Genomic DNA, 56,011 nt, shown 5'->3' on the forward strand with positions numbered 1-56,011 from the left:
TACATCATTTACCCAATGCAGGTTAAGTGTAGAAAGCCTGATTAAAAAGCCTACCATAGGAGGATGATCAAAATGATTCCAATCCGGCTGAATGGCATACATCCAGTAATAAGATTCATCAATACCTAATTCCACAAAAAGTGAAATGAAAATTTTAACCAAAATGGTAATGATGAGGAGTCGATATAATAGTTTTTTGTAAGAAACAGCCATCATGGTATTTGATTTTAGCCAAACAAAAATAACGGTTGTATATGGAATTAGTAGGAATGGCTTCAAAGCCATATAGATTACCAATTGAATAAACCAGCAGCACAGCTTCTCTCCATATACAACCCTTGCCTCAAAAAGCAGCCATGCAGCAGTACAATTTTCTTATTTTTGCAGCATAAACACATTACATCTATTTCGCACAAAAAGAATGGCATAAAATGTTGCAATTGTATTAAAATAACGGGTAGCTATTTATTTGTGCCCTAAGAAAATATAACTGAAACAATAACAATTGGCAGATAATGTTATTCAAAAAAAGTAGCTGGTAGCAGCTACATGGAACTAAAATAGATACATGCAATAGTTATGTGTAAGGTTACTTAGAACAAAAACCAACTATGCAACATGTTACATGTAATGAATGAAAATATAAAAAAGAACACATGAAAGTAGATACCATGCGTGAAATAGATAAGTATGCAGGCGTTCCGCTTACTTTTCTTTTATCCATCATTGCATTAATTGCCCGGATTTTTAGAACCATACCTCCTAAACCTGATTTAAGCAGAACCCTGTTTATAGAATTATCTGAAATGGGCAGCGCTATTATTGTTGACCCGGCCATGCGTAAGCTGCAGCAAGAAGCACATGCAGAACTTTACTTTGCCATTTTTAAATCGAATAGCAAAAGTTTAGAAATATTGAATACCGTTCCATCTGAAAATATTTTTAGGATGCGATCTGAGAATATAGCTGTTTTGTTTACAGATGTTATTCGCTTTATATTTTGGTGCAGGAAGAAAAAAATAACCACGGTGATTGATTTGGAATTATTCTCCCGCTTTACAGCTATCCTTACATTTTTTTCAGGTGCACTATCCAGAGTGGGCTTTGCCAGTCCGCATGATGAAGGTTTATATAGAGGCAATCTGATTAACTATCCGGTTCGTTATAATCCGCATGTACACATTGCCGTTAATTTCTATTCTTTAATTAATACTGCATTGGGTTATCATGATACATTTTATGCCACTACGCCGGTGCATTTTAATGAAATTCATTTAGAAAAAGCAATTGTGAACCCTCAGTCGGTTGCAAACGTTCAATCTAAAATTAAACAACTATACCCTGCCTATTCCGATCAAAACATATACTTACTAAATGTAAATGCATCTGATTTGCTGCCACAACGCAAATGGCTGCCCGAACGTTTTGCAGAAATTGGGCAGTTATTATTGGCGGCAGATAAAGAAGGTATTGTATTAGCCACCGGTGCTGCTGCTGAATTTGATTATGTAGCCAATGTGGTGAATAGGGTAAATGATGCACGCTTTATAAACGCAGCGGGCACTTTTAAATTTGAAGAACTTATTCCATTGTATTCCATTTCCAGGTTAATGCTCACCAATGATTCAGGACCGGCTCATTTTGCAGCGGTAACCAATTTAAAAGTTTTTGTCATTTTCGGACCTGAAACACCACATTTGTATTTACCGTTGGGCGGCAATGCAACGCCCATTTATTTAGGCCTGCCCTGCTCGCCTTGTGTAAGTGCTACCAATCACCGTAAAACATCCTGCATTACACGTCCATGTATTAGTGGTATACCTACACAAATGGTATGGGGTTATATAGATAACTATTTACAAAATAACGCAGTCATTCCTGTATAAAAAAAGCGCAATCCAACTAAATTATTGCTGTGCTGAAAAAAAATTTACAGCCAATTCATATCCCTTTAAACCAAGCCCAATAATGCTGCCTACAGATTTAGCACTGACGTGTGATATTTTTCGAAAATCTTCTCTGGCATGTACATTTGAAATATGCACTTCTATTACGGGTGTTGTGATGGCAGCAATTGCATCGCCAATGGCAACGGAAGTATGTGTATAACCTCCCGGGTTCAAAACAATTCCATCATAATTAAAACCAAACTGCTGTAAAGCATTAATCAGCTCACCTTCTACATTGCTTTGAAAATAACTGAAATGAATATCAGGAAATTTATTTTGTAGCGTAATAAAATAGTTTTCAAATGTCTGGTGCCCATATACATCGGGTTCTCGCTTACCGAGCAGATTTAAATTAGGACCATTGATGATTGCTATTTTCATGTAAAACAGTTGCTTAGATGGTGCGGTGCAGTTTGAATAGCCCGCATGACCATTGTAATATTACTAAATAATACCCATGATTGTATCAGCAATGGGTACTAATCTAAATACTATTTTTTGAATGGCAAGCGTATTAGTTTTGATGCTGTTTGATTAACTGAATAAAATCATCGAACAAATACCTGGAATCATGGGGGCCGGGCGTAGATTCAGGATGATATTGCACACTAAATGCCGGCTTGTTTTTTAAGCGAATACCTTCAATACTTTCATCATTCAAATTAACATGCGTTACTTCCACATCGGCATGTGCTTTTACGGCAACAGGATCAATCCCGAAACCATGATTTTGTGTAGTAATTTCACATTGCCCCGTGATGATATTTTTTACCGGATGGTTTAAGCCTCTATGGCCATGGTGCATTTTAAAAGTAGCAATACCGTTGGCCAATGCCAATAACTGATGTCCTAAACATATTCCAAATACAGGTTTATTATCTGCTAAAATTTGTTGTACCGTTTTAACGGCATAAGGCATGGCAGCAGGATCGCCGGGTCCATTGGAAAGAAAGTAACCATCGGGATTCATGGCTTTTAGGGTTTCAATGGGTGTTTTGGCAGGGAATACTTTTAAATAAGCACCCCGTTGCACTAAACTAACCAAAATATGTTTTTTAACACCGTAATCCATTACGGCAATTTTATATGCGGCATCCCGTTGGCCCATTTCATAAACGGCATCAGTACTCACTGTACTGGCTAATTCCAAACCATCCATATCAGGACAGGCTGATAATATTTTTTTTAATGTATCTATATCAAATATTTCTGACGAAATAATGCAATTCATGGCGCCTTTGGTTCTAACATGTGCTACCAAAGCACGGGTATCTACCCCTTCAATGGCAACAATATTATTTTCCAACAAATAGGCTTGTAAAGAAGATTCTGCCATATAGCGGCTGTATTGTTCTTCCAGATTACGGCCAATTAAGCCTTTAATTTTTACACTATTACTTTCCGTATCGGTATTTTTTACACCATAATTACCAATATGTACATTATTCATAATTAACACCTGTCCGGCATAGCTGGGGTCGGTAAAAACTTCCTGATAGCCCGTCATTCCGGTATTAAAACATATTTCACCGGTAGTGGTACCTTTTTTTCCAAATGCAAAACCTTGTAAAAAGGTTCCATCGGCTAATAATAAAACGGCGGGGTGTTGTTCCTGATTCATAGTGTACGGAAATTGTTGTGCAAATAAAATGTTTTTAAAGCAGGTGTACATAAAAAGTTTTCCTCAATGCAAAAGGCCGCTGTACACATAAAAAAAGCAAGACCATTCAGTCTTGCTTGATTGATATTTTTAAAAGCTTTCACTTATTCTGCTGCTTTTGTTTCGGTTGAAGCAATATCAGTTGCCGATTCTGCCTGAACAGTTTCAGCAGCATTTGTTGCTATTTCTGTAGTTTCAGCAGATTTTTTAGGGCGACCACGTCTTGTTTTCTTTGCAGGTTCAGCTGCGGCATTGGCTGTTTTACCGTAAATTTCATTGAAATCTACCAATTCAATCATGGCAATCTCACCATTATCACCGGGTCGGATGCCCAATTTGATGATACGGGTATAACCACCGGGTCTAGAAGCAATTTTAGGAGCCACTACAGTAAACAATTCTTTTACCGCTGCCTTATTTTGCAGATAGCTGAAAACTACTCTGTGCTGATGGCTGATTTGCTCTTTGGTTTCACCCTTTTTAGTTTTGGTTAATAGGGGTTCAACATAAGTGCGCAAGGCTTTAGCTTTTGCTAAAGTAGTTACAATACGCTTGTGCATAATTAAAGCACTGGCTAAGTTGGATAAAAGTGCTTCTCTGTGTGCCTTTTTACGGCCAAGATTTTTGATTTTGTCTCCGTGACGCATGACTTTTAGTTTTAAAGCTTATACCGTGTCAGGAATTATAAGCTGTGAATAATAAGGTGTTTATATGCCACCTGATTGTTTTAATTATTAATTGTCTAAATTATCGAGCCCTAACTTTTGTAAATCCATACCAAAGTGTAAACCTCTTTCGTGCAATACCTGTTCAATTTCAGATAATGATTTCTGACCAAAGTTTCTAAACTTCATCAGGTCTTCCTGCTCGTATTGAACCAGTTCGCTCAACGAATTAATTTTTGCAGCTTTCAGGCAGTTGAAAGCACGCACAGAAAGATCTAAATCTTCCAGCGGTGTTTTCAATACTTTACGCAATTGCAAAATTTGCTCGTCAACTACATCTTCTTTTTTATCTTCTTTATTATCGAATGTGATGTTTTCATCCGTAATAATCATCAGGTGTTGAATCAGAATGCGTGAAGCTTGTTTTACGGCTTCTTCCGGATGAATGGTACCATCGGTGGCCACTTCTAAAATCAGTTTTTCGAAATCGGTTCTTTGTTCTACACGATAATTTTCAATAGAATATTTTACATTCTTGATGGGTGTATGAATAGAATCAATTGCGATGTAGCCAAATGGTGCATCCTTGGGTTTATTTTCTTCAGCGGGAACATAACCACGGCCTTTGGCAATGGTTAATTCAATATCTAATTTTGCGGTAGTATCCATGGTACAAATGACCAGTTCGGGATTCATTACCTGAAAACTGGAAGTAGCAGCACCAATCATACCTGCATTAAATTCGGTTACGCCTTTTACAGAAAGTGTAATTTTTTCGTTAGCAACTTCCTGATCAGTAGTACGTTTAATTCTAACTTGTTTTAAGTTCAGAATAATTTCAGTAACATCTTCAGTAATACCTTTAATGGTAGCAAATTCATGGTCTACACCATCAATTTTAATACCTACAATAGCAAAACCTTCTAAGCTACTTAATAATACACGACGTAAAGCGTTGCCAACAGTTAAACCATAACCTGGTTCAAGTGGGCGAAATTCAAATAAGCCTTCGAAATCGGTTGCTTTTTGTAAAACAATTTTATCGGGCTTTTGAAAGTTTAATATGGCCATATTAAAACTTGGTTTTTATTTTTCATCAACCCCAACATGAGGCTGAATAATTTGGTTTGCTTTAATTAACTGAAAAAGGGAACAAATTATTTAGAATACAATTCTACAATCAGTTGTTCTTTGATGTTTTCAGGTACTGCTTCCCTTTCAGGGTAGGTTATAAATGTACCTTTCTTTTCAGTTTCATTCCAATCTAACCAGTTGATTTTTGCATTTTTACCACGTACCTTACTGGTAATGGAAGAATTGTGCAGGCTCTTTGCTTTATAAGCAATAATATCGCCAGGTTTGCATGAATAAGAAGGAATGTTCATGGTTTCACCATTCACGGTAATGTGTTTGTGTGTAACCAATTGACGTGCTTCAGGACGGGATGCTGCTAATCCTAAACGAAATACAGTATTGTCTAAACGAGCTTCCAGCAATTTAATTAAGTTTTCACCTTTTACACCTTTCATACGAGAGGCTTCATCAAAGGTTTTACGGAACTGGCGTTCTAATAAACCGTAGGTATATTTTGCTTTCTGTTTTTCTTTCAACTGTAAAGCATATTCACCTAAAGTTTTACGCTTTTTTGAAGCGCCATGCTGCCCCGGAGGGTTGCTGTTTTTGTCTAAATATTTGGCATTCCCTAAAATAGGTTCTCCAAATTTTCTGCAGATTTTGGTCTTTGGACCTGTGTACCTTGCCATAGAGTAATTTAAAATTATGATTTTTTAGTGTCGAACAGCTATCATTAAAAATCTAAAATCAATACCTGTTCCTTTATAATGATTCAAAAATAAACGAAGAATTAAACCCTGCGTTTTTTGGGAGGGCGGCAACCATTATGCGGTAAAGGAGTAATATCTTTGATAGATGTTACTTCAATCCCATTTTGCGCAATGGAGCGAATAGCTCCTTCTCTGCCTGCACCGGGGCCTTTCACAAACACATCCACTCTTCTCAATCCGGCATCTGAAGCTACTTTTGCAGCATCGGCGGCAGCCATTTGAGCAGCGTAAGGTGTATTTTTTTTAGAACCACGGAAACCCATTTTACCGGCAGATGACCAGCTGATTACCTGACCTTGTTTGTTGGTAAATGAAATGATGATGTTGTTGAAGGTAGCGCTGATATGTACATCACCGGCAGCATCTACTTTTACAATTCTTTTTTTAGCAGCAGCTTTTGCGCTGTTTTGTGCTTTTGAAGTTTTTGCCATAATTGTTTTGAGGTAATCGGTTTAAAAAATTGATTTCGAACATCGAAACCCGGATACAACTCTCCTCCTGCCCGGCAGGGATCCAATGTTGTTCCAAATATAAAAAAATGAAATACCTCTTGTAGAAGGGATATTTCATCAATTTATTTCTTCACTGCTTTCTTCTTACCGGCAACAGTTTTACGCTTTCCTTTACGAGTGCGGCTGTTGGTTTTGGTACGTTGTCCGCGAACGGGCAGCCCTTTACGATGACGCAAGCCTCTGTAGCAGGCAATATCCAACAAACGTTTAATACTCATTTGAACTTCACTACGCAACTGGCCTTCTACCTTAAATTCGTTGGTAATGGTATTTCTGATGGCAGTCAGCTCATCATCATTCCATTCATTTACTTTTTTATTGTAGTCAATACCACATTTATCAAGTATATAACGTGCAGTAGAGGGGCCTATTCCATAAATATAGGTTAAGCCAATTTCGCCTCTTTTGTTCTTAGGTAAGTCAATACCGGCAATACGAGCCATATCTGAATTTTAGTTTTTATTCGTTTTCAAATTATCCCTGACGTTGTTTGTAACGAGGATTCTTTTTGTTAATTACGTACAACTTCCCTTTGCGTTTTACAATTTTGCAATCGGCGCTGCGTTTTTTAATTGAAGCTCTTACTTTCATATAAAGGTGTTTTGCTATTCGCTTTTTTAAATCTAACGCTCTTATTTATATCTATTTATATCTGAATATAATTCTTCCCCTGCTTAAATCGTATGGGCTCATTTCCACTCCTACTTTATCGCCCGGTAAAATCCGAATATAGTGCATCCGCATTTTTCCTGAAATAGTTGCCAAAATTTCGTGGCCATTTTCCAGTCTTACTCTAAACATTGCATTACTCAATGCTTCGAGAATGATTCCATCTTGTTTAATCAGCGGTTGTTTCGACATACAATTTTTGGGGCTGCAAAGATATACTTATACAACCGAAATATGAAAATTTTGATAAAAAAATTATTGATTTTCTATGTTTTTTGCAGGAATTACCCTTTCAAAAGGGCAAAACTAAGGGTTTTACAGAAATTTTCCGGTATAACTTTGGGCTACATGCTTCAATTCTTTTGGATGGCCGGCATATACCAGATACCCTCCTGCATCGCCTGCCTCCGGCCCCAAATCAATTACCCAGTCGGCCGAATGAATGATATCAGTATTATGTTCAATTACTATCAACGAATGCCCCTGCTGAATTAATGCCTGAAAAGATTGCAACAATTTTTTGATATCATGAAAATGTAAGCCCGTTGTGGGTTCATCAAATATAAATAAAATATGACCATACCCCTTTCCCTTCCCTAAAAAGCTGGCCAATTTTACACGTTGCGCTTCTCCGCCCGACAATGTACTGGATGACTGGCCTAATTTAATATAGCCTAACCCTACCTGTTGTAAAGGCAACAATGACTGGTAAATATTTTTTTCTTCTTTAAAAAATTCAACAGCTTCATCTACACTCATTTCTAGTACATCATAAACTGATTTTTCTTTATAATGCACTTCCAGCACTTCTTCCTTAAACTTTTTACCACCACAAACCTCACAAGGCAAATGAATATCGGCCAAAAATTGCATTTCTACCAATTGTTCGCCTTCTCCTTTGCAAGCATCACATCGCCCACCATCTACATTAAAAGAAAAATGTTTGGGCTGAAAACCACGTATTTTAGACAAAGGCTGCCGAGAAAACAAATCCCGAATTCCATCATAAGCTTTGATATAAGTGATGGGATTACTGCGGGATGACTTTCCGATTGGGTTTTGATCAATCATTTCAATATGATCGATGGCTGCAACATCACCGGTAATGGCTTTGTGTACACCTGTTTTTTCTGCAGGCTGCCCTTTTAGTTTTTGCAGTGCCGGATACAGAATTTGTTTTACTAAAGTGGTTTTTCCACTACCACTTACACCACTCACTACACAAAGCACCTCCAAAGGAAAATCGATGGTAATGTTTTTTAAATTGTTTTGTCTGGCACCTTCTACCCGTATAAATTTTTTGGGAATTCGTAATTTTTCAGGTGGATCTATCCGCAGTTCGCCTTTTAAATATTTTCCTGTTAAACTGTTTTTATTTTCAATAATCGCATGGTAATTACCCGCTGCAATAACTTCCCCCCCCAAATGAGCTGCAAATGGCCCCATATCAATAATATAATCTGCTTCCCGCATCATTAAAGCATCGTGCTCTACCACAACCACCGTATTGCCCAAATCACGCAGGTTTTTCAATACCTTTATTAATTTTTCGGTATCGCGGGAATGTAGGCCGATAGAGGGTTCATCTAAAATATACAATGAATTGGTTAAGTTACTACCCAGGCTTCTGGCCAATTGTATCCGCTGACTTTCACCACCACTCAGGGTATTGGCCAATCGGTTTAAACTTAAATAACCTAATCCAACATCCATCATGGTTTGCAGGCGTTGTACAATTTCCTGCAATACCCTTTTGGCTACCTGCTGCTGAAATGGACTGAGTTGTATTTCCTGAAACCATTGCTGCAAATCTTTTATTTGCATGGCACATAACTCGCCAATATGTTTGTCATTTACTTTCACATACAAGGCTTCTTTTCTTAACCGATAACCATAGCAATCGGGACAAGTAGTTCGGCCTCTGTAACGGCTTAACAACACCCTGTATTGAATTTTATATAAATTATCTTCCACTTCTTTAAAAAATGAATGAATACCCAGTGCTTTTCCGGTTCCATTCCAAAGCTGTTCATATTGTTCTGTTGTTAAATCGGCAATAGGTTTATGAATAGGGAAACCTTTGGCATTTTGAATAAACTGATCTTTCCACCAACTGAGTTTCTCACCTTTCCAGGCAGCTACAGCCCCTTCGTAAATACTGAGACTTTTATCGGGGATTACCAAATCTTCATCAATACCTAATACCTGACTAAAACCTTCGCAGGTGGGGCATGCTCCATAAGGATTATTGAAAGAAAACAGGTTGGGCACCGGTTCTTCAAACACAATACCATCTAATTCAAATTTATTACTGAAATGCAATAGTGTTACCTCATTTACTTCTACAAACATTTCTCCTTCCCCTTCATAAAATGCGGTAAGTATGGAATCCGATAAACGATGAATATCTTCTTCTTCAAATGATTTTACAATCATTCTATCTACCAGCACAAAAGCTGCTGCACTGTTTTTAAAAAGTGAATGCGCTAAGCCTGCATCTTCTTCCAGCAGATCTTCAATATTATACAATGCCGGCCCTTTTTGAGCATTAGATGTACCCGAAAAATAAATACGCGAAAAACCCTTTTGCAATAAAATATTCAGCTCTTCTATAACGGAGCGGGATACATGCTGTTTGAATTGAAATAACAAATAACATTTACTTCCGGTTTTTAATTGTTGAATGGCAGTTAATACATCTGCCACATCATCTTTTTTAACCGCTCTACCGCTAATGGGAGAAATGGTTAGCCCCACTCTTGCATACAGCAACCGCAAATAATCATAAATTTCTGTCATACTGCCCACAGTACTTCTGGGCGTACGGGTAATTACTTTTTGCTCAATGGCAATTGCAGGGCAAAGGCCTTTTATATAATCCACATCAGGTTTAACCATACGCGACATAAACTGCCGGGCATAAGCACTTAAACTTTCTGCATAACGACGCTGGCCTTCTGCAAATAAAGTATCAATTGTTAAAGACGATTTTCCACTCCCGCTTACACCTGTAACTACAATGAATTGGTTACGCGGAAATGCAACCGTTACATTTTTAAGATTATGCACCCGTGCACCTTTTACCAAAATAGCATCATTACTTTCAGTTATCTTGGGCAATAAGTTTATTTTCTTTTTTTCTTTGGAGACCATATCTACAACAAATAAACACATTTCCTGCGGTTATGTTGCAATCGGGTTTTTAAAATGTGAATATTGTTAAACACATATAAATAGTTGTCAACATTAACCCATATAATTTGCAGGGAGAAATATGTTATTTAATTTCAAGCTATTTACCGGCCTCCAGAGGTAAAGGCCTACAATATATGGATACAGAAATAATGCGGTAAACAGAAAAAAGATTGTCGCACTGAAAACTGTATTCATTAAAAAATTTTGTTACTATTTAAAAAATGATTCGGCATATTCACCCAAAACAATGAATGGTCATTTTCTAAATGAACAACCACAACAAACAAATACTTATGAAACCACTACAACAATTGCTTGACAACGATTTAATACTTTCCTTTCAGGAAGGAAATCAGGCTGCCTTAGAAACGTTGGTAAACAGGCATAAGGAAAAAATTTTTACCTCTATTTTATTTATGGTAAAAGATAAATACTTAGCTGAAGATTTATTTCAGGATGTATTTATTAAAATTATTGATACCCTACGAAGTAACAGGTACAATGAAGAAGGAAAGTTTATTCAATGGGCTTTGCGTATAGCGCATAACCTATGTGTAGATTATTTTAGAAAAGTGAAACGCGGCCCCATTATTAGCAGTGATGATAAAGATGTTTTTGATATGCTGAACCTTACCAATGAGAGTGCAGATACATCAATGATACAATCACAAACGCGCCAAAAACTACATGACATGTTGAGTCATTTGCCGGAAGAACAAAGAGAAGTGATTGTTTTAAGGCATTTTGCCGACATGAGTTTTAAAGAAATAGCCCAAATTACCAATACCAGTATCAATACTTCATTGGGCCGTATGCGTTATGGCTTAATTAATTTACGGAAAATGATGGTAGAATACCAAATTGTTTTATAAACGAAGTGATTAGATCATAAAACGAAAGCAGCTTCTATTTTTGTTCCGCATTGAACTTTTGTTTTACTGCGTCTAAATGCTGGATGAATTTGCTTACATCCGGATTATATCCATACTTCACCTCACTCAAGGGCTGGCCGTTTAAATCGAGAAACATGTAAAGCGGCTGTGCATTCAATCCAAACTTGGTCACTTCATAATTCAAATTCTTTTCTCCAACTGTTGTTAATTTATCGCCATTAGGCAACGTTATTTGTTCAGCAGCAGGGAGTTCGGTACTCTCATCCACATACAAACTCACCAGCACAAAATTGTTTTTAATCCTACGCAATACATCCGGATTTTTCCATACCTGTTCTTCCATTTTACGGCAATTGGGGCAGGAATGGCCGGTAAAATCAAGCATTATCGGTTTCTTTACAATTTTGGCAGCAGCCATGCCTTCTTCCAAATCAAAATAAGCGGTTAACCCAAATGGCACTTCTAACCTATCGGTATATTTTTTTGGAGGAAGTGGTTGTACACCATTATTTGTGGCAGAAGAAAAATGCCCATTCTTCAAGTCGTCAATTTTATAATTTAAATTTTCTAAGTTAAAATCCTGAGTGGTTGCGGGAGGTATAAATCCACTAAGTGGTTGCAGCGGTGCACCCCACAAACCCGGTATCAGATATAAGGCAAATGAAAAAGTAATAATGGCAAAAAACAAACGGGGTACCGTTAAGTAAGGCAAATCACTATCGTGAGAAAATTTTAACTTACCTAGCAAATACATGCCCATTAAGCCAAATACCACAATCCATAATACCAGAAACACATCACGATTTAATAAATGCCAGTGATAAATTAAATCAACATTCGACAGAAACTTCAAAGCCAAAGCCAATTCTATAAAGCCAAAAGTAACTTTTACCGAATTTAACCAACCGCCACTTTTGGGTAAGGCAGAAAGCATGGAAGGGAAAAAAGCAAATAATGAGAATGGTAATGCAAGGCCTACCCCAAAACCCAGCATTCCAATTACGGGTGCAATGCTAACACCTTTTGCACTGGTTTGTCCCAATAATGTTCCAACAATGGGTCCAGTGCAAGAAAAAGAAACAATAACAAGTGTTAATGCCATGAAGAAAATGCCGGATAACCCGCCTTTTCCTGCTTTTTGGTCGGCTTTATTGGCCCAACTACTTGGCAGATTTAGTTCAAAAGCACCGAAAAAAGAAATGGCAAAAACAATAAATATGGCAAAAAATAAAATATTGGTAATTGCTGAAGTAGAAATGGTGTATAATACTGTATCACCAAAAATTAAAGTAAGCAATAAAGTGGGTATGGTATAAATGGCAATAATTGAAATGGAATACCACACCGCATTGCGAATCCCTTCCGTTCTGGTTTTACTTCGTTTTAAGAAGAAACTAACGGTAACAGGAATTAATGGAAAAACGCAGGGTGTAATGATGGCCAATAATCCGGCACCAAAAGTGAGCAAAAAAACAGACCATAAAGATTGACCAGCTACTGCTGTATTGCCGGTACTATTTGCTGTATTTAAAACAGATGGCAACTGTACCAAAAACTTTTCCTCATTGCTGGGGTAATTCTCTCCCTTTTTGCCCAGCCACACAAATGTTCCTTTAATAGTTGTGCTGTCTTTGGTTAAATGTAGCGGATATTCAAAAGTTACACTATCGGGATAAAGGGTCAATGTATTTCCGCCATTATCTTTTTCAGTAATGGCCCTGCCTGTTGCTTTTACCCTATGTAATTCAACTATTGTACTACTGTCGGCATGTAATTGCGCCGTAAATGGATTATCGGCAGCCGACTGTTCAGCAGCAAAAAAAGCAGTACTATCTGAACTTTTTAATTGTATTTTTAAAACACCCGAAGTATCTGTTAACCTTTCTGCCTGGTAAGAAAATTTTACCGGATGTTGTGGCTGTGCTTGAAGTAGTATGGCAAAACTAAACAGCAACAGTAAGAATGAAAACAAATACTTCATGAATGGTTGATTTAGGTGTAGCCTATAGACTAAAATTTATAATAATCCTTACAATTCGAGTACAGTAATTTGGCAAATGATGCCCTTATTCAACACTTTAATGTATAAATGTATGTTTTCTAAAAAGTAAATGATTTTTAAAATTATAATTTAATATCAAATGATTTTTTAGTAGGAGGCAAACATTGCTGATCATCACAAACCATATATTCAACAGTGCCGGAAATATTGGTTTTAACATTGCCTCTCAATTTCACCATTTGTTTAAAAAATACCTGGCCGGAATAATACAGCACTTCGGTTTTAAAATTATTATCATATACTTTTTGCAATTTGCCTACTTCTATTGTTTTACCTCCAACAGTAACCAATGGATTTTTTTTAAATGTAATACTGGTAGGCACCGGCCCCCCTGCTCCTGTATTTTGCGAATAGATGTGCCAAGGTTTTTCAACTGTAGCAGTAATTACAATTTCATAAGTATCTGCACTTTTTTTAACTGCTTCATATTTCCATCTCACCGGATCTTTAATTTGTGCCTGTGATGCAGAAAAAAACATTCCCAATATTAAAATACCCAATAATTTTTTCATGTTGATTTTATTTTTGATTATTTATTACAATTTACAAGATGTAAAAGTTCTGTTAACCGTTGCCCCCCATTTTAAGAAGCCAACCCTAATAATGCAAATATTTTTTTGCCATCGGTATTGCCCAATAATGGTGAACTGGCCCGTTCCGGATGTGGCATCATACCATATACGTTTCCATTGGCATTTCTGATGCCGGCAATATTATACAGCGCACCATTCGGATTGGCATTGGCCACAATATTTCCTTCCGCATCGCAATAACGAAACAAAATTTGATTGTTCGTTTGAAGATTTTCTATCACTTCTTCTGATGCATAATACCTTCCATCGCCATGTGCAATCGGAATGGTAAAAACTTCTGCACCATTGGTAATAGTAACATTTTTGCATATATATTGCTGATGAATATTTTGCAATAATACCCCTGGCAAAAGGCCACTTTCACATAAAATTTGGAACCCATTACATACGCCCAATACTTTTCCTCCTTTATTGGCAAATTGTATCACACTTTCCATCATCGGACTAAAACGGGCAATGGCACCGCAACGCAGGTAATCACCATATGAAAAACCTCCAGGTAAAACAATACAATCATCGGTAGTAAACATACTCAGGTCTTTATCTTTGTGCCAGAGCATCACCACTTCCTTATTCAAATCTTGTTGCAATGCATCTTGCATGTCTCTATCGCAATTAGACCCGGGAAAAACAACAACGCCAAATTTCATACAATGGTTTTAATGAATTTCAATAGAAAAGCTTATTTAGGTTCAATGCAAAAAATTATTAAGCACCCTATCCATTACTTTTCAGTCAGTGCAAATTTACAATTGCCTGCGCTAAGATGCCGCTAAATTTTAGCTAATAACCAATTATTATGAAAAATCAACAGTAAAGCCAGCCAAAAAAAAATGTTTGGCAACAATGTTTTTTTGGAATATAAAAAATAATTGGCAAAAAATGCAGATAAAGGTATTATCCATACAAAAGCAGCCGTTCGACCTGCATAGGCAAAAATAAATGGTCTAAAAAGGCTAACCAATAGCAATACCAACACAATCAGCCAGTTTTTTCGGATTTGAATCACCATTCTGTTTACATGCAGTTGCCAGAAATAAAAAGAAAGAATGAATAACAGCAACACATAACCAATGGTAATACTTAACCAGTGTGCAGGCAATGCCAATGGCCAGGCTAATTGAAAATGGGGTAAAATGCCATAGATATTATTGTTTTGATTGGTAATAAACAGAAAAGCAGCCACCACATAATAGGGGAATATGGCTCCAATTAACAGAACCAACCATTCAGCTGCCCGGAAAGGCCTTACAACTGCCAACGCAAAAAATATCACCAATAATAAAGTAATGGTGGGATGATAAGATAAGATGGTGCAACCCGAAATAAGCCCGATATTAAACAATAGGGTTTTAGGCGCAGGGTTATTGTATAATCGTATTAATTTAATGAATACCCACACAATCAGCGTATTGGCCAGTAATGCCGCATTAATTTGGCTCCAACCGGGTAAAAAACCCGAAAGCAGTATATAGGCCATGCCGCTGGTATAACCCGGCTGCTGAAACATGTGTGCATTGTTCAAAGCAAAGTTGAAGTGAATGGCCTGCACTAATACCAATGCAGCATAAATCAGGAACAGCAAATACCCGGGTAAAGGTTGTATGTATTGCTGAATGAATACTTCAAAAAAACCGCTATGGGTGGGTGTGGTAATGATGGGAGCCTGCACAAAAAAATGTGAATGCACTACTAAAAACAGCAGCGCCAGAAAAATGATGCCACTATATGATTTGTTCCTGAATAAATTTACCACGCTGCCATTTTTATATTACAAAACAACTTTGGCAAAAGTAATATAACCGCGGTATTGACAAGGAATTATCATTTGCCTCAACCCGGTTTGTTTACCCTGCCTTGGCATAAACTGGTAACCTCTGTCTAAATTTTTGAATAACGGGTTTCTTATAATTTGCCCATCGGGTGTAATACTTTGGTCGGTTAGCAGCGATTGGCGCCTTTCAACAGTATTAAATAAAAAGTGTAATTGATCGCCGGAGTTTAATAATCCATATCCTATAAAAGCATCAGAGTTATCATCGTATTGTGATTTGTGAATTACATTACTCCATTCTAAAGAATCACCAGGGTTGAAAGAAAGAATCATGATATTATCGGCGTAAAACCGGTTCACACTGTTCATTGGGCCACCAAAAGACCAGGGATAAAAATAAGAACCCATCATACCTATACCGTAGCCATAACCATAACCATAATAATAATCATAAGGATTAAAGAAAGGTGATCCATACATATAATCCCAACGGTTGTAGGCATTACCTCTTGAGGTGGAATAAGCTGATTCTGCAGTAAGCAGGTATCCGCCATCTTTTCGCATAATAATGTTATGAATATAGTAGTTATTGAAGGCATTGCGCATACTGCTTTCACCCCTTGCATCATTTCTTAAATCATCATTAAATGTGAGAATCCCTGCATGCAATGGGGCTAGTTTGGTTTCATCCCAAATATAATTGTACAACCCTTCAACACTTCCCCTTCTTTGTTTGGCAAAAAAACCGGTAACCAAACAATGCTGATTTTCATTATCGAATTTTATATGTAAATCATCTAAAAACAAACCTTTTACGTTTAATGGAGTGGCTACTACGGTATTCTCCATAGCAGGCTTAAAGTAAAAATCCATTCCAATAATATTGTCATTTTGCGAGGTTCCCCAGGCACGCAAAAAAGCCAGATTGCCTTGATTATCTACTTCAAATGCAGTGAGGTAATCATTTTTTTCGGGCATAGCAATATTTATTGTACTTCTGTGCAGTAAACTTAAATCAGCATTGAACAACAGTGTGGTAACTATATACTGTTTATCGCTTTTGGTGTTAATTTTAAAAAAGGTAATGCGTTGTTTATTCTCACTATAGGCAGATGAATAAATTTTATTACTGGCATTGAATGCCAATACGGTAGTGTCTAATTCCAGGGGATTGCCAATTTGTTTACCCATTGCATCTATTTTTTGTGCCATGCAATACACAATGTTTTTCTTTTGATATTGGTAAAACATGTAACAGTAATCAGGATAAGCAATAAAATCGGCATTGAATAATTTATCCGGCAGACCTTCAATTTTATTTTTGGTAACCAGCTTCATATCATCGCCATATACGCTAATGGTGTGAATATTTCTATAATTTTTGTATATGAGAAAATTACCCTTCAGTTTTCCCAAAATTTCATAGTTCATATTTCGTACATCTTCTCTGTCGGGTGCAGAATAAGTAATATCCTGTGCCATCACATACAGGGAAAATACAAGCAACAGACATAAAAAAGCCATTTTTTTCGTATACATATATTATTTTTTTGGGTATCAATCACTTCATTCAGTAACCATTGCAGGGCATTACAAATATTCCCTTCAAATTTATACGAACATTGCAAACAAAATTAAGTGAACCTTGCAAAGAAATCATTAAAAAAGATTTGCGTTTCCTGCTACAGATGCCGGCCGTCTAAATTTTTTTACTATACATTTGTTAATATTTTTTTACGCAATTGTTTACTGTGAACAAAACCATTAGTAAAGTTACACCGGCCAGTTTGTTAATTGCTTTGGGGATTATTTACGGAGATATTGGAACCTCACCGCTTTATGTGTTGAATTCTGTTATCAGAGACCGGCCTGTCAATGATCTTTTAATTATTGGAAGTTTATCCTGCATTATCTGGACACTCACGCTTCAAACCACCATTAAATATGTTATTTTAACCTTACAGGCCGATAACAAGGGCGAGGGTGGCATTTTCAGCCTATATGCATTGGTACGCAGAAGAAAAAAATGGCTGGTTTACCCTGCCATGCTTGGTGGTGCCGCTTTATTGGCCGATGGCATTATTACTCCTCCTATCTCTATTACCTCTGCCATTGAGGGCTTACGACAATTACCGGGTTTAAACATTGTAGAAGGCGATCCCATTATTGTATACATTGTTATTGGTATTTTAACGCTTTTATTTTTTGTGCAGCAATTCGGCACCAATTTTATTGGCCGCTTTTTTGGCCCTATCATGTTTATCTGGTTTAGTATGCTTGCCGTTTTAGGTGCCACGCATTTGTTAGATGATATTACCATTTTCAGAGCTTTTAGCCCACATTATGCCATTGAACTGTTAACGCAATATCCCAAAGGTTTTTGGATACTGGGTGCTATTTTTCTCTGCACCACAGGGGCTGAAGCATTGTACAGTGATCTTGGACATTGCGGCAAACAGAACATTCATATTTCCTGGATTTTTGTAAAATCCTGCCTCATCGTAAATTATTTGGGGCAGGGTGCCTGGTTATTGGCACAACATAACCATGGCATTATTACATCTGAAATGATTGATGGCGGATTTAATCCATTTTATGGTGTAATGCCGCAATGGTTTAAGTTGGTTGGAATTATCATTGCCACAGTTGCCGCTATTATTGCCAGCCAAGCTTTAATTTCAGGCTCTTTTACCTTAATTAGTGAGGCACTGCGTTTGAACTTATGGCCTAAAATGAAAATCAATTATCCCTCAGAAGAAAAAGGGCAATTGTATATTCCCGGCGTTAACCTGCTTTTATTTATTGGTTGTACGGGCATTGTGATTATTTTTCAAAAATCATCTAATATGGAGGCGGCCTATGGGTTGGCTATTACCATGTGCATGATCAGTACTTCCATTTTATTTGCCAATTATTTGGTAAGCCACAGGGTTTTCCCGCTTTGGATATATTTATACCTGGCAGTGTACCTTACCATTGAAGTTTCTTTTCTAATTGCCAACTTAGAAAAATTCCCGCATGGTGGTTATGTTACTTTACTAGTAGGTGGTGGCTTATTCTCAGTAATGTATATTTGGTTTAGAAGCCGTAAAATTAAAAACCGCTATGTTGAATTTGTACGACTGCAACATTATATACCGCTATTGAAAGAATTAAGCCAGGATGACTCTATTCCTAAATATGCATCACATCTGGTATATATGACCAGCGCCAATAATCCCAAAGAAATAGAACATAAAATTATCTATTCCATCCTCAACAAAAAACCAAAAAGGGCCGATACTTACTGGTTAATACATGTGGATGTTTTGGATGATCCGTATACTTCTGAATACAGTGTAGATCACATTATGGCGGATGATATTATCAGGGTTGAGTTTCGCCTCGGCTTCAGGGTAGAGCAACGTATACACGTAATGTTTAAAAAAGTGGTACAGGATCTGGTTGCCAATAAAGAAGTAAATATTACCAGCCGATATGCCAGTTTAGAGAAGAATAATATTGCTGGTGATTTTCAGTTTATTGTATTGGAAAAATACCTAAGTTCAGATAATGAATTACCCTTTATGGAACGCATTATTATGAAACTATATTTTTGGCTGAAAGAAATTTCCCTGAGCGAAGAACGTGGATTTGGTTTAGATCCCGGCTTTGTTACAGTTGAAAAATTTCCGCTGATCGTTGCACCATATACCAGCCTGAATTTAAAACGAGTACAATAAAATTAAGCAGTTTTTTACTAAACTAAATGGATGCTTATTCTTTATTCTTGTTTTATTGCACTTTAAATGCCACAAAATAATAATTATTGGCAGCAGCGATTAATTGCAGGTTGCAGTAATAAGATTGAATAAAATCCTGATAGGCTTTAAATTCATGGGTAGGTACTACAAATTCATCAAAGAAAATAATATCTCCTTTTTTTAAATAAGGCGCCAGCGAAGTGAGCGCATATAAGGTGGCCGAAAACAAATCAGCATCCATCATCAACACATTTCTTCGGGTATTATCTAACTGCTGCACAAACACAGGTATGGTTTGTTGAAATAATCCTTTTAGAAACAGGCCTCTTGTATCCCCACTAATATCCGGCAATACCTGGTTACTGCTAAAAGCTCCTTTTTTAAATGGGCCCCAGTCTTCAGGTAATCCATCAAATGTATCAAAACCATAAAATGTACTTTGTGGATGCTTATTTTTCTGCAACCACCAGTTGAAGGATTCGCCCCAAGCCACACCAAATTCCAGATAATTGATGGCTTCCTGTTCAAGCCTTTCCTGCTCAATTACCCATTCATACATTTTTTTCCTGCGCTGATAATCCCACTTGCAGGGAAAATCATTATAAGCTACTTTTCTGTTCTGGTAGGCCCATTTTGAAAACAAGGTGAGATAGTACATATTGGCAAAAAAACTACCCATCCAACCAAAAATTCGGTGCAATTGCAACCAGATAAATAATAGTTTGGTATATCGTATAAAAAATAATTTCATGAGTGTTTTAATTTTATGGGTATTGCATTCATAATAAAACGTCAAGATTTATATACAAACGCAAGGCATGTTGCTGTTAAAATACGGTGCAATAATATGTTAAGTTAATGGCAGTTTACTTAAATGGGTACGACTTTCGTTTTTTTATTTTGCTTTATTTTATCGGGAATAGCCATTTCTATTTGTTGCTTCAAAACTTCTACCAAACGGCGCTTTACATAATTGCGGTGGGTAACCATACTTACTTCGCGAACAGGTGCAGGACTTTTAAAATAACGGAGACAAGCTTGTTGTTTGCTGCTCATATCTAAAGTAGCCAGTTCAGGCAAAATGGTTACCCCATCGTATAAATCAACCATCCGGCGCAGGGTTTCTAAGCTACCCGCTTCATATTCAAAATGGCCACCTTCTGCAGCAGGCTTTCTCAGTTCACACAAATTTAATATTTGAGAACGGAAGCAATGGCCCTCTTCCAAAAGCCAAAGTTTGCCGGGATCAATATCTTTAGGTAACACATACGTTTTTTTAAAAACTTCATTGTTTTTAGAAACATAAGCTAACATTTCTTCATAAAACAGCGGTTCTTCTTTTATCCCTTTCTCATGCAAAGGAGTAACTAAAATACCCACATCAATATTACCTTCTTTCAGTTTTTGAATAATTTGGTCGGTGGTATATTCACTTACCTGCAATTTTACTGCAGCAAATTTTTTGGTAAACGCATGAATGAATAAGGGCAATAAATAAGGCGCCAGTGTGGGTATAATACCAATTTTCAATTCCCCATGAATAATGCCTTTTTTGGCATCCACCATTTCCAGCAACACATCCCGATCTGCAAGAATTTTGCGGGCCTGCTGAATAATATCCATACCATATTCCGTAGGTAATACTGGTTGCTTACTCCTGTCAAAAATTTTTACGCCCAGTTCTTCCTCTAATTTCTGTATCTGCATACTGAGTGTAGGTTGCGTTACAAAACAGGCTGCTGCTGCTGTTGAAAAGTGTCGGTGTGTATCTAAAGCCACAATATATTCTAACTGAACCAATGTCATTTTTCAATCAATTTTGTTGATGAAAATATACAATTAATTGTTTCATCCTATTAAAAAAGACAGACTTTTATACATTCGAATACTTATAGCCCATTAAAATCCCGTTCACACCGGTATTTCTGCTGCCCAATACCGAATGAACAATACAGACTACAAGTCTGATTTTCATTGCTGTATATTTTCAATCCACAATCATCCCAATCTGTTTAACTTTATTGCAAAAACAATACAATGACTCCGGAAGAAAATTTACAAAGATTGAACCTCGTTTTACCTCCGCCACCCGATCCTATTGGTGTATACAAGCCCTTCTTAATTGACAACAATTATGTATATGTATCAGGCCATGGCCCTTTAATTAGCAAAGGCAAATTTATGACTGGAAGAATTGGTGAAGCCATTTCGGCGGATGAAGGAAAAGCTGCTGCCCGACAGGTTGGGCTGGCCATTCTGGCAACATTGCGTGCCAATTTGGGAACACTCAACAAAATTGAAAGAGTGATTAAAGTATTGGGAATGGTGAATGCCACCACCGATTTTCACCAACACCCTTTCATTATTAACGGGTGCAGTGAATTGTTTGCTGAAATATGGGGTAACGATGCGGGCATTGGCGTAAGAAGTGCAGTAGGCATGGCAACGCTTCCGGATAATATACCTGTTGAAATTGAAGCGATGTTTAAACTGGCATAAGTTGCTTTTACAATAAAATTATTTCAGAATGGAATGGTATAGTATTCAAAATATTGATACGATTGATTCGCCGGCTTTATTGGTGTATAAAGAAAAAATGCTGGCGAATATTCAGTCAGCATTAACAAGGATGCACCACCAAACTGAACGAATCAGACCGCATGTAAAAACCAATAAAACACCCGAAGTATGTAAAGCAATGATGGAGGCCGGCATCACTCAATTTAAATGTGCTACCATTGCTGAAGCCGAAATGCTGGCACAATTAAATGCACCGGATATTTTGCTGGCATACCAACCCGTTGGCCCTAAAATACAGAGATGGGTGGCATTGCAACAACAATACCCCCAAAGTATTTTTGCCTGCTTAACCGACAATATTGTTACCGCAAAGGAAATTGCAGCAGCACATGCAAAAGCCAATATTTCTGCCCAATTATATATTGATGTAAACAATGGCATGAACAGAACTGGTGCACCCGTTGCTACAGTTCCGGAATTATTGCTGCAATTATTGCAAGTGAATAACCTAACGGTAATGGGTTTACATGTGTATGATGGCCATATCAGAAAACAAAGTTTTGAAGAAAGAAAGCAGGAAAGTGATGCAGCGTTTGCGCCTGTTGCAGCCATGCAGCGGGCATTGCAGGAACAATATCAAATACCATTACCCATTGTTGCAGGCGGGTCTACAACTTTTGCGGCACATGCACAAAGGAAGAATGTGGTATGCAGTCCGGGTACCTTTATATTTTGGGATGCCGGTTACCAACAACTGATGCCTGAAGAGCCTTTTCAATGGGCTGCCGTTTTAATAACAAGAGTCATCTCCATCATTGATGCACAAACTATTTCCACCGATTTGGGTCATAAATCAGTAGCTGCTGAAAACCCTTTTCCAAGAGTGGTTTTTTTAAATGCCCCCGCTGCCAGGCCTGTTGCACAAAGTGAAGAACATTTGGTTTTAAAAGTGGCAGATGCAACTGCCTACACACCCGGACAGGTACTGTATGCCATACCCATACATATATGCCCTACCGTTGCTTTATACAATAGCTTGCAGGTAGTAGAAAATAGTGCAGTAACCACTTCGTGGAAAGTAATAGCAAGAGACAGATCCATTACCATTTAATATACTTTATAACAATTGCCATGTTTTTAATAGATGCCCATCTCGATTTAAGTATGAATGCCATGGAATGGAATCGCGATCTGCGTATGCCAGTGCATCATATTCGAGCAACTGAAACAGGATTAACCGATAAACCCGACCGTGGTAAAGGTACTGTTTCATTACCGGCATTAAGGTCAGGTAATATTGGTTTGGTAGTGGCTACTTTAATTGGCCGGGTTCAATTACCGGGCCAACCATTACCCGGATGGGCTTCTGCCGAACAGGCATGGGCACAAATACAAGGCCAGTTAGCCTGGTATCAAGCAATGGAAGCCGCCGGTGAATTAACCATTATTCGTAATCAACAACAACTTCAGGAACACCTAACTGTATGGGCAACTGATACAATCCCTAACCAACAGAAAGTCATTGGCGTTATCATCAGTTTAGAAGGTGCCGACGCATTAATTACTCCTGAACATGCGCTCCTGTTGCAACAACAGGGATTGATGTCTATTGGGCCCGCCCATTATGGCCCGGGCAGATATGCCAATGGAACAGATGCCACCGGGCATCTCACGGAAAACGGTAAAGCTCTGCTGCAAATAATGCAGGATCATCACATTGTTTTAGATATTACACATTTGTGTGATGATGCTTTAAGTGATGCACTGACTTTATACAACGGAACATTGTGGGCATCGCATCACAACTGCCGTGTATTGGTGCCACATAACCGACAGATGAGTGATGCTGTTATACATGAAATAATAACCCGCAACTCCGTAATTGGCATGGCTTTCGATGCCTGGATGTTGGTATCCGGCTGGCAACGCGGTATTAGCACATCACAACAAATGCATTGTAATATAGCAGCCATTATTCCACACATTGATCATATCTGCCAAATAGCAGGCAATAGCTTACATGTAGGCATTGGCAGCGATTTAGATGGTGCCTTCGGTACAGAACAATCGCCTTATGATCTGGATACCATTGCTGATTTGCAGCAATTAAGTTATTTGTTAGAACAGGAAGGGTACACCGTTAGTGATATCGAAAATATATTCCACAAAAACTGGTTAAGGATGTTTCAATTAGCATTGCCGAAATAGTTTCAATTATTGTAAACATTTCGAATGGCGATACAACTATTCTATGCATGAACAAGTACCTATCACCCAACTACCCATCCACAATTCTACCATCTTCCATACGGATAATACGATTGGTTTTAGCGGCAAAATCAGGGTCATGGGTAACAATCAGCATAGTTTGATGCAATTCATGCGACAATTGTTTAAATATATCGAACACTAATTCACTGTTTTTTTTATCTAAATTACCTGTAGGTTCATCGCCCATAATAATATCCGGATCATTGATCAATGCCCGGGCAATGGCTACCCGTTGTTTTTCGCCTCCCGATAAACGCGCTGCATTTTTTAAAGCCAGCTCTGCAATACCCAATGTTTGCAATTTTTCATAGGCCCTTGCCTCTACCTCTTTTTCAGTATATTTCCGCAATTTTAAACCGGGCAACATCACATTCTTCAACACGGTAAATTCATTCAGCAAATAATGAAACTGAAATACAAAGCCTATTTTTTCATTTCGCACTTTGGCTAAATAAGCTTCTTTTTTTTGTTGCATGGAAATGCCGTCTATTAACACATCGCCCTCATAATCGGTATCCATGGTAGAGAGTACATACAACAAAGAAGATTTGCCACAACCTGATTTTCCAACAATTGAAACAAAATCGCCACGATTAATGGCAAAGTTTACGCCATTCAACACCTTCACCTTTACGGGATCGTAAAAGTACTTCACAATATTCACAGCTTCCAGAATGGTGTTTTGCATGTTATTTTCCTCTGATAATGATGACCGGATCTATTTTACTGGCTTTGCGGGCCGGTAACCATCCGGCTAAATAAGTGGTAATCAACGAAAAACTTATCCCTATCAAATAAAACAATGGATTATAATTAATGGGATATGTTTTTACCGTAGGCAATGCGGCTGTATGAAAAGGAACATGATGAATGAGTACCGACAACCCAAACCCGGAAAGCAAACCGGTGAAGCCGCCAAACAAACCAATACCAATGGCAATGACTAAAAATATTGCTTTTACATCGCGCCCTGCAAAGCCGGTGGCTTTTAAAATGGCAATGGTATCCATCTTTTCATAAATCATCATGTTCAAAATATTGTAAATACCAAAGCCGGCTACAATTAACAAAGTAATGCCAACAGCATAGGATATTAGACTACGCACAAAACTACCTGTTTCAAACTGCGAATTGGCTGTTTGAATATCTTCGCCATCAACCCCATAAATACGGGCAAAGGTTTTGGCCAAAGCTGGCGCCCGGTTAATATCGTATAATTTTATTCTTATATCGGTAATGTATAAGGACGATTTGCCCAATATTTTTTGAACAGTCTGGATAGACGCGTAACTCTGTGCTTTATCAAAATCCTGCAAACCCGATTGAAAATAACCTACTACTTTTAGCTGAAATATAGATCCGGTACTGGTAGTAATTTGTACCACATCGCCCACACTGGCTACTAATTTTTCGGCCAAAGCTTTGCCCAACACAATGCTGTTGGGTACGGTATTTAAATCGGCTGCTTTACCTGCTACGATATAATCATCAAAATGAAACAGTTTGGTTTCTGCAGCTACATCAATACCATTTATCGCCCCATTAATATTAACCGTACCATCATTAAAAAAAACTTGTGCCGTGATAGTGGGTGCAACACCCATTACCTGTTTATTTTGTTGCAATGCCTGAATAATGGGGCCGCTATTATATATCTCCTGCCGTATATTCCCCGATTTTAAAGAACTGATAAACGGATAACTATTTCGGTAAGCCGGCCAAAGGGTAACGGGCTGGTCTTTATGTGGCCTAATATCATTATACAACCGAATGTGTGGGGTACGGTTTACTACCAGCCCATCCAACAAATCGTTTAAACCACTCATAAAACTCAACAGTGCAATAAACATGGTTATACCAAAGGTGACACCAACTGCAGCTACCAGTGTTTGCCGCCAGCGCGCCATGAGCAGGGATTGTGCAATATTGACAATTAATTTTAAGATCATGAATGATTAAAAAACAAATTAAATGATTTTTATAATTGCAGTAAAGAAGTATAAGCCTTTACGGGTATTTCATTCCATCAACTCATCCTTAGTTGTAATGCCCGATACGATTTCAATTTTTTGATAATCTTTTATCCCTACCACAACTTTTTGTTTTTTGCCATTGGCCAATAAAACAGAATCGCCGGGCAATAAATAATTGGCAGGAATGGTAATGGCATTTTGTTGTTGCCGAATTACAATATTAGCTTCTAAAGTAAGGTTGGGATACAATACCGGCGGCGATTGTACCAATGCAGCATCTACCTTAAAAGTGCGGGAATGTTCATCCATGGCCGGGTAAATTTTAACCACTTTTGCCTCAAATACTTTACCATTATAACTATCCATGGTGTACAATACCTGCATGCCATTGTGTATGCGGGCTATATCATGTTCATCTATCTGCAATTCCAATAAAAACTGATGTGCAGCCCCTACCAATGCCAAGGCTGTTTGTGGACTCACCAATTCTCCTTTCTTTTTATTCAGTTGAAACACCATCCCATCTACATCGCTTTTAACGGTATAATCGTTTTTGGCTGTTCCGGCAATGGCTAAATTTTTCTGAGCCTGTTGGGCACTAAAATCTATTTGCTTTTTTAAATCATCGTATTGCAATTGTGCTGCCTGCCATGCATGCAGGGCATTGGTATAGGCCAGTTCGCGCTGGTCTAAATCGTTTTTTGCACCGATTTGTTGTGCCCACAAATTGCGTTGGCGTTGTAACAACGTAGTGGCATTGTCTAACTGTGCTTTGGCATTTGCAATGCTAATCTTTGCCTCATTTAAACGGGCAGCATTGGCTGCTACCGATGCATTGGCTGCCACTAAAGCTGCATTTTCGGTATTTAAACGGGTGGCCGTATTAACGATATGCAAGATGGGCTGCCCTTTTTTTACCAGTTCCCCTTCGGTTACATATATGGTATCAATTAATCCGGTAACGGTGGCAAATGCCTCGTATTGCCGGTCTGATTTTACCATTCCGGAAGCATATACTGCCTCTGTAATGTTTTCTTGTTGGGGATAGATACTGCCTTTTTTGGGCTGACAAGCCACTAATAATACAAAAGCAATACAAACGATTATTTTTGAATACATATTGGTATATATACCTTACAAAGCTATTGATTTATTGATGACGATGGTATGATATTGCTCAGCCGCTGTAGAGGGGCATGCACGGGTTTTTTGTAGGGTATTTCACGCAAAGTTCGCAAAGGCTTTTTTCTGATGTTGCCTGGCGTACTTAGCCGTTGATGATTCTTGAACCGCAAAGGCGCAAAGTTCGCGAAGGTTTCTCTTAGCGACCCTTAGCATATTTGGCGGTTTGTATTTAAATCGCTGAGACGCAAAGTTTGCAAAGGATTTTTCTTAGCATACTTTGGCATACTTAGCGGTTTTTATTTCTCTAACCTCAGAGGAGCAAAGTTCGCAAAAGGTTTATATAAAAAAGAGTGCTGACTAATTGCCAACAAAAATCAGGATATTCAAAAAAGCTGGCCTTTTGATACCTGTAACCACCATCCCAAAATCGCATCCTCGGAAGCCCTAAAAGTCATCTGCAACTTCCATTTAGGTTGAGGAGGATGTCAATATGGTTCATCAATAATTGTAAAGGCTTGGGACCTTACCCAATGTCTAAAAACCAAAAACCGAATCATTCCTCCCGCAACACCACTTCTTTTTCTGTAACCATTAGTTGATGCTTTACCCTCAATTTAACAGCCATGTTAGGTTCACCATGACTTACCGGAAAATGAAAAGCCACAGGATAGGTATATTCAGCCACATGTTCCCGTACAATTTCCTCCACTGTTTTGCCAAAAGGAATGGTGGTATCTTTCATCTCGGTAAAACCACCTACCAATAAACCGGCCAATCGCTGCAACATGCCGGCCCTTTTCAGTTGTACCAGCATACGGTCTATGTTATACAAATATTCACCCACATCTTCAATCAGCAAAATTTTATCGGCTGTTTGCAGTGCATCTTGACTGCCGATTAAATGTACAATGATTGACAGGTTGCCCCCCACCAGCTCCGCATTGGCTATCCCCTGACGGTTCAAAGGATGCACCGGCACGGTATAATGCACCGGCTTGCCAACCAAAATGGCTTTGAGCGAAGCCACTGATTCCCGCTCAGCTCCCCCCTCATTAAAAGCCCCGGCCATAGGTGCATGCAGGGCAGGTACGCCCAGCCGGTTTAAACGGGCATGTAATACCGAAATATCACTAAAGCCAATGATCCATTTGGGATATTGTAAAAAAGCGGTAAAATCCAGTTCATCTATGATTCTGCTTAACCCATAACCACCACGTGCACATAAAATGGCATCAATAGCCGGATTATTGAGCATGGCCTGCATGTCGGCCAGCCGTTCCACATCTGTACCGGCAAAATAATGGTATTGCAAACCCACTGTTTTACCCAACTGCACCCGGTAACCCCAGCCTTGCAGGGTATTTACACAGGTTTGCACTTTTTCGATAGGCATATAACCGGAGGGGCAGATAATGCCGATGGTAGCGACGGTTGGTAAATGAGACGGTAAAACAACCATGCTACAATATTACAAAAAGGATAATAAAAAAACTGCTGAAAAGTAATATTCCAGCAGGTTAAATAATTTTAGTGTTCTATTGAATTACTGTAACATCAAATAATATTTGTGCCCCTCCACCACCAGGCCCAATTCTATTACCATTTTGAGATGCAAAGCAAATCGTCAACACACCATTTGCACTTATTCTACACCAACTTATTATAACGTCATTCCGACCAGTATTTAAGTTATTTCTAGGATTTATCATAACAGTAGCCCCTGGAACGGCATTTGCTAAATTACCAGTTAAAGTAACAGTCACAATTAAATCACCACCAGGACCTCCTGGAATATTCTGATTAGGTATAGAAATTGTACCTTTTATTATCCCATTTAATACTGTACCTGTACCATTCACCCCAATTTTAGCGGTACCATTCACGTCTAAATTAGCTTGTGGGGTAGTAGTTTGTATGCCGACCTGTCCATTAGGATCCACTATACTTAAAGCCGTACCTGCTGAATTTTGCCATTCCTGCAAATTATTGGTTTGTGTGCCATTTGCTTGTATAATCAACCCTTTTCTATCGGTAGTATTCAATATTCTTGTATTGTAATTTCCAATACCACCCTGGAATGTTGGGAAAGTTGCAGTTCCTCGTCCACCTAAGAAATCCATACCCCAATAGGCACCTATTTGCAAGTTACGGCCTCCACCACCCTGCCATACAACATCACCGCCACTACTACCGATTCGAAAATCGCCGGTACCCGCAGAATTTGTAAACAATATTTGAGCAATATTGGTCTGGCTACTCTGTGCATCCACTTGTAAGATACTGGATGCACCAGGCTTAGATATATTAACCGTACCGGCCACATCTAATAAATTAGCCGTATTGGGTGTTCTACCAATACCTATTTGACCAGTAGACAATATTCTCAATCGTTCTAAAGAATTAGTTTTGGCAACAAAATCTACAGCATCTGTAGTACCAATAAAGTTGGTACCTGCGGTAGTACCGGTATTACCGGTTAAATACCAACCATTATTTGGGCCAGTTGGACCAGTAACTCCCGTAGCTCCTGTTTGGCCGGTTGCGCCTGTATTTCCTGTAGCACCCGTTTGACCAGTAGCACCTGTATTTCCTGTTGCACCTGTGTTACCAGTGGCTCCGGTTTGACCAGTGGCTCCTGTAGTTCCTGTTACACCTGTTTGGCCGGTGGCGCCGGTCTGTCCTGTGGTGCCTGTATTTCCGGTGGCGCCTGTATTTCCTGTTACTCCGGTTTGACCAGTCGCTCCTGTATTTCCTGTGGCACCTGTTTGGCCTGTGGCACCTGTTTGGCCTGTGGCTCCGGTTTGGCCTGTGGCTCCGGTCTGTCCAGTGGTGCCTGTTTGACCTGTTGAACCTGTGTTACCTGTTGCTCCAGTTTGGCCAGTGGTGCCTGTGTTACCAGTAGCACCTGTCTGTCCAGTGGTGCCTGTTTGACCTGTTGAACCTGTGTTACCTGTTGCTCCAGTTTGGCCAGTGGCGCCTGTATTTCCGGTGGCGCCTGTTTGGCCAGTGGTGCCTGTGTTACCAGTGGCTCCTGTTTGACCGGTTACTCCTGTGTTACCTGTTACTCCGGTTTGACCGGTGGATCCGGTATTTCCTGTTGCTCCGGTTTGGCCTGTGGCGCCTGTCTGTCCAGTGGTGCCTGTCTGACCGGTTGCTCCCGTTTGGCCTGTTACTCCTGTGTTACCTGTTACTCCGGTTTGGCCGGTGGCTCCGGTTTGGCCTGTGGCGCCTGTTTGACCTGTTACACCGGTATTTCCTGTCGCTCCGGTATTTCCTGTAGCGCCTGTTTGACCAGTTGAACCTGTGTTACCTGTTGCTCCGGTTTGACCGGTGGATCCGGTATTTCCTGTTTGGCCGGTGGTGCCTGTTGTTCCTGTGGCACCAGTTTGGCCGGTGGATCCGGTTTGACCTGTTACTCCTGTGTTACCTGTTACTCCGGTTTGACCGGTGGATCCGGTATTTCCTGTTTGGCCGGTGGTGCCTGTGGCGCCAGTTTGGCCTGTGGTGCCGGTAGCACCTTTTAAAGAGGCACCGGAATTGACCCAAATACCTGTATTTTTGGTATAAACATTTCCATTGGTTATATCTACATAACTATCCCCATTAAACCCCAATGAAGGAACAGGCACTCCTGAACCGGTTAACACATTCGCACCTGGTGTACCGGTGGTTCCTGTAGCACCGGTGGCCCCGGTTGCACCAGTAGGCCCTTTGGGAGAGTTTAAGGCATACAAGGCATAAGGCACGCTCAGCATTTCTGAGGCGCCCATATTCACATAACCTTGTCCTAAATCTATTTCTGTTTGGATGTATTGTTGTAATGGATTGGCCCAGTTGATGTCCGTAAATTTGGCACTGGTGGTCGGTGTTCCCCTTCCAATGTCTAAATAAAACAGGCCATATTGATTGGTAGTAACAGTTTGTGTTTCCTGGTATTCCAAGGTACGGTTGGGACTGGTTCCCAACAATATACTGATACGTACATTGATTTGCTGGTTACTAAGCAAAGCACCATTTAAACCCCGGGCAACAGCTTGGTATTTAAAGGATTGGGGTTGTGCATAGGCTACAGATACAAAGCCTGCCAATAAGAATAAGGTTAGTAAAGTCCATTTCACACAATCAAGATATTATTGTAGGTTGTATGCGCAATCTACGGTTAAATTCCTATTAACAATTTACTTCACGAAAATAATCATATTAAAAAGTTAAACGTTCAAGTAGGAATAAAATTACATGGTCGAAAAAATTCACCCGAATGGCTTATTTTACAGACGCATTAACTTTAATTCCCCACGGAAATTTTTATCGCTTCTTATTCTGATAAAATAAAAAGCCCTTACTAAATTAGTTACATCCAAATCAACATAAAAGAAATTATGATTAAAATACTCTACAGTAGTGGTTTGTAACACCCTTCCTAAGGCATCAATAATATCAATTGTATAAATTCCATTAGGTACATCCCTAAAACCTAATTTGACTTTCCCATCAATGGTGGGATTAGGAAATAAAACAAAATAGTTACTAAAATCACGATATATATTCTCTTGTATTTCAGGATCGGGTTGCTGAAAACCGTCTGTTATGGCTTTTCCCTGAAATAGATTGGGAAATAAATCAGCTACCGGCTCGCCTACGGTAAAGGAGATAGAAACGCTGCCCTGATCGGTATATCCACCGGCGGTAGCAACTACCTGACGTTGAATAGATTGCGCAGATACAGTAGTAGAAACAGCCAAAATAACTGCGATTATTGCTACAAAATAGTGTAGATTTATATACATTCATGTAGTTATTTAACTACAAAAATAATAATAATTTTGTAAGTACAAAAAAGTTACAGTAACTACACTAAATTTATTTTATTTAATTGTTAGGTAAGATTGTTAACGCTATGAGCTGATATTTTTGAATATCGTTACAAAAGCTGTTAAAAATTTTGAAAAGAATATTGAAATTTACCATAAATAAAATTGAATCATTATATATATTTACATATTATCCATTCAAATGGCAGCAACCCTGTAAACTATTTATTTATATGAAGGAACACAAGCATGTATACCTGCTTTTAGCCATTGTAATGCTCACAACGCTGGCGTATTGGAATCATTTTCAGAATGCTTTCCATTTTGATGATTCACACACTATTTTAAACAATGTTTACATCCGCAGTTTAAAAAACATCCCCTCTTTTTTTACCGATGGTACTACATTTAGTTCCCTGCCACAAAATCAGTCATACCGCCCATTGGTAAGTTTATCGTTAGCCATTGATTATTGGTTAGCCGATGGCTACCATCCCTTTTGGTTTCAGATGGATGATTTTATTGTTTTTCTGCTGCAGGGCATACTAATGTTTTATTTTATCTGGCAGTTATTTGAATTAGTGCAGCCCAATCCACAAAAAAATTACTGGCTGGCGGCTTTTGGTATAGCCTGGTATATGCTTCATCCCGCTAATGCAGAAACCATTAATTATATTATTGCCCGCAGCGATTTACAATCTACCTTATTTGTGGTATTGGCCTTTGTAGTGTACCAGTATTTTCCAAAATACAGAAAAAAATACCTGTACCTGCTGCCGGTTATTCTGGGTTCATTGGCAAAACCAACAACCATAATGTTTGCACCAATTTTTTTTATTTATCTTCTTTATTTCGAATACCGGTTAAGTATAGGGCAATTGTTTCAAAAAAAATACAGTAGTGAAATCAGGCAACTTACCAAACAGGTAATTCCGGCATTTTTTGTATGTGGATTCATGTATGGGTTCATTGATTGGATGACGCCCCCCACCTGGGTACCCGGAGGCACTTCTGCCATACAATACCTGCTTACACAACCCTATATTATTGCCCATTATTTCGGAATATTTTTTGTGCCCGTACATTTAAGTGCAGATACCGACTGGGGATTATTATCCGGTATTACTGACCCCCGTTTTTTTGCAGGATTGCTATTTGTATTGGCATTGGTACTCATTGCCATGATTACCTCTATGTACAAAAACTGGCGGCCGGTTAGTTTTGGTATTATCTGGTTTTTTCTGGCATTAATTCCAACATCCAGTATTTTTCCTTTGGCAGAAGTATTGAACTACCATCGTATTTTCTTTCCTTATATTGGTTTAATGATTAGCGTGGTATGGACCCTGGGCAGGGTATTAACCCCAGTAAAAATCTGGTTCCAACAAAAAGCATTACCCTATACAGCAACATTAGCTATTCTTGCAATGCTTTTTTTATCTGTATATGCTTATGGCACCATACAACGCAATGCAGTTTGGCATACAGAAGAAAGCCTTTGGAAAAATGTAACAGAAAACAGTTCCGCAAATGGCCGCGGCCTCATGAATTATGGCTTAACCCAAATGGCAAAAGGCGATTATGCAACGGCAGAGCAATATTTTATAGAAGCCCTGCATTTATTACCCAATTACCATGCTTTGCAAATTAATTTGGGTATTATAAATGACATAAAGGGTGATACAACCGCAGCAGCCGTTTATTTTAAAAGAGCATTGGCTTTAGGCCCTGCCTATCCGGAGAGCTGGTTTTTTTATGGCAGGTTTTTAATAAATCATCAACAATATGCAGCAGCCATTCCCTATTTTGTTAAAACAATTGAATTGTCGCCGGCACATATGGACGCCCGAACACTGCTGATGAAAGCCTACAGTGAAACTGCCCAATGGACATTGCTGAAAGATTTGGCCAATAATACCTTAACTATTTTACCCGATAATGCAACGGCAAAAGAATATTTGGTAATGGCATTAGCGCAAAAAAGTGGCTTGGCCATGCAGGAAGCACAAATAGACCAACAACCAGATGCGGGTAAATATTTAGACCTTAGCTTGGGCTATTACCAAAAAGGAGATTATATAAGCTGTATCAGAGCCGCAGAAAAGGCATTACAGTTAAAACCCAATTATCCGGAAGCGCTCAATAACATTGGCTCGGCTTATATTGGGCTGCACCAATATAATAAGGCCATTGAACCACTTCAAAAAGCAATTGCTTTAAAGCCCAACTTTCAACTGGCAATTAATAATTTGCAATTAGCCAACAAATTTATTCAATCACCAAAAAAATAGCCACCCACTCAATACTTTTATATATTAGATTAAATGCATCACATAACTTATAAAAAACTTAAATTATGACAGAAAATACATCCAATTTACAACCAGAGGAGAAAGAATTGAAACCTGCAGTAAAAAAATTATTAATCATTGCAGGCGTTGTTATTGTATTAAGTATTCCATTGGTTATTCTATTTTCCAGTGCACCCAAAAATAAAAACAATATAGCAGTTGAAAAAAAAGATACTGATATAGCTGCATTAGAACAATTAGCAAACAGCAATCCAACCTCTGCCAATGTTATTGCATTATCTGTGGCTTACATAAACAATAATATGCCCGGAAAAGCTGTAAAACCTTTAACCGATTTAATTAAAAAAGATCCTAAAAATGCTACCGCCTACAACAATTTAGGTGTGGCCAACATTCTATTAAAAAATTATCAAACCGGTATTGAGGCCTGTACAAAAGCCATTCAGATTGATACCAGTTTTCAATTGGCAAAAAACAATTTAAAATGGGGTTTAGATGAAAAGAACAAAGCCCTGAATTCCATTGAGGCCATGCAGGCTATTACGCTTGAAAAAAGAGATGCAGGTTATTTTGTACAATTAGGTTTATTGTATTTACAGGTAGGAAATTATGAAAAAAGTATGGCCACCTGGCAGGTAGGCATAGATAAATTTCCGGAAAATAAAGCTGTTTATTACAACAATATTGGTACCGCAATGGTATTAAAAAAAGATTATGATAAAGCAATTGAAATGTTTAATAAAGCATTAGCTGCCGACCCATCCAATCAATTAGTAAAAAACAACATTAACTGGGCACAACAGGAAAAAAAAGATAATGCACCACAATAGCAGTTCAATAATAAGAGTGTATATCATTTAAAGTACCAATATTCCCGGTATTTTTTTCATTTTTATCACCATGCCATACATCAAAAACAATTTAGTAATCATACTGCTCACTTTTGTATGCATCGCAGCGGGCAGTTATCTGTCATTTGAATACATTAATCAGCCTTTGGCAGGAACAGATGATGCAAATATCTTGTTTGTATATGCCAGAAATTTTACTACTGGTGCCGGTATTGTTTACAATGTGGGGGGCGAACATGTAGAAGGTTTTACCTGTTTGTTATATTTTTTTATTTGTAGTGCATGTTATTTGTTTAGCCCCAATCCCGAAGCATATATTTTTCTTGTTAACCTGTTTTTAGCTTTTGGGAGCATTGTGTTGTTAATGCAATCGATAGCAACAATTGCCATAAAGCTAAGCTTTAAAAAAATCAATACCTTGTTTTTGCAGGTAGGTTTGTTACTCTGGCTTTTCAGTAACCCGCTGTATTTTACATGGAATATTGTATCGCTGATGGATAGTGGCTTATATAGTTTTATAATTATAGCAGCGTTCAGTTATTTGATTCATTTAGCATTAACTGATGCCATTGATGAAAAGAAGATGGCCATTTGGTTAGCCCTGCTCATTGTTGCAATTATTTTAACCAGGCCGGAAGGCATTGTTTGGTGTATTTTGTTTATTGTATTGTATGCATTTATTTATTACCAAAAGAATAAATTTTTTTATCAGTTAACAGCATTATTAACCTGGCCTGTTATGGCATATTTTGGCAGTTTTCTATTATTAACCCTGTTTAGGATACTTTATTTTGGTTACCCACTACCCAATACCTTTTATGCAAAAGTTTCTGCTTCTATTACACAAACCATTGGTGATGGCGCTCAATATTTTTGGAACTTTTTACACTTATATGGCTTTCAATTGATTCCATTTTTAGTAATTGATATGGTATGGATAGGCTATCAATTTATTCGAGGAAGTAAAAATAATAAATTTTTAACATGTTTAATTATTTTTATATTTAGTATAACCGGTCTGCTTATTCCCATTTTAGAAGGCGCCGATCATTTTAGAGGATTTAGGATGTACCAACCCATTTATCCATTATTATATTTCATTTATATTAGTCCTGTATTTATTTTATCGCAGTTATCCTCCTTTAAAAAAATAGCTGCATACATGGGGGTATTGGGAGTAGCAATTTTTATTTTTGCAATATATGATTGGAATAAGTTTAAAAATAGCCAGCAATTTTCAAATTCATACAACAATTACCAATTCTCTATTTTTAATGAATTTTATATAGCCGCTAATGAGCGAGAGAATGGCCGGCATTTATCTGTTATTTTTGAAAATCGTTTACCAAGCATTGGTTACGGCTCTGCCGGAGGCATTGCCTATGGATACAAAGGCAATGTGTATGATATGATGGGTTTGAATAATACACTTATGGCACATGCAGATGCCATAAAGGAAGGTCCTAAAGGACATGAATCTTTTAATAAAAATGTATTCTATGATTTATCGCCTGACATATTGATGGCACAAACACCCAAGCCAATAAATGTAAATTTGCAGGCAGTTGACAATTATTATACCGACAGAGAGAGTTGGGATAATTTAATTTTTAAAGATCTATTCAATGATATGATGTTTAGAGACAAATATCAGTTGGCGGCTGTTATCAACCTGCAATATCCTGAATATTGTTGTGTGGGTTATTACAGAAAAGATTATTTGCAACAACTGATGATGCATCCAAATTTTAAAATAATGATTCATTAACCCATCCTATAAAAAGAATGAATAGATAAAAATAAATGAATGAATGGATGACAGTTATATTCAGATCAGAACAATAGGAGTACAGAAAAAATACACACCAACTTATTTATTTTTCTTGAAAAATGATTGTATAATGAGGCTTATCATCACAATAAACATAACAACAACAGGTATTACCCTGTTGAATCGGATTAATAATAGCAAATTATTTGTAATTAATTTGCCATGCAATAAGAAATAGAGATTGGGTAAATCAATAATCACCGCTGAAACAAATAGCAAAGGAATCCATTTTTTATAAAAAACATTTCTTTCATATAAAACAGGAAATAACGCCAAAACAGGTGCAACAGAAGCATATTGATACTCCCACACTGTATTATAACTCAGAAAAAAAGTGAATGTAATGGCCATTAATAACAATAAGGCAGTTTGAAATTTCATTTGTCTGTTTGATATAAATGGGACCAAAAAGGATAACAATATAGTAAGATATATAGGCAATTTATACCAAGCTGCATTCAATGGGTAGCCCAATAAAGTATCTATAAATACGGGAAAAGAAAATACATCTACATGCATCAACCTGTAATCGCTTTGTGCAATCAAATTCAGCCAGTGAATACTGTTGTCCTTCATGTATGCATTCAACACAAAATGATTTTGGTAAATGTTCATGTTGTTTTTTATGAATCCAAAATCAGTTGCCACTTTCAGCAGTTTTTCCAAACCAATTCCTTCCGGATTTAATACGGGAACAACGATAAATAGAAAAGAAACCACAGCATAAATACCTAAGCAAACAAGCGTAGTTTTTCGGGTTTGTTTCAGCAACAATAACAATGGGAGCATTAGTAAAACAATGGGTTTTGTAAAAAAAGAAATCAATAAACCCGCCATCAGATAACGATTCGCCTGTTGAATATTTGTATCAGTTAGTTCTGTAAAAGAAAAAGTATCTATTGCCAAAAAAATAAATGTCAATGCCAATATTAATGGCGCATGCATATTTCCTACATAAAACATCCAGAAAGTAGGAAAACCAAATAACATGAGCAACCAGGCTAATCTTTTTGATAAAAAGGAAGCCGCTCTTTTAGCTACTAACCAAGCAGCAAACAGCATCAGTAAAAAAGAAAAACCAACAAACAACCAGTAACTTGTCCAGGGTGCAAAAAATGCAAACCAACTACACACCAATACCCCAAAAGCAGGATGCCCCAAATACCAGGTTGCATAAGGACCATAAGGTACTCCACCCCAAGTATCGAACATACTGATTCCTGCTTTTAAATTTAAAAAAGTTTTGGGCAAAGCAAAATAGTCAATACCCTGTACCTGCAGATTCGCAGCATCATAAAAGAATGCATTGAGCCAACCGGTTTTTAATGAAGCCAGCATTATTATACACCATACAATGGTAATAACAGGTAAATAAAGAACCAAAGTATTTTTTAACTTAGTATTCATGTATGGGTTATTTTACAATCTTTGCTTTACAAAATTGATACGTCCTGCTGTATCCTAAAATTGCTTTTAATAAGCATCAAGCTAATTTCACCGCAATGCCTGCAACCAGGCCTCCAATAATGGCATTTCCTGTTCACCAACCAATTGCAGTTGAATCAAAGCATCATAACATTTTTTCAGGTTATCCCCTAAATGAGCTTTGCTGCTTTTTAATTGTAACCCATCTAATATTTGCTTTATTTGTTCATTGTGCAGGTAACCGGGTATTTCCTCTTCAAAGTCGCGCATTAAGTTATGTACATTACGTTCTTGCCACACCGTTGGTGAATAAAACAGCAGGTGCCAGTTGTTTTCCCAGGCAATGCGCTGGGCAATAAAACTGCGCCATATATCTGTCATTCTAAAACTGCAATAAGAAGGTAAATACAATAACGGGAACGCTTCTGCATACCAAACTGTATTCTGGCTGTTAAAAGGGCACCAGGTATGTTTACCCAATGCAATTTGTTTATTGACATCAAAGGTAATCCGCACATCACTAACCAACCGGTATACCGCATCTACATCGGGATTATCGTTGGCCAAACCCTGTTGAATGGGTGCTGTAATGGTTTGCGGAACAGCTTGCTGCAAGCCGGCAGGTGTATCTAAAATACGATCTAACGGCAGCCCTCGTGGCCATATTTTTTTATCGGTAAAATATTGATATACATTTACCCAATTACCCGTAGCCTCATAAACGGGCTGTGTGGTTTGCAGCGGAAAAAAATTGAAAAAATGTTCCGTACCAAAATTATCATCATCTGTTTCTATGATAACGGTACTGCCCTGCTGCATGGCCAGTAAATAACCAATATTTTTTCGGGCATAATGTTTTACAGGTAACAATGCAGCAAAGAGTTCATTTACCTGCTTTTGTTGTTCTATAGATAAAAATTGGCAGTCTTCAATAAAAAAATCATTGGGCGATTTGGTATCACCAATTACAATATAGTCTACATTATGTTGTTTACATAATACAGCATAGCTTTTCAGCACTTCATTGGGGGCTGCTATTGAGGTAATGACCAGACTAATTTTTTGTTGCATGATTTATAATTGATTGGGAGAACGTTTTGAAAAACGATTGACAAAATAATGCCACAACACTTCAATTGAATTTTTAATGGCTTTTTTAGAAACACTGGGCGAAGGCGCCTGATAGTGAATAGGAATTTCAGCATATTTTGAATGGCGCAATAAATACCTGATTTCCGTTTGATAAAAATGCGCTTTTGATAACAAAGGATACTCAATGATTTTTTTAACAATGGAAGCATGAAACCCCTGGTAACCGGAAGTCATATCATACATTTTTGTACCCAACAGCAGGTTCGATAAAAAAGTGCCAGTACGCGATAAAAATACCCGGGATGGCGGTGATTTTACCATAGAACCTCCATTAATAAACCGACTGCCGAAAGCACATTCATTTCCTTCATTCAATACCCGCAAAAACATGGGAATGGCTTTGGGGTCGTGGCTCATGCCTGCATCCATTTCAATGATAATATCGTGACCTTTATGGTACGCTTCTTTATATCCACGGATATAGGCATCTACCACATTTTTATTTTCAGGAGCAAATACCGTAATAAATCTTGCATCTTTTTCCGATAATGCACGGCAAAGTTCTAAAGTGCGGTCTTTTGAAACGGTATCTACCACCAAATAAACGGTACCGGTTTGCAGTCGGTTTAATACGGCTGTCAATTCCTGTATAAACTCATCAAAATCTGTTTCCTCATTGGCCATGGGTATAATGGCTGCCCAATTATTATCGTAGTACATCAGTTGTTGTTAGTGTAATGAATGAGTGTTGTTAATGGTTGGCATCGGTGTGCTCTAATTTTGTTTTCATCAGGGCAATTTCCTGTGATAACTGTTTAATATCGTTTTGCAATTTGGAAGCCACAATACTTAAATGTAACAGGTAAATTAATATGGCAAAAATAGCACCGGTAAATACCAGATTCGGGGCTTCATATACACCCAGCAAATGTGCCATTATATCTAATCCCTTCCGCCAAAAAGAAAATACCATGATAAATAAAGTACAGATAATCCATACAATGGCATATTCCTCCCTTAATTTCCCTTTTACAATTAAGCGGGCAATATAAGCTAAGAATAAAATATTGGTAACAATAGTGAGGATTTGAATGCGTATCATAATCATGAATTTGAATGACGAATAAAGGTAAAAAACATACTCAGTGTAACTTTTAAGCTATAATAAACAGAGGCGGTTTTTCCAATAGAAGATGCTCCGCCCTGCCGTTCACGCATCAATACCGGCACTTCAACAATGGTACAACCGGCTTTAGAAAACAAGATTAATGATTCAGGTTCAGGATATTCATCGGGATAATAGGCAGCCGCAAGTGCAATAGCTTTTTGGTTGAGGAGCCGAAAGCCCGAAGTACTGTCGAATATCCTATTACCGGTAAACAAACGGTTGAGCCAGTGAAAATAGCGAATGCCCATTCGGCGAATCAATGACGACTGAAACCCACCACCGTTACCCACAAAACGCGAACCAATAACCACATCGGCCTGTTGTTCTTTTTGTGCCGCTAATAAAACCTGTACCTGATTAGGTGGATGCTGACCATCGCCATCTAACTGAATGGCCATATCATAGCCATTGCGGTACGCATATTTAATACCTGTTTGAACGGCACCGCCAATACCCAGATTCATGGGTAAATCAACCAATGTTACCTGAAAACGGCGGGCCACTTGTGCTGTTCCATCTTTCGAACAATCATTGACCACCAGCACATCTACCTGATAATTTTCCGGGAAACAGGTAGCTGCCAACTCGGATAACAGACCTGGCAAAGCTGTTTCTTCATTGTAACAAGGTAAAATCAGCAGTACTTTTTGTTGCATAGCAAATGGTTGGCAGCAGAGCTTTACTGCCTTTTACTTTCAATAATAAGCATTTTATGAAATATAATTTTCATTCAGCAAAAATATTCATACACCGTACTGCTTTACTTTCCCCATACCCCCAGTGTTGCCAGGTAAGATAATCCATTGAATAAATATACTGCCGGTGCATTCCAGTTGATAGCAATTTCGTTGCAGGCATAGGCTTTATCATTATCAGTATAAGCAGTTTCAGGAAAAGTATTGGGATAGATTTGCCCATCTTGTTTACCGGGGTTAGGACCACCCACCAATAATCCGGGAACAGGAGGTTCAATTCCATCGGCAATAGAAGGCCGATGGTGCGGATGCATGGGACTTTTTGAACCGAAGCCGGTAACATAACAATATCCTGTGACATTGCGGCCCAATAAATAATCGGCATTGGATAGCGCCCCGTTGATGTAGCGCCGTTGGCCGGTGAGCATAAAAGCATGCAATAACCAAATACCCTGATTGGCTGCAACAGCATTGCTGCCCCAGATAAAATCGTTGGCCGATTGTCCCATTACCGTATGCATGGCCCCATTGGCATGTTGCAACAAGTCATCTGCCTTTTTTATGAATACAGCATAAAGCGAATCGGTTAACGGCAACAATTTTTGAGGCAATGCTTTGCGGTGTTCCAACAAACTATACATACCCAGCGCTGTTACCTGGCTCCAGGAAGGAATGGTAACGGGAGGCACTTTATATTGCAACAGCCAATTGGCATACACGGCCTCTTTAGTGGTAACTGCCAGTTCGGCTGCTGCCCAAAACCATTCATCTAACAGTTGGGTATCGCCATAAGCGCCCGTTGTAATAGCGGGTTTAAATTTTGTATTCATTTGCTCTTGCCGGTAATCAATATTGGGATGCAGTTCGGCCCATTGCCAGGCATGTACAGCGGCCTGTTTGCAGGAATCTGACAAGCCCGGTAATTCCTGATTCCATTTGGCAAATAATCTGGCTGCCTGAGCCATTACTGCAGCAAAATCTAAAGTAGCAGCAGTAGATTTTTGTACTATATAACGGGGTTGCGTTGCTACATTGGGCATTACCATACCATCAAAAACAGCATTGGTGCATTTGTGGTATACACCGCCATCGGTATCCTGCATGGTGAGCATCCAACGCAGGTTGTACAAAACTTCATCAATAAGATCGGGTAACCAATTGTTACTTTCCGGAATATTGAGTGCAAGGCTATCGAAATATGGTGCAAAATCGGAATAAGCGCTCAGCAAAGTGGCTACCGTTATGCCAGAATTTACGATGTATTTGTTGTAATCGCCTGCATCGTACCAGCCGCCGGGCACTGAAACAGTGCTACCTGCCGGGCGTTGTGGTGTTGCAGCGGATGGATGAATCATTACCAAAGTATCGGGATGCCCTTCGGCCCTTTGCCAGATGCCTGCATATTGTTGCAATAAGGGCATTGAGGCGCGCTGATAATAAAAGCCTTTGATGAGTGCCTTACCAACCATATAAAAAGGCTGTGCGTTAATGTTGATAACAGGTTGGTTTTGTACCCCGGTCACTAATAGCCGATAACTACCCGGTTGCTGAAAGGCACTAAAATCGGCCAATTGCACCGGCATTTGGTTGGCATACTGATCTAACCTGGCAGGTAACAATTGCCCAGTATAAACCGTATCACCTGTTGGCAATGCGGTAAGATAAAAGCGACTGCCTTGTGCCATATTGCATATAGCAGCAATTTTGGGGGCATGAGTACCATAGCCCAACTGATTAACTTGTATTTGCTGTGCCTTGCCGGATACTGCGCATACCATTCCTGTTACAAACAGGGCAATGGAAATTTTATAAAGTTGCATAGTTCCAATTATAAATGATGAAAGAATTAAAAGAGCAAGTTAAAACAAAAGCGTGAGCAGCATCATATATTAAAAAAAGAACCATTCGTTGATAAATGCCGCATACTTGCGGGTAATGCTTATTTTTGCGGGCTCAACTGCCGCATAGCGCGTTACAATACAAGTGTGCGCAACGGCAGTTGATTAAAGTGATATAGATGACTACAAAAAACTATCAAAGATTATTGGTAACCGCCGCCCTTCCCTATGCAAATGGCCCGGTGCATATTGGCCATTTGGCGGGTTGTTATTTACCGGCAGATATTTATGTGCGCTACCAGAAAGCACAAAAAAGGGATGTACAATTTGTGTGTGGAAGTGATGAACATGGGGTACCTATTACGATACGTGCTATGAAAGAAGGCATAACACCGCAGGAAGTAGTAGATAAATACCATGCTTTGATCAAAGAAAGCTTTGCACAAATGGGCATTGCATTTGATATTTTTTCCCGTACCTCTAATCCAGTGCATCATGAAACTGCTGCCGCTTTTTTTAAAAAATTGTATAATGAAGGTTTATTTGAAGAAAAAGAAACCGAACAATATTTTGATGAAACCACCCAAACATTTCTGGCTGACCGGTATATTACCGGCACCTGCCCGGTGTGCGGCAGTCTGTCTGCGTATGGCGATCAGTGTGAAAAATGCGGCACTTCATTAAGTCCGGAGCAACTGATCCATCCACGCAGTACTTTAAGCGATGCCATACCTGTTAAAAAGAAAACCAAACACTGGTATTTTCCGTTACAAAACTATGAGCCCTGGTTAAAAGAATGGATTATTGAAGGGCACAAAGAATGGAAGAACAATGTATATGGGCAATGCAAAAGCTGGTTAGACAATGGTTTGCAGCCACGTGCCATGACGAGAGACAGCAACTGGGGCGTAAAAGTACCATTACCCGATGCGGCAGGAAAAGTATTGTATGTTTGGTTTGATGCCCCTATCGGATATATTTCTGCCACCAAAGAACTTACCCCGCAATGGAAAGATTACTGGTGTAAAGAAGATACTAAATTGGTACACTTTATTGGCAAGGATAATATTGTATTTCATTGTATTATATTTCCGGCCATGTTGAAAGCACACGGTAATTTTGTGTTACCGGATAATGTGCCGGCCAATGAATTTTTAAATATTGAAGGCGAAAAAGTATCTACCTCACGCAACTGGGCTGTTTGGGTACATGAATATGTAAAAGACTTTCCTGAACAACAGGATGTGCTGCGGTATGTGTTATGTGCCAATGCCCCCGAAACAAAAGACAATGATTTTACCTGGAAAGATTTTCAAGACAGGAACAACAGCGAACTGGTGGCCATATTTGGAAATTTTGTGAACAGAACTTTTGTGCTGATGCATAAATTATGCAACGGAAAGGTGCCACAGTTACACAATGTACATTTAGATGAAACAGACCACGCTTTAATTGCCGATATTCAAAAGGCAAAAACAAAAGTGGAAGAAAATTTAGAACAATATAAATTCAGAGATGCATTATTTGAAGTGATTGACCTGTCAAGAAAAGGTAATCAGTATTTACAGAAAAAAGAACCCTGGAAGAAAGCAGGAAATGTTGCAGAAGATCCTATTAGTCAGCAACTGATTGACAATTGTTTGCACTTAAGCTTACAACTAACCGCCAATCTGGCTATTTTAATCAACCCCTTTCTGCCGCATACTGCCGGCAAAATGTTGCACATGATGAAAGTAGTAGAGAAAATGTTAGAATGGCAAAATGCCGGTAGTTTAAATTTATTGCGAGTTGGCTATTCATTAAGAGCACCGCAATTGTTGTTCAGAAAAATAGAAGATGAAGAAATTGCCGCACAAGTACAAAAACTACAAACACAAAGTAAACCTTTAAACAACACAGCCGCTATGGAAACTACAGCACCTGAATACAAGCCCCTAAAACCGGAAATTGTATATGATGATTTTGCAAAATTAGACTTTAGAGTAGGGACAATTGTTGCAGCCGAAAAAGTGGTCAAGGCTGATAAATTATTGCAATTAACAATAGATATGGGCTTTGAAACACGCACCATTGTATCGGGCATTGCAGAACATTTTACACCGGAAGCCATTGTTGGTAAACAGGTAACCGTTGTGGCCAATTTAGCACCGAGAAAAATGAGGGGTATTGAAAGTAATGGCATGATATTAATGGCTGAAGACAGTAAAGGCAAATTACATTTTATACATCCCGAAGATGTAACTGAAAATGGAAGTGAAGTAAGATAAAGGCTGATAGAATACATCATAAAAATGCCGCTCTGAAATATAAATGGAGCGGCATTTGTGTATTTAAAAATAGTAATTACGCTTTATCGTAATGGGCACATTCTTTCATTTCTTTTTCTGAATAAGCCAGCCCATATTGTTTTAACACATCATCGGGTACACCATTCCATTGGTTGGGCACATTACCCATATAGCCAATATCTTTCACACCCATTTCTGAGGTATAAAAACCGGTTACCACCAAATCACGCATTTTATTAAAAAAAGAAACCCCTTGCGACATTTCGGGTTTTGCTTTATTAGGATAAGCAATAGCATCTACCATTTCTAATTGTTGTTGTGCCGTGCAATCTTTAAAGGCATGTCCATATTTATTGAGGCAATGCATATCTAACCAACGCAAGCCACCCCTTAAGGGTAATTGGTGTTCGGGCATATCATTGACAATAAACGCAATAAATTCAGGCACTTTTGCTTCAGTTGCGCTTCCACTTACTTCATCTTTCGGAATAATAATATCTGAAAGAATGGCAATGGTGGCCATTTCATGCTCATCAAAAAACTTTTCTGCTGCTACTTTTTCATAGTGTTTTTTTTCTTCCGCCATTCTGTCGGGACCAAGGAAAGGGTTGGCACTTAATGTAGAAGCATCGGTAACTTTTTTATCTGCATTTTTACAGGCTTCTACCAACACGCCTGCAGAGGCAGTAGTAATGAATAATGCTTTAATAGATTTTCTTCTGTCCATAAAATATTATTTTGTATGAATTGTAGATTGTTGAGTGGCAAGAATCAGTATCAGTAAGCTGTTGGTGCCATAAAATTGCACAGCAGCATTACAATACTGCCTGAAATGCACATTTGCATCCATATCATTTCTGCTTTTTCCCATTAAATATTTTGTTTTTTCATTTGGTCAATAATATATTCACTGGCACGCATAGATAAAGCAAGAATAGTCCAGGTAATATTTTTATCTGCCTGTGATACAAATTGTCCGCCATCTACACAAAATACGTTTTTACAATCGTGCGCCTGACTCCATTTATTCAGCGCAGATGTTTTAGGATCATTACCCATTCTAACGGTGCCGGCTTCATGTATAATATTACCTGGATTTGCAAGACCCCAGTTATTGTGCGGACCATTATCTGCACCCCAGGTTATAACGGCACCCATTTGGTGCATAATTTCCTGAAAGGTTTCGTGCATGTGTTTGGCTTGTTTAATTTCATAATCGGTATAAGTAGTATTGAAACGCAGTACAGGAATACCGAATTTATCTACCACACTCGGGTCAATTTCACAATAACTGTCGGCTCTTGCTATGGCTTCGCCCCTGCCGGCCATTCCAAAACTGGCACCATAAAAAAAGCGGATATCCTCTTTTAATGAAGCACCATAACCGCCGGCTTCTTTGGTTTTACCATGTACTGCAAATTTTCCGTTTAAAGATTGTATGCCCATGCCAATGCCATAGGCAGGTTGTTGCATGCCTCCCCAATATTCAATGTGATAGCCACGGGGGAAATCTAATTTTTTATTATCTAACCACCAGGGCGTATACACATGCATACCGCCAACACCGTCTTCATTGTATCGTTTTCTGTCAAATAATTGTGGCAATACCCCACCCATACCTGCGCCTGTAGAATCGTGTAAATATTTTCCTACCACATTGCTGCTATTGGCCAGCCCATTGGGATGCCGGCTCGATTTAGAATTGAGTAATAAGCGAGCACTTTCACAGGCACTGGCCCCTAAAATAACCACTCTGCCCATTACCTGATATTCCAGCATATCCGTTTTATTAACATAGGAAACGCCTGTAGCCAGTCCGTCGCTACCGGTCAGTACTTCTCTTGCCATAGCATTGGTAATTAAATCAACATTACCGGTAGCCATTGCAGGTTTTACCAATACAGAAGAAGAAGAAAAATCGCCATATACTTTGCAGCTTCTGTTGCATTGAGCGCAGAAGAAACAGGCACCACGGTCTTTATTAATGGGTTTGGTTAAAATAGATAAACGAGAGGGAATTACCGGAATATTAATACCTGCTGCTGATTTCTGCAGCATCAATTCATGCAGCCTTGGTTTGGGGGGTGGTAAAAAAACACCATCCGGATCGTTGGGCAAACCTTCATTGGTACCAAATACGCCAATTAAGCGGTCAATTTTATCATAGTAAGGTTTCACATCCTCATAGCCAATTGGCCAGTCATCACCCAGGCCGTCAATACTTTTTCTTTTAAAATCTTTAGGGCCAAAACGTAGCGAAATTCTTCCCCAGTGGTTGGTGCGGCCACCTACCATTCTAGCACGCCACCAATCCCATTTGGTACCATTGGCATGGGTATAAGGTTCACCATCAATTTCCCAGCCCCAGTAGCAACCGTCAAAATCGCCAAAAGGACGAAACTTGGTGCTGGCGCCACGCCGGGGTGACTCCCATGGATTTTTTAACTGATCAGAATTAATAGCCGGATCGTAATTGGGTCCAGCTTCTAATAAACATACTTTTAAGCCTGCATTGGCCAGCACATAAGCAGCCATACCGCCACCGGCACCGGAGCCAATAATAATGGCATCGTACTTTTTTGCTGCTTTTTTAATTTGTAATACACCCATAATATGGTAGGATTTTAATGTTTGATTCGGATGTTTGAAAGTAATGATTTTTGCAGCAATTCAAGTGAAAGATGGCCATTTTATTTTGCAGGTTAAAGCAGGATTAAAATTGTATGACAAGCAGTAAAAATAGTACCATATTTTGATGGTTAAGTATAAGCCACAACTTCAATTATCCTATAACTTTTTTCATTGAAATAAAAAACAGCAAAAAACAGTGCAGGAATCTGAAACTTACTTAACTTAATTGCATCATTAAAAAAATAAAAACAACCATGCAAGCCATTCTATTCACACATGTGTACAAGCATACCCGAAAAAAAATGTTGCTATTGGCCGTATGCATCAGTTTAATTGTTACAGCAAAGGCAACAGACAGTACTTATGCAGAAAAATTAGGCTTTCCAAAAGGAGCAAAAGTAGTGATATTACATGTAGATGATGCCGGCATGAGCTATGAATCGAATGAAGGTGCCATATTAGCATTAACCAAAGGGGTGGCCACTTCAACCAGTGTAATGATGCCCTGCTCATGGGTGCCCGGATTTGTACAATTTTTAAAAGAACATCCACAGATAGATGCCGGGTTGCATTTAACCTTAACCGCTGAATGGAAAAATTATCGTTGGGGACCGCTCAGCGGCAAACCTGCTACACAGGGACTGGTAGATCAGCAGGGCTGTTTATGGCCCAATGTGGCCGATGTAGTACAGCATGCCAGTGCCGCGGAAGTAGCTACTGAAATCAATGCACAACTGCAAAGAGCTTTAACAATGGGCTTTACACCCACCCATGTAGATACACACATGGGCACCTTATTGGCTACACCTGCTTTTGCAGAACAATATATTCAATTGGGTATAAAGAACCATATTCCGGTGATGTTGCCCGGCGGACACGCTACCCTGATTGCCCTGCAAATGCATGCATCGCAACAATTGATGGCACAAATGCATTTCATGGGTAATTTATTATGGAAAGCCGGCTTACCCGTTTTAGATGATTTGTACAATGAAAGCTATGATTGGGTAAACCCAACAAATACATTACAAAACGATAGCCTTTTGCAAGCCTACAGAACCAATCGTTATATAGCTGCATTAGATAGCCTGCAACCCGGCATTACCATGGTAATTATGCATTGCACAGCTACTACCCCACAATTCAAATATATATCTGACAGCGGCCCCACACGCCGCGGCGATTTATTAGCCATGCTCGATCCACGATTAAAAGCTTATATTCAAGAAAAAGGGATTATTTTAACTACCTGGCGGGAATTAATGCAACGAAGAAGTAAACTACCCTAACACTCCCTATCCTTACTTTTGTAAAAGCCTGTATTTTCCTATAAAATTAGTTGCATAGCTAACTATTTTTTATTTAGCTTTGGAGGAAAGTTTTGTTTTTAATCAAGTTACATGGTCATAATGTGTAAAACGCATGTTTACATAAATGAAGTTACAACAACGCTTTATTGGTGGTAAACATGTATTTAAAAATATACTATCACAGGATGGTTTCAAACAATTAAAACTATCGTATAAAAAAATACATTAGCATAGTAATCACCAACTTTCGGTATTACTGTTGCTTGAACAGGAAATAAAAAAGAAAATTACAAACACATGAAACGTATTATTAAAAAGGTAGCTGTTTTAGGAAGCGGCATCATGGGTTCACGCATTGCCTGTCATTTTGCAGGAACAGGTGTAGAAGTATTGTTATTAGACATGATTGGCAAAGATGCAGTAGAAAGTACCAAAACTGCATTAAGAAACAAATTGGTAAATGATGCTTTACAAACGGCATTAAAAAGTAATCCCTCGCCGGTATATACCCCTGATGTGGCTAAGAGAATTACAACCGGCAACTTTACCGATAATATGAAAGATATAGCTACCGCCGACTGGATTATAGAAGTTGTAGTAGAGCGTTTAGATATAAAACAACAAATATTTGCAGAGGTAGAAAAATACAGAAAGCCGGGTACGTTAATTACTTCTAATACTTCCGGCATTCCCATACATTTAATGGCTGCCGGAAGAAGTGAAGATTTTCAACAACATTTTTGCGGCACGCATTTTTTTAATCCGCCCCGCTACTTAAAATTACTGGAAATTATTCCAACTGCACATACCAAACAAGAGGTGATTGATTTTCTTTTACAGTATGGCGATTTGTATTTAGGAAAAACAACCGTATTGTGTAAAGATACTCCCGCATTTATTGCCAATCGCATTGGGGTTTTCAGCATCATGAGTATTTTCCACATCATGGAACAGCAAGGTTTAAGCATTGATACAATAGATGCATTAACCGGCCCTATTATTGGCAGGCCTAAATCAGCTACCTTTAGAACAGCCGATGTAGTGGGTATTGATACATTAGTGAAAGTTGCGAAAGGGGTAGCCGAGAATTGCGCCAATGATGAAGCCAAACATATATTTCAAATACCTGCCTGGCTCGAAAGTATGGTGCAGGAAAACAGATTAGGTGATAAAACCGGACAAGGCTTTTTCAAAAAAATAAAAAGCGCCGGAGGAAAAGATATACAGGTTATTAACCTGCAAACATTAGCGTACGAAGCCCGTCAAAAACCAAAATTTGTCTCTATAGATGCAGCCAAACCCATTGAAGATGTAAAAGAAAGAATAAAGCTATTGCAACAATCGAAGGACAAAGCGGGTGATTTTTACAGAAGTTTCCACTATGCTTTGTTTTCCTATATATCCTTCCGCATACCGGAAATATCAGATGAGCTGTACCGCATTGACGATGCCATGAAAGCCGGTTTTGGATGGGAAATAGGCGCATTTGAAACCTGGGATTTATTGGGCGTAGCCAAAACGGTTCATGAAATGAAAACAGCGGGTTATACTGTTGCAAACTGGGTAGATGAAATGTTAGCAGCAGGCAAAACTTCATTTTATGCGTTGGAAAAAGGCAAAAAGAAATATTATGATATACCCGGTAAGGCATATCGTTTTATGCCTGGCGAAGACAGCTTTATTGTATTGGGCAATTTTACCGACGGACTTATATGGAAAAACAGCGGATGTAAATTATATGATATTGGCCATGATGTCGCAGCATTAGAATGGAGTACCAAAATGAATAGCATTGGCAGCGAAGTATTAGAAGGCATACAGAAAGGCATTACCGTTGCAGAAGAAAAATACAAGGGATTGGTGATAGCAAACCCAGGTCCTAATTTTAGTGCCGGGGCTAATGTAGGCATGATTTTTATGTTGGCTATTGAGCAGGAATATGATGAATTAGATATGGCTATCCGATTGTTTCAAAATACCATGATGCGGGTACGGCATTCTGCCATTCCCGTAGTGGCAGCACCGCATGGATTGGCTTTGGGTGGTGGTTGCGAGTTAAACCTGCATGCCGATAAAGTATGCGCTGCAGCTGAAACATATATTGGGTTGGTTGAATTAGGTGTTGGATTGATACCCGGAGGTGGCGGCACCAAAGAATTTGTATTGCGTGCCTCAGATGAACTACACAAAGATGAACCGGAATTAAATCCATTAAAAGAACGTTTTTTAACTATTGCAACTGCTAAAGTAGCTACCAGTGCTTTTGAAGCCTATAAAATGGGCATACTCAGAAAAGACAGAGATGCCATACTATTAAACCCCGACAGAAGAATTGCAGCCGCTAAAAAAGCAGTGATTGATTTATATGATGCCGGCTATACCATGCCTACCCAACGAAAAGACATTACCGTTTTAGGTCGTTCAGCTTTGGGTGCCCTGTTGGTAGGTATCAATGCCATGAAGCGTGGCGGTTATGCAACCGATCATGATGCCCTGGTAGCCACCAAATTGGCACATGTAATGTGTGGTGGCGATTTAAGTGCCCCCACCCAGGTATCTGAACAATATTTATTAGACTTAGAACGCGAAGCATTTTTAAGTTTATGTGGTGAAAAGAAAACATTAGAGCGTATACAAAGTGTATTAAAAACAGGAAAACCCTTTCGTAATTAGGCTTGATGCAATTTTTAATATGATTGGAAGATTTAGAATAAATGAGCAGGATTAAATGAGAAAGGAATGAAACAGGAAATAGTACAAATGGCTTTGCTGGTGCGTGATTATGATGAAGCCATTGCCTTTTATACCCAAAAATTACAGTTTACTTTAATAGAAGATACAGTTTTAACAGAATCTAAAAGATGGGTGGTGATAGCGCCACCCGGCAGTAAAGGATGCAGGTTATTGCTGGCCAAAGCCGCAAACGAACAACAGGAAAATATGATTGGAAACCAAACCGGAGGAAGAGTATTTCTGTTTCTGCATACAGATAATTTGCAGCGTGATTATGAAAATTTGCAACAGCACAAAATCCGCATTATTCGGGAACCGGAAGCTCAACCTTACGGTACCGTATTGGTATTTGAAGACCTGTATGGCAATAAATGGGATTTGATAGAACCTGCTTTAAAAAATTAATACATGCAATATGGCATCAGAAGAAATGAATTTCCATACCCGAAAATGGGTAAAACCGGAAGATTTAAATCCGAATCATACTTTGTTTGGCGGCAGACTGTTACAATGGATTGATGAAGAAGCCGTGATATATGCCATTATACAACTAGAAAACACAAAAGTAGTTACAAAGTATATTTCAGAAATTAATTTTGTAAATGCACCTAAACAAGGCGATATTATTGAGATTGGCATTATTGCAACCGAATTTGGCAAAACCTCTATCACCATGCGCTGCGAGGTACGCAATAAATTAACCCGTGAACAAATATTGACGATTGATAAATTAGTATTTGTGAACTTAGGAGAAGATGGTAAGCCGAAGGCACATGGCAAAACGCAAATAACTTATGTAAAAGACAGGGTAGTTCCTAAAAGTTGATGCGCTTTGATAATCTATTGAACACCATTATTATCAACTGCCACAACCGGTGTAGCACCTAACTTTTTGATTACCTGCATTACCTTTATGGCAGTACCTAAATGTGAAGTACTATCGCCATTAATTACTACCGAAGGTTTATCAGTTTCTTTGGCTAAAAAGGCCTGTAATTGCGATTCTAACTGATCAAATGGCACTAATTTTTGTCCAATGTAGATATTCTGATCTTTATCCACTGTAATTACAACAGTTTGTTTGGCTTTGGTATCGCTTTTTGCTTTGGGGTTGGCTACTTTTATTACATTGGGATTGGCCAAAGTAGAAACAATTAAAAAAAACAGTAACAGAATAAACAATATATCGTTTAAAGCACCGGTGTGCACTTCTGCATGTCGTTTTCTGATTCCCTGGCGTATGTTCATGAGTATAAAAACGGTTATTTATGATTGAAAAGCTGATCCTTATACTGCAGTTGCAGTGTGCGACGCCCAAAGTTCTGCAGCCGGTAACAAAATCTTTCTCAACTTTTATTTGGTTGGTTCCTGCAATATATCAATAAACTCTGCACTAGCCACTTCCATTTTATTGGCGGTTTTATCTATTTGTGTACTTAAATAATTGTATGCTACATAAGCCATTAAACCAATAATTAATCCTGTAGCACTGGTTACCATTTTAGTATAAATACCCCCGGCAATGGTATTCAGCGTATATTCTCCGGTTGAGGCAATGCCATAAAACAATTGTACCATTCCTACAATGGTTCCTAAAAATCCAAACATGGGGGCAATACCTGCTATCAGCGATAAAACAGATAAGTTGCGTTCCATATTGTACATTTCTAATTTACCTACATTTTCCATACTTTTTTCAATGGCATCAATGGGTTTACCAATGCGTTGCAAACCTTTATCGATCATTTTAGCTACCGGATTGGGCGTATTTTTTGCCAGACTACGGGCAGCACTAATGTTGCCGGTAAGAATATTGTCGCGTATAATACTCATAAAATTAGGTTCAATTTTAGAGGCTTTACGAATGGCAATAAGTCGTTCAAAGAAGAAAAAAAGCGCTAACACCAACAGAAAATACAACGGATACATAATGAACCCGCCTTTTTGCAGCATATCCCACATAGAAATTTTTTCTTCTACCGGTGGAATGGCTGTAGCGGCTTTATGTAATGTATCTGCAATGGGTGTTGCAGCAACCTGAAGCAAATGAAACATGCTGGTAATTTTTTATGGTAACACTAAAGTAAATGCTAAACAAACTTAACAGGATACTTGTGCATAAAATTGTGCAGCCTTTGCGTTTTAGCAAAGCTTTTACACATTTGGGAACCTGAGCTTACAGCAAGTTCAGTGCCAGATACGATGATGGCAACATTTAGGACTTATTGGTATTCATTTGCAGCATGGCTTTAATTTGTTGCATATTTTTATCCATACCCTCGGGGCTGCCATCTAAAAAAATAACATTGCCATTGCTTACCTCAGCAAAGTTTTTAATGGCTTCTGTCCACATACTGAATAAAATAACATTGGTATCTAAATTGGCTTGTTTCATTTGTTCTGCGGCCTGGCTCATTCCTTTTGCTACTTCTTCCCTAAATAATGCAACCCCCTGCCCTCTTAAACGAGCAGCTTCTTTCTCGGCCTCTGCAGAAATTTTAATGGCATTGCCCTCGGCTTCTGCCGCTTTGGTTTTGGTAATGAGTAAAGCCTGACCTTCATTTTCGGCAGCGGCTTTTAAATTATTGCTGGCCACTACCTTGCTCATACTTTCCATAACGGCTTTATCAAAAGTAATATCGTTGATTTGCAAGTCTTGTAAATGATAGCCCCATTCTTCTAACGAATGGTCAATTTGTTGTTTTACATATTCTACAATTTCTCTGCGCAGCAATAAAATTTCGGCCTGCTTTTTTGTAGCTACATAAGCGCGGATAGAGCCTTCAACAGTGCGGATAAGCGCCTGCATCAAATCTTTATCACTGATAAATTTAAACGCTACTTTTTTAATGGTTTCTTCATCTGCATTAATTACAGAATACAGCAGCATACTCTTAAAATATACATTGGCCTGATCAACCGTAACTGCTTGAAACTCCAGTTCAACAGAGCGATTTTGTATACTAATCACTTTATATATCTGTTCGAAAACAGGAATCTTAAAATTTAATCCCGGCCTTAAGATTCTTCTGTATTTCCCAAACATTGTTAACACAGTGATATTACCCTGTGTAACTGAAACCATTCCGGTGAAAAGAATGATGAGCAGTACAATTAACCACCAAAAAGAAATAAAAGTTTCCATAGAAATTTTTTTTGAAAGATAATTTTTTTTAATTGAAAAAACCGGTGTTTAAAAAAAGATATTTTGCCAGATAACATTTCCATTCAAATTCATGTTCATACTTTTTGGTAACAGGCCGAACGATTGCACAAAAAAATATAATGATACCATAATCAGTAAAATTTTAAAACAATTAAATTAGAAAACAAGCAGCAGAAAAAACGAAAAATCAAATCTTCCCATTACATTAAAATTTCCTTATAATTTAAAAAGCTAACAAATATCATATTCGCCGGGTACCAGATAGCAAACCTTTGTGGAAACAAAACAGTTTATCATGAAACAGCAAGCTTCAACAAAACGGACAAAGAAAAATATAATTAGTCAACCCTCAAAAAGTAATTTTCAATGTTCGATTAAAAATATTGTTGCAATAAAAATTTAAAAGTTGCAA

The 56,011-nt window shown here is 38.5% G+C and carries 49 protein-coding genes (1 of these 49 only partly in view); 14 read left to right on the top strand and 35 right to left on the bottom strand.

The window, feature by feature from the left end:
• A protein-coding gene (locus JK139_RS04365; protein ID WP_218330660.1) for an ArnT family glycosyltransferase crosses the window boundary here: on the bottom strand, window positions 1-216 show its beginning. The gene continues 1,326 nt to the left of window position 1, outside the view; 216 of the gene's 1,542 nt are visible here — the first part of the coding sequence; it begins with the start codon at window positions 214-216; its stop codon lies beyond the left edge, outside the window.
• Window positions 217-656: 440 nt separating this feature from the next.
• On the opposite strand from JK139_RS04365, the gene JK139_RS04370 reads away from it, so the two are divergent.
• Window positions 657-1,886 (top strand): glycosyltransferase family 9 protein, encoded by a 1,230-nt coding sequence (locus JK139_RS04370; protein WP_218330661.1) that lies wholly within the window; start codon window positions 657-659, stop codon window positions 1,884-1,886.
• Window positions 1,887-1,907: 21 nt separating this feature from the next.
• Here JK139_RS04370 and aroQ read toward each other — a convergent pair whose 3' ends face one another.
• From aroQ to uvrA, 10 genes are all read right to left on the bottom strand, one after another.
• Window positions 1,908-2,330: a type II 3-dehydroquinate dehydratase gene (gene aroQ, locus JK139_RS04375; RefSeq protein ID WP_074418016.1), complete on the bottom strand. Its 423-nt coding sequence runs from the start codon at window positions 2,328-2,330 to the stop codon at window positions 1,908-1,910.
• Window positions 2,331-2,463: 133 nt separating this feature from the next.
• Entirely contained in the window at window positions 2,464-3,570 is a 1,107-nt protein-coding gene (carA, locus tag JK139_RS04380) for a glutamine-hydrolyzing carbamoyl-phosphate synthase small subunit (RefSeq protein WP_074420741.1), read from the bottom strand.
• A gap of 143 nt (window positions 3,571-3,713) precedes the next feature.
• Window positions 3,714-4,256, bottom strand: a complete 543-nt coding sequence (rplQ, locus tag JK139_RS04385; RefSeq protein WP_074418015.1) for a 50S ribosomal protein L17 — start codon at window positions 4,254-4,256, stop codon at window positions 3,714-3,716.
• 87 nt (window positions 4,257-4,343) lie between these two features.
• Window positions 4,344-5,345, bottom strand: coding sequence for a DNA-directed RNA polymerase subunit alpha (locus JK139_RS04390; protein ID WP_074418014.1), 1,002 nt, complete (start codon window positions 5,343-5,345; stop codon window positions 4,344-4,346).
• Between the two features lie 86 nt (window positions 5,346-5,431).
• A complete protein-coding gene (gene rpsD / locus JK139_RS04395) occupies window positions 5,432-6,037 on the bottom strand; it encodes a 30S ribosomal protein S4 (RefSeq protein ID WP_068245567.1) in 606 nt (201 codons plus the stop codon).
• A gap of 101 nt (window positions 6,038-6,138) precedes the next feature.
• Window positions 6,139-6,549: a 30S ribosomal protein S11 gene (rpsK, locus tag JK139_RS04400; RefSeq protein WP_074418013.1), complete on the bottom strand. Its 411-nt coding sequence runs from the start codon at window positions 6,547-6,549 to the stop codon at window positions 6,139-6,141.
• Between the two features lie 143 nt (window positions 6,550-6,692).
• On the bottom strand, window positions 6,693-7,073 hold the full coding sequence (gene rpsM, locus JK139_RS04405; protein WP_068245576.1) for a 30S ribosomal protein S13: 381 nt from the start codon (window positions 7,071-7,073) through the stop codon (window positions 6,693-6,695).
• Window positions 7,074-7,104: 31 nt separating this feature from the next.
• Window positions 7,105-7,221, bottom strand: a complete 117-nt coding sequence (ykgO, locus tag JK139_RS04410) for a type B 50S ribosomal protein L36 (protein ID WP_026774906.1) — start codon at window positions 7,219-7,221, stop codon at window positions 7,105-7,107.
• A 51-nt stretch (window positions 7,222-7,272) separates the two neighbouring features.
• On the bottom strand, window positions 7,273-7,491 hold the full coding sequence (gene infA / locus JK139_RS04415; protein ID WP_068245579.1) for a translation initiation factor IF-1: 219 nt from the start codon (window positions 7,489-7,491) through the stop codon (window positions 7,273-7,275).
• A 123-nt stretch (window positions 7,492-7,614) separates the two neighbouring features.
• Complete coding sequence (uvrA, locus tag JK139_RS04420) at window positions 7,615-10,473, bottom strand: excinuclease ABC subunit UvrA (protein WP_228733116.1); 2,859 nt, start codon at window positions 10,471-10,473, stop codon at window positions 7,615-7,617.
• A 314-nt stretch (window positions 10,474-10,787) separates the two neighbouring features.
• On the opposite strand from uvrA, the gene JK139_RS04425 reads away from it, so the two are divergent.
• Window positions 10,788-11,366, top strand: coding sequence for a sigma-70 family RNA polymerase sigma factor (locus JK139_RS04425; RefSeq protein WP_074418023.1), 579 nt, complete (start codon window positions 10,788-10,790; stop codon window positions 11,364-11,366).
• A 34-nt stretch (window positions 11,367-11,400) separates the two neighbouring features.
• Here the strand turns inward: JK139_RS04425 and JK139_RS04430 are convergent, their stop codons facing one another.
• The 5 genes from JK139_RS04430 to JK139_RS04450 form a co-directional block, all read right to left on the bottom strand.
• A complete protein-coding gene (locus JK139_RS04430) occupies window positions 11,401-13,368 on the bottom strand; it encodes a protein-disulfide reductase DsbD family protein (protein ID WP_081301333.1) in 1,968 nt (655 codons plus the stop codon).
• A 143-nt stretch (window positions 13,369-13,511) separates the two neighbouring features.
• Window positions 13,512-13,961, bottom strand: a complete 450-nt coding sequence (locus tag JK139_RS04435) for a protein-disulfide reductase DsbD domain-containing protein (protein ID WP_081300477.1) — start codon at window positions 13,959-13,961, stop codon at window positions 13,512-13,514.
• Between the two features lie 71 nt (window positions 13,962-14,032).
• A complete protein-coding gene (gene purQ, locus JK139_RS04440) occupies window positions 14,033-14,692 on the bottom strand; it encodes a phosphoribosylformylglycinamidine synthase subunit PurQ (protein ID WP_218330662.1) in 660 nt (219 codons plus the stop codon).
• Window positions 14,693-14,814: 122 nt separating this feature from the next.
• Window positions 14,815-15,798, bottom strand: a complete 984-nt coding sequence (locus JK139_RS04445; protein WP_218330663.1) for a hypothetical protein — start codon at window positions 15,796-15,798, stop codon at window positions 14,815-14,817.
• A 15-nt stretch (window positions 15,799-15,813) separates the two neighbouring features.
• Window positions 15,814-17,355, bottom strand: a complete 1,542-nt coding sequence (locus JK139_RS04450) for a hypothetical protein (RefSeq protein WP_218330664.1) — start codon at window positions 17,353-17,355, stop codon at window positions 15,814-15,816.
• A 212-nt stretch (window positions 17,356-17,567) separates the two neighbouring features.
• On the opposite strand from JK139_RS04450, the gene JK139_RS04455 reads away from it, so the two are divergent.
• Window positions 17,568-19,538 carry a KUP/HAK/KT family potassium transporter gene (locus JK139_RS04455; RefSeq protein ID WP_074418487.1) on the top strand — a complete coding sequence of 657 codons (1,971 nt, stop codon included), beginning with the start codon at window positions 17,568-17,570 and terminating at the stop codon, window positions 19,536-19,538.
• 52 nt (window positions 19,539-19,590) lie between these two features.
• Here JK139_RS04455 and JK139_RS04460 read toward each other — a convergent pair whose 3' ends face one another.
• Together JK139_RS04460 and JK139_RS04465 are read right to left on the bottom strand one after the other, a co-directional pair.
• Window positions 19,591-20,310 carry a TylF/MycF/NovP-related O-methyltransferase gene (locus JK139_RS04460; protein ID WP_074418488.1) on the bottom strand — a complete coding sequence of 240 codons (720 nt, stop codon included), beginning with the start codon at window positions 20,308-20,310 and terminating at the stop codon, window positions 19,591-19,593.
• Window positions 20,311-20,429: 119 nt separating this feature from the next.
• Window positions 20,430-21,365, bottom strand: a complete 936-nt coding sequence (locus JK139_RS04465) for a hydrogen peroxide-inducible genes activator (protein ID WP_074418489.1) — start codon at window positions 21,363-21,365, stop codon at window positions 20,430-20,432.
• Window positions 21,366-21,596: 231 nt separating this feature from the next.
• Between JK139_RS04465 and JK139_RS04470 the strand changes: the two genes are divergently transcribed.
• From JK139_RS04470 to JK139_RS04480, 3 genes are read left to right on the top strand one after another with little or no spacing between them, the layout of a single operon-like run.
• Window positions 21,597-22,058, top strand: coding sequence for a RidA family protein (locus tag JK139_RS04470; RefSeq protein ID WP_074418490.1), 462 nt, complete (start codon window positions 21,597-21,599; stop codon window positions 22,056-22,058).
• A gap of 28 nt (window positions 22,059-22,086) precedes the next feature.
• A complete protein-coding gene (locus tag JK139_RS04475) occupies window positions 22,087-23,190 on the top strand; it encodes a D-TA family PLP-dependent enzyme (protein ID WP_218330665.1) in 1,104 nt (367 codons plus the stop codon).
• Window positions 23,191-23,210: 20 nt separating this feature from the next.
• Entirely contained in the window at window positions 23,211-24,287 is a 1,077-nt protein-coding gene (locus tag JK139_RS04480) for a dipeptidase (RefSeq protein ID WP_218330666.1), read from the top strand.
• 70 nt (window positions 24,288-24,357) lie between these two features.
• Here JK139_RS04480 and JK139_RS04485 read toward each other — a convergent pair whose 3' ends face one another.
• From JK139_RS04485 to JK139_RS04510, 6 genes are all read right to left on the bottom strand, one after another.
• Window positions 24,358-25,038: an ABC transporter ATP-binding protein gene (locus tag JK139_RS04485; protein WP_074418592.1), complete on the bottom strand. Its 681-nt coding sequence runs from the start codon at window positions 25,036-25,038 to the stop codon at window positions 24,358-24,360.
• A gap of 1 nt (window position 25,039) precedes the next feature.
• Entirely contained in the window at window positions 25,040-26,299 is a 1,260-nt protein-coding gene (locus JK139_RS04490) for an ABC transporter permease (RefSeq protein WP_218330667.1), read from the bottom strand.
• 69 nt (window positions 26,300-26,368) lie between these two features.
• Window positions 26,369-27,442, bottom strand: coding sequence for an efflux RND transporter periplasmic adaptor subunit (locus JK139_RS04495; protein ID WP_218330668.1), 1,074 nt, complete (start codon window positions 27,440-27,442; stop codon window positions 26,369-26,371).
• A gap of 559 nt (window positions 27,443-28,001) precedes the next feature.
• Window positions 28,002-28,907, bottom strand: coding sequence for a S66 peptidase family protein (locus tag JK139_RS04500; protein WP_218330669.1), 906 nt, complete (start codon window positions 28,905-28,907; stop codon window positions 28,002-28,004).
• A gap of 76 nt (window positions 28,908-28,983) precedes the next feature.
• A complete protein-coding gene (locus JK139_RS15740) occupies window positions 28,984-31,566 on the bottom strand; it encodes a beta strand repeat-containing protein (protein WP_317196292.1) in 2,583 nt (860 codons plus the stop codon).
• 150 nt (window positions 31,567-31,716) lie between these two features.
• Window positions 31,717-32,235, bottom strand: a complete 519-nt coding sequence (locus JK139_RS04510) for a T9SS type A sorting domain-containing protein (RefSeq protein WP_218330670.1) — start codon at window positions 32,233-32,235, stop codon at window positions 31,717-31,719.
• Between the two features lie 257 nt (window positions 32,236-32,492).
• Between JK139_RS04510 and JK139_RS04515 the strand changes: the two genes are divergently transcribed.
• The 3 genes from JK139_RS04515 to JK139_RS04525 all read left to right on the top strand — a co-directional run bounded on the left by JK139_RS04515 (window position 32,493) and on the right by JK139_RS04525 (window position 37,190).
• Window positions 32,493-34,550 (top strand): tetratricopeptide repeat protein, encoded by a 2,058-nt coding sequence (locus JK139_RS04515; protein WP_218330671.1) that lies wholly within the window; start codon window positions 32,493-32,495, stop codon window positions 34,548-34,550.
• A 65-nt stretch (window positions 34,551-34,615) separates the two neighbouring features.
• Entirely contained in the window at window positions 34,616-35,401 is a 786-nt protein-coding gene (locus JK139_RS04520) for a tetratricopeptide repeat protein (protein WP_074419682.1), read from the top strand.
• A 70-nt stretch (window positions 35,402-35,471) separates the two neighbouring features.
• Complete coding sequence (locus JK139_RS04525; RefSeq protein ID WP_218330672.1) at window positions 35,472-37,190, top strand: glycosyltransferase family protein; 1,719 nt, start codon at window positions 35,472-35,474, stop codon at window positions 37,188-37,190.
• 102 nt (window positions 37,191-37,292) lie between these two features.
• On the opposite strand, the gene JK139_RS04530 is transcribed toward JK139_RS04525, so the two are convergent.
• From JK139_RS04530 to JK139_RS04555, 6 genes are all read right to left on the bottom strand, one after another.
• The gene (locus JK139_RS04530; RefSeq protein ID WP_218330673.1) at window positions 37,293-38,660 is read right to left on the bottom strand and encodes a hypothetical protein; all 1,368 of its coding nucleotides are present in this window, start codon (window positions 38,658-38,660) and stop codon (window positions 37,293-37,295) included.
• A gap of 87 nt (window positions 38,661-38,747) precedes the next feature.
• Window positions 38,748-39,749, bottom strand: coding sequence for an STELLO glycosyltransferase family protein (locus tag JK139_RS04535; protein ID WP_218330674.1), 1,002 nt, complete (start codon window positions 39,747-39,749; stop codon window positions 38,748-38,750).
• A gap of 3 nt (window positions 39,750-39,752) precedes the next feature.
• Window positions 39,753-40,490: a glycosyltransferase gene (locus JK139_RS04540; RefSeq protein WP_218330675.1), complete on the bottom strand. Its 738-nt coding sequence runs from the start codon at window positions 40,488-40,490 to the stop codon at window positions 39,753-39,755.
• A 31-nt stretch (window positions 40,491-40,521) separates the two neighbouring features.
• Window positions 40,522-40,872: a DUF2304 domain-containing protein gene (locus JK139_RS04545; protein ID WP_179853185.1), complete on the bottom strand. Its 351-nt coding sequence runs from the start codon at window positions 40,870-40,872 to the stop codon at window positions 40,522-40,524.
• 2 nt (window positions 40,873-40,874) lie between these two features.
• Window positions 40,875-41,594 carry a glycosyltransferase family 2 protein gene (locus JK139_RS04550; protein WP_074419004.1) on the bottom strand — a complete coding sequence of 240 codons (720 nt, stop codon included), beginning with the start codon at window positions 41,592-41,594 and terminating at the stop codon, window positions 40,875-40,877.
• Window positions 41,595-41,698: 104 nt separating this feature from the next.
• The gene (locus JK139_RS04555; RefSeq protein WP_218330676.1) at window positions 41,699-43,453 is read right to left on the bottom strand and encodes a glycoside hydrolase family 9 protein; all 1,755 of its coding nucleotides are present in this window, start codon (window positions 43,451-43,453) and stop codon (window positions 41,699-41,701) included.
• A gap of 197 nt (window positions 43,454-43,650) precedes the next feature.
• On the opposite strand from JK139_RS04555, the gene metG reads away from it, so the two are divergent.
• Complete coding sequence (gene metG / locus JK139_RS04560) at window positions 43,651-45,738, top strand: methionine--tRNA ligase (protein ID WP_218330677.1); 2,088 nt, start codon at window positions 43,651-43,653, stop codon at window positions 45,736-45,738.
• 76 nt (window positions 45,739-45,814) lie between these two features.
• On the opposite strand, the gene JK139_RS04565 is transcribed toward metG, so the two are convergent.
• Both JK139_RS04565 and JK139_RS04570 read right to left on the bottom strand, forming a co-directional pair.
• Window positions 45,815-46,486 carry a gluconate 2-dehydrogenase subunit 3 family protein gene (locus JK139_RS04565; RefSeq protein ID WP_074419001.1) on the bottom strand — a complete coding sequence of 224 codons (672 nt, stop codon included), beginning with the start codon at window positions 46,484-46,486 and terminating at the stop codon, window positions 45,815-45,817.
• A 143-nt stretch (window positions 46,487-46,629) separates the two neighbouring features.
• Entirely contained in the window at window positions 46,630-48,369 is a 1,740-nt protein-coding gene (locus tag JK139_RS04570; protein ID WP_074419000.1) for a GMC family oxidoreductase, read from the bottom strand.
• A 275-nt stretch (window positions 48,370-48,644) separates the two neighbouring features.
• Between JK139_RS04570 and JK139_RS04575 the strand changes: the two genes are divergently transcribed.
• From JK139_RS04575 to JK139_RS04590, 4 genes are all read left to right on the top strand, one after another.
• Window positions 48,645-49,679, top strand: coding sequence for a polysaccharide deacetylase family protein (locus tag JK139_RS04575; RefSeq protein WP_228733118.1), 1,035 nt, complete (start codon window positions 48,645-48,647; stop codon window positions 49,677-49,679).
• 318 nt (window positions 49,680-49,997) lie between these two features.
• A complete protein-coding gene (locus JK139_RS04580) occupies window positions 49,998-52,373 on the top strand; it encodes a 3-hydroxyacyl-CoA dehydrogenase/enoyl-CoA hydratase family protein (RefSeq protein ID WP_074418999.1) in 2,376 nt (791 codons plus the stop codon).
• Window positions 52,374-52,439: 66 nt separating this feature from the next.
• Window positions 52,440-52,838, top strand: coding sequence for a VOC family protein (locus tag JK139_RS04585; RefSeq protein WP_074418998.1), 399 nt, complete (start codon window positions 52,440-52,442; stop codon window positions 52,836-52,838).
• A 10-nt stretch (window positions 52,839-52,848) separates the two neighbouring features.
• A complete protein-coding gene (locus JK139_RS04590) occupies window positions 52,849-53,259 on the top strand; it encodes an acyl-CoA thioesterase (protein WP_228733119.1) in 411 nt (136 codons plus the stop codon).
• A gap of 14 nt (window positions 53,260-53,273) precedes the next feature.
• On the opposite strand, the gene JK139_RS04595 is transcribed toward JK139_RS04590, so the two are convergent.
• From JK139_RS04595 to JK139_RS04605, 3 genes are all read right to left on the bottom strand, one after another.
• Window positions 53,274-53,681 (bottom strand): ExbD/TolR family protein, encoded by a 408-nt coding sequence (locus tag JK139_RS04595; RefSeq protein ID WP_068242467.1) that lies wholly within the window; start codon window positions 53,679-53,681, stop codon window positions 53,274-53,276.
• A 105-nt stretch (window positions 53,682-53,786) separates the two neighbouring features.
• Window positions 53,787-54,488: a MotA/TolQ/ExbB proton channel family protein gene (locus JK139_RS04600; RefSeq protein WP_068242464.1), complete on the bottom strand. Its 702-nt coding sequence runs from the start codon at window positions 54,486-54,488 to the stop codon at window positions 53,787-53,789.
• 160 nt (window positions 54,489-54,648) lie between these two features.
• A complete protein-coding gene (locus JK139_RS04605) occupies window positions 54,649-55,578 on the bottom strand; it encodes an SPFH domain-containing protein (RefSeq protein ID WP_075051488.1) in 930 nt (309 codons plus the stop codon).
• Between the last annotated feature and the right edge of the window lie 433 nt (window positions 55,579-56,011).

It is taken from the genome of Hydrotalea lipotrueae (genome assembly GCF_019249625.1).
Lineage (GTDB): Bacteria > Bacteroidota > Bacteroidia > Chitinophagales > Chitinophagaceae > Hydrotalea > Hydrotalea flava.

Coding starts and splice junctions, on each gene's coding strand:
- JK139_RS04520 (WP_074419682.1), top strand. CDS start 34,616: ATGACAGAAAATACATCCAATTTACAACCAGAGGAGAAAGAATTGAAA.
- JK139_RS04555 (WP_218330676.1), bottom strand. CDS start 43,453: ATGCAACTTTATAAAATTTCCATTGCCCTGTTTGTAACAGGAATGGTA.
- JK139_RS04470 (WP_074418490.1), top strand. CDS start 21,597: ATGACTCCGGAAGAAAATTTACAAAGATTGAACCTCGTTTTACCTCCG.
- rplQ (WP_074418015.1), bottom strand. CDS start 4,256: ATGCGTCACGGAGACAAAATCAAAAATCTTGGCCGTAAAAAGGCACAC.
- rpsK (WP_074418013.1), bottom strand. CDS start 6,549: ATGGCAAAAACTTCAAAAGCACAAAACAGCGCAAAAGCTGCTGCTAAA.
- JK139_RS04490 (WP_218330667.1), bottom strand. CDS start 26,299: ATGATCTTAAAATTAATTGTCAATATTGCACAATCCCTGCTCATGGCG.
- JK139_RS04595 (WP_068242467.1), bottom strand. CDS start 53,681: ATGAACATACGCCAGGGAATCAGAAAACGACATGCAGAAGTGCACACC.
- JK139_RS04495 (WP_218330668.1), bottom strand. CDS start 27,442: ATGTATTCAAAAATAATCGTTTGTATTGCTTTTGTATTATTAGTGGCT.
- JK139_RS04580 (WP_074418999.1), top strand. CDS start 49,998: ATGAAACGTATTATTAAAAAGGTAGCTGTTTTAGGAAGCGGCATCATG.
- uvrA (WP_228733116.1), bottom strand. CDS start 10,473: ATGTGTTTATTTGTTGTAGATATGGTCTCCAAAGAAAAAAAGAAAATA.
- infA (WP_068245579.1), bottom strand. CDS start 7,491: ATGTCGAAACAACCGCTGATTAAACAAGATGGAATCATTCTCGAAGCA.
- JK139_RS04535 (WP_218330674.1), bottom strand. CDS start 39,749: ATGCAACAAAAAATTAGTCTGGTCATTACCTCAATAGCAGCCCCCAAT.
- JK139_RS04390 (WP_074418014.1), bottom strand. CDS start 5,345: ATGGCCATATTAAACTTTCAAAAGCCCGATAAAATTGTTTTACAAAAA.
- JK139_RS04465 (WP_074418489.1), bottom strand. CDS start 21,365: ATGACATTGGTTCAGTTAGAATATATTGTGGCTTTAGATACACACCGA.
- JK139_RS04425 (WP_074418023.1), top strand. CDS start 10,788: ATGAAACCACTACAACAATTGCTTGACAACGATTTAATACTTTCCTTT.
- JK139_RS04510 (WP_218330670.1), bottom strand. CDS start 32,235: ATGTATATAAATCTACACTATTTTGTAGCAATAATCGCAGTTATTTTG.
- JK139_RS04600 (WP_068242464.1), bottom strand. CDS start 54,488: ATGTTTCATTTGCTTCAGGTTGCTGCAACACCCATTGCAGATACATTA.
- JK139_RS04515 (WP_218330671.1), top strand. CDS start 32,493: ATGAAGGAACACAAGCATGTATACCTGCTTTTAGCCATTGTAATGCTC.
- JK139_RS04435 (WP_081300477.1), bottom strand. CDS start 13,961: ATGAAAAAATTATTGGGTATTTTAATATTGGGAATGTTTTTTTCTGCA.
- JK139_RS04540 (WP_218330675.1), bottom strand. CDS start 40,490: ATGTACTACGATAATAATTGGGCAGCCATTATACCCATGGCCAATGAG.
- ykgO (WP_026774906.1), bottom strand. CDS start 7,221: ATGAAAGTAAGAGCTTCAATTAAAAAACGCAGCGCCGATTGCAAAATT.
- carA (WP_074420741.1), bottom strand. CDS start 3,570: ATGAATCAGGAACAACACCCCGCCGTTTTATTATTAGCCGATGGAACC.
- JK139_RS04370 (WP_218330661.1), top strand. CDS start 657: ATGAAAGTAGATACCATGCGTGAAATAGATAAGTATGCAGGCGTTCCG.
- JK139_RS04460 (WP_074418488.1), bottom strand. CDS start 20,310: ATGAAATTATTTTTTATACGATATACCAAACTATTATTTATCTGGTTG.
- JK139_RS04525 (WP_218330672.1), top strand. CDS start 35,472: ATGCCATACATCAAAAACAATTTAGTAATCATACTGCTCACTTTTGTA.
- JK139_RS04485 (WP_074418592.1), bottom strand. CDS start 25,038: ATGCAAAACACCATTCTGGAAGCTGTGAATATTGTGAAGTACTTTTAC.
- metG (WP_218330677.1), top strand. CDS start 43,651: ATGACTACAAAAAACTATCAAAGATTATTGGTAACCGCCGCCCTTCCC.
- JK139_RS04585 (WP_074418998.1), top strand. CDS start 52,440: ATGAAACAGGAAATAGTACAAATGGCTTTGCTGGTGCGTGATTATGAT.
- rpsM (WP_068245576.1), bottom strand. CDS start 7,073: ATGGCTCGTATTGCCGGTATTGACTTACCTAAGAACAAAAGAGGCGAA.
- JK139_RS04430 (WP_081301333.1), bottom strand. CDS start 13,368: ATGAAGTATTTGTTTTCATTCTTACTGTTGCTGTTTAGTTTTGCCATA.
- JK139_RS04565 (WP_074419001.1), bottom strand. CDS start 46,486: ATGGACAGAAGAAAATCTATTAAAGCATTATTCATTACTACTGCCTCT.
- JK139_RS04500 (WP_218330669.1), bottom strand. CDS start 28,907: ATGGTTGTTTTACCGTCTCATTTACCAACCGTCGCTACCATCGGCATT.
- purQ (WP_218330662.1), bottom strand. CDS start 14,692: ATGAAATTTGGCGTTGTTGTTTTTCCCGGGTCTAATTGCGATAGAGAC.
- JK139_RS04605 (WP_075051488.1), bottom strand. CDS start 55,578: ATGGAAACTTTTATTTCTTTTTGGTGGTTAATTGTACTGCTCATCATT.
- JK139_RS04475 (WP_218330665.1), top strand. CDS start 22,087: ATGGAATGGTATAGTATTCAAAATATTGATACGATTGATTCGCCGGCT.
- JK139_RS04545 (WP_179853185.1), bottom strand. CDS start 40,872: ATGATACGCATTCAAATCCTCACTATTGTTACCAATATTTTATTCTTA.
- JK139_RS04450 (WP_218330664.1), bottom strand. CDS start 17,355: ATGTATACGAAAAAAATGGCTTTTTTATGTCTGTTGCTTGTATTTTCC.
- JK139_RS04550 (WP_074419004.1), bottom strand. CDS start 41,594: ATGCAACAAAAAGTACTGCTGATTTTACCTTGTTACAATGAAGAAACA.
- rpsD (WP_068245567.1), bottom strand. CDS start 6,037: ATGGCAAGGTACACAGGTCCAAAGACCAAAATCTGCAGAAAATTTGGA.
- JK139_RS04480 (WP_218330666.1), top strand. CDS start 23,211: ATGTTTTTAATAGATGCCCATCTCGATTTAAGTATGAATGCCATGGAA.
- JK139_RS04590 (WP_228733119.1), top strand. CDS start 52,849: ATGGCATCAGAAGAAATGAATTTCCATACCCGAAAATGGGTAAAACCG.
- aroQ (WP_074418016.1), bottom strand. CDS start 2,330: ATGAAAATAGCAATCATCAATGGTCCTAATTTAAATCTGCTCGGTAAG.
- JK139_RS04575 (WP_228733118.1), top strand. CDS start 48,645: ATGCAAGCCATTCTATTCACACATGTGTACAAGCATACCCGAAAAAAA.
- JK139_RS04530 (WP_218330673.1), bottom strand. CDS start 38,660: ATGAATACTAAGTTAAAAAATACTTTGGTTCTTTATTTACCTGTTATT.
- JK139_RS04570 (WP_074419000.1), bottom strand. CDS start 48,369: ATGGGTGTATTACAAATTAAAAAAGCAGCAAAAAAGTACGATGCCATT.